At 54.6% G+C, this 41,134-nt stretch carries 38 protein-coding genes and 2 rRNA genes (1 of these 40 running past the window's edge); 32 read left to right on the top strand and 8 right to left on the bottom strand.

Going from position 1 to position 41,134, the window contains the following annotated elements:
• Window positions 1-296: ribosomal RNA gene (locus BMX75_RS13160) — 23S ribosomal RNA — on the top strand; the annotation flags it as partial.
• A gap of 142 nt (window positions 297-438) precedes the next feature.
• Window positions 439-554: ribosomal RNA gene (gene rrf / locus BMX75_RS13155) — 5S ribosomal RNA — on the top strand.
• A gap of 90 nt (window positions 555-644) precedes the next feature.
• Here the strand turns inward: rrf and guaD are convergent.
• Genes guaD through xdhA form a run of 4 tightly spaced genes read right to left on the bottom strand, consistent with a single transcriptional unit; the run spans window position 645 to window position 6,693 of the window.
• Window positions 645-1,961, bottom strand: a complete 1,317-nt coding sequence (guaD, locus tag BMX75_RS13150) for a guanine deaminase (protein WP_092828628.1) — start codon at window positions 1,959-1,961, stop codon at window positions 645-647.
• Window position 1,962: 1 nt separating this feature from the next.
• Window positions 1,963-2,835: a xanthine dehydrogenase accessory protein XdhC gene (gene xdhC, locus BMX75_RS13145; protein ID WP_092828626.1), complete on the bottom strand. Its 873-nt coding sequence runs from the start codon at window positions 2,833-2,835 to the stop codon at window positions 1,963-1,965.
• Window positions 2,832-5,255, bottom strand: coding sequence for a xanthine dehydrogenase molybdopterin binding subunit (gene xdhB, locus BMX75_RS13140; RefSeq protein ID WP_092828624.1), 2,424 nt, complete (start codon window positions 5,253-5,255; stop codon window positions 2,832-2,834). The genes xdhC and xdhB overlap by 4 nt, the downstream gene beginning before the upstream one ends.
• Window positions 5,239-6,693 carry a xanthine dehydrogenase small subunit gene (gene xdhA / locus BMX75_RS13135; protein ID WP_092828622.1) on the bottom strand — a complete coding sequence of 485 codons (1,455 nt, stop codon included), beginning with the start codon at window positions 6,691-6,693 and terminating at the stop codon, window positions 5,239-5,241. Before xdhA ends, xdhB begins: the two co-directional genes overlap by 17 nt.
• Window positions 6,694-6,893: 200 nt before the next feature.
• Here xdhA and BMX75_RS13130 point away from each other — a divergent pair, with 200 nt between their 5' ends.
• Window positions 6,894-7,553: a TetR family transcriptional regulator C-terminal domain-containing protein gene (locus BMX75_RS13130; protein WP_092828620.1), complete on the top strand. Its 660-nt coding sequence runs from the start codon at window positions 6,894-6,896 to the stop codon at window positions 7,551-7,553.
• A 5-nt stretch (window positions 7,554-7,558) separates the two neighbouring features.
• Entirely contained in the window at window positions 7,559-9,997 is a 2,439-nt protein-coding gene (gene hrpB, locus BMX75_RS13125) for an ATP-dependent helicase HrpB (RefSeq protein ID WP_092828618.1), read from the top strand.
• A 48-nt stretch (window positions 9,998-10,045) separates the two neighbouring features.
• Here the strand turns inward: hrpB and BMX75_RS13120 are convergent, their stop codons facing one another.
• Window positions 10,046-10,252, bottom strand: coding sequence for a hypothetical protein (locus BMX75_RS13120; RefSeq protein ID WP_092828616.1), 207 nt, complete (start codon window positions 10,250-10,252; stop codon window positions 10,046-10,048).
• A 214-nt stretch (window positions 10,253-10,466) separates the two neighbouring features.
• On the opposite strand from BMX75_RS13120, the gene BMX75_RS13115 reads away from it, so the two are divergent.
• The 5 genes from BMX75_RS13115 to BMX75_RS13095 all read left to right on the top strand — a co-directional run bounded on the left by BMX75_RS13115 (window position 10,467) and on the right by BMX75_RS13095 (window position 15,058).
• Window positions 10,467-10,640: a DUF2970 domain-containing protein gene (locus BMX75_RS13115; RefSeq protein WP_092828614.1), complete on the top strand. Its 174-nt coding sequence runs from the start codon at window positions 10,467-10,469 to the stop codon at window positions 10,638-10,640.
• Between the two features lie 190 nt (window positions 10,641-10,830).
• On the top strand, window positions 10,831-11,904 hold the full coding sequence (gene coxB, locus BMX75_RS13110) for a cytochrome c oxidase subunit II (protein WP_245748550.1): 1,074 nt from the start codon (window positions 10,831-10,833) through the stop codon (window positions 11,902-11,904).
• A gap of 41 nt (window positions 11,905-11,945) precedes the next feature.
• The gene (gene ctaD, locus BMX75_RS13105; protein WP_092828610.1) at window positions 11,946-13,580 is read left to right on the top strand and encodes a cytochrome c oxidase subunit I; all 1,635 of its coding nucleotides are present in this window, start codon (window positions 11,946-11,948) and stop codon (window positions 13,578-13,580) included.
• 31 nt (window positions 13,581-13,611) lie between these two features.
• A complete protein-coding gene (locus BMX75_RS13100) occupies window positions 13,612-14,196 on the top strand; it encodes a cytochrome c oxidase assembly protein (RefSeq protein ID WP_092828608.1) in 585 nt (194 codons plus the stop codon).
• A 1-nt stretch (window position 14,197) separates the two neighbouring features.
• Window positions 14,198-15,058 (top strand): cytochrome c oxidase subunit 3, encoded by an 861-nt coding sequence (locus BMX75_RS13095; RefSeq protein WP_092828605.1) that lies wholly within the window; start codon window positions 14,198-14,200, stop codon window positions 15,056-15,058.
• Window positions 15,059-15,062: 4 nt separating this feature from the next.
• On the opposite strand, the gene BMX75_RS13090 is transcribed toward BMX75_RS13095, so the two are convergent.
• The gene (locus BMX75_RS13090; protein WP_422822072.1) at window positions 15,063-15,215 is read right to left on the bottom strand and encodes a DUF2909 family protein; all 153 of its coding nucleotides are present in this window, start codon (window positions 15,213-15,215) and stop codon (window positions 15,063-15,065) included.
• A 37-nt stretch (window positions 15,216-15,252) separates the two neighbouring features.
• On the opposite strand from BMX75_RS13090, the gene BMX75_RS13085 reads away from it, so the two are divergent.
• From BMX75_RS13085 to BMX75_RS12990, 20 genes are all read left to right on the top strand, one after another.
• Window positions 15,253-15,969: an SURF1 family protein gene (locus BMX75_RS13085; RefSeq protein ID WP_092828601.1), complete on the top strand. Its 717-nt coding sequence runs from the start codon at window positions 15,253-15,255 to the stop codon at window positions 15,967-15,969.
• Window positions 15,953-16,471: a hypothetical protein gene (locus BMX75_RS13080; RefSeq protein ID WP_340148050.1), complete on the top strand. Its 519-nt coding sequence runs from the start codon at window positions 15,953-15,955 to the stop codon at window positions 16,469-16,471. Before BMX75_RS13085 ends, BMX75_RS13080 begins: the two co-directional genes overlap by 17 nt.
• A gap of 33 nt (window positions 16,472-16,504) precedes the next feature.
• Window positions 16,505-17,623, top strand: a complete 1,119-nt coding sequence (locus tag BMX75_RS13075; protein WP_092828597.1) for a COX15/CtaA family protein — start codon at window positions 16,505-16,507, stop codon at window positions 17,621-17,623.
• 86 nt (window positions 17,624-17,709) lie between these two features.
• Window positions 17,710-18,177 carry a DUF2489 domain-containing protein gene (locus tag BMX75_RS13070; protein ID WP_092828595.1) on the top strand — a complete coding sequence of 156 codons (468 nt, stop codon included), beginning with the start codon at window positions 17,710-17,712 and terminating at the stop codon, window positions 18,175-18,177.
• A 289-nt stretch (window positions 18,178-18,466) separates the two neighbouring features.
• On the top strand, window positions 18,467-19,339 hold the full coding sequence (locus BMX75_RS13065) for an OmpA family protein (RefSeq protein ID WP_092828593.1): 873 nt from the start codon (window positions 18,467-18,469) through the stop codon (window positions 19,337-19,339).
• A 205-nt stretch (window positions 19,340-19,544) separates the two neighbouring features.
• Window positions 19,545-21,467, top strand: coding sequence for a threonine--tRNA ligase (gene thrS, locus BMX75_RS13060; RefSeq protein ID WP_092828591.1), 1,923 nt, complete (start codon window positions 19,545-19,547; stop codon window positions 21,465-21,467).
• A 60-nt stretch (window positions 21,468-21,527) separates the two neighbouring features.
• Entirely contained in the window at window positions 21,528-22,019 is a 492-nt protein-coding gene (gene infC, locus BMX75_RS13055) for a translation initiation factor IF-3 (RefSeq protein WP_139197167.1), read from the top strand.
• An 80-nt stretch (window positions 22,020-22,099) separates the two neighbouring features.
• Window positions 22,100-22,294 (top strand): 50S ribosomal protein L35, encoded by a 195-nt coding sequence (gene rpmI / locus BMX75_RS13050; RefSeq protein ID WP_009724291.1) that lies wholly within the window; start codon window positions 22,100-22,102, stop codon window positions 22,292-22,294.
• Between the two features lie 56 nt (window positions 22,295-22,350).
• The gene (gene rplT, locus BMX75_RS13045; protein WP_066317588.1) at window positions 22,351-22,704 is read left to right on the top strand and encodes a 50S ribosomal protein L20; all 354 of its coding nucleotides are present in this window, start codon (window positions 22,351-22,353) and stop codon (window positions 22,702-22,704) included.
• A 166-nt stretch (window positions 22,705-22,870) separates the two neighbouring features.
• A complete protein-coding gene (pheS, locus tag BMX75_RS13040) occupies window positions 22,871-23,890 on the top strand; it encodes a phenylalanine--tRNA ligase subunit alpha (RefSeq protein WP_092828587.1) in 1,020 nt (339 codons plus the stop codon).
• A gap of 26 nt (window positions 23,891-23,916) precedes the next feature.
• Window positions 23,917-26,298 carry a phenylalanine--tRNA ligase subunit beta gene (pheT, locus tag BMX75_RS13035; protein WP_092828585.1) on the top strand — a complete coding sequence of 794 codons (2,382 nt, stop codon included), beginning with the start codon at window positions 23,917-23,919 and terminating at the stop codon, window positions 26,296-26,298.
• A 60-nt stretch (window positions 26,299-26,358) separates the two neighbouring features.
• A complete protein-coding gene (locus BMX75_RS13030; protein ID WP_066317580.1) occupies window positions 26,359-26,661 on the top strand; it encodes an integration host factor subunit alpha in 303 nt (100 codons plus the stop codon).
• A gap of 208 nt (window positions 26,662-26,869) precedes the next feature.
• Window positions 26,870-27,337, top strand: a complete 468-nt coding sequence (locus tag BMX75_RS13025) for a flavodoxin domain-containing protein (protein ID WP_092828583.1) — start codon at window positions 26,870-26,872, stop codon at window positions 27,335-27,337.
• Window positions 27,337-27,705 carry a hypothetical protein gene (locus BMX75_RS13020; protein WP_245748546.1) on the top strand — a complete coding sequence of 123 codons (369 nt, stop codon included), beginning with the start codon at window positions 27,337-27,339 and terminating at the stop codon, window positions 27,703-27,705. Before BMX75_RS13025 ends, BMX75_RS13020 begins: the two co-directional genes overlap by 1 nt.
• A gap of 203 nt (window positions 27,706-27,908) precedes the next feature.
• Window positions 27,909-29,261 carry a trigger factor gene (tig, locus tag BMX75_RS13015; RefSeq protein ID WP_092828581.1) on the top strand — a complete coding sequence of 451 codons (1,353 nt, stop codon included), beginning with the start codon at window positions 27,909-27,911 and terminating at the stop codon, window positions 29,259-29,261.
• Window positions 29,262-29,326: 65 nt separating this feature from the next.
• Window positions 29,327-29,944 (top strand): ATP-dependent Clp endopeptidase proteolytic subunit ClpP, encoded by a 618-nt coding sequence (gene clpP, locus BMX75_RS13010; protein WP_066317570.1) that lies wholly within the window; start codon window positions 29,327-29,329, stop codon window positions 29,942-29,944.
• 74 nt (window positions 29,945-30,018) lie between these two features.
• Window positions 30,019-31,299, top strand: a complete 1,281-nt coding sequence (clpX, locus tag BMX75_RS13005) for an ATP-dependent Clp protease ATP-binding subunit ClpX (protein ID WP_066317568.1) — start codon at window positions 30,019-30,021, stop codon at window positions 31,297-31,299.
• A gap of 175 nt (window positions 31,300-31,474) precedes the next feature.
• Complete coding sequence (lon, locus tag BMX75_RS13000; RefSeq protein WP_092828579.1) at window positions 31,475-33,886, top strand: endopeptidase La; 2,412 nt, start codon at window positions 31,475-31,477, stop codon at window positions 33,884-33,886.
• Between the two features lie 190 nt (window positions 33,887-34,076).
• Entirely contained in the window at window positions 34,077-34,349 is a 273-nt protein-coding gene (gene hupB, locus BMX75_RS12995) for a nucleoid-associated protein HU-beta (RefSeq protein WP_066317565.1), read from the top strand.
• Window positions 34,350-34,462: 113 nt separating this feature from the next.
• Window positions 34,463-36,283, top strand: coding sequence for a SurA N-terminal domain-containing protein (locus BMX75_RS12990; protein ID WP_092828577.1), 1,821 nt, complete (start codon window positions 34,463-34,465; stop codon window positions 36,281-36,283).
• Between the two features lie 81 nt (window positions 36,284-36,364).
• Here BMX75_RS12990 and BMX75_RS12985 read toward each other — a convergent pair whose 3' ends face one another.
• Together BMX75_RS12985 and BMX75_RS12980 are read right to left on the bottom strand one after the other, a co-directional pair.
• On the bottom strand, window positions 36,365-37,135 hold the full coding sequence (locus tag BMX75_RS12985) for a UDP-2,3-diacylglucosamine diphosphatase (protein ID WP_092828575.1): 771 nt from the start codon (window positions 37,133-37,135) through the stop codon (window positions 36,365-36,367).
• A 14-nt stretch (window positions 37,136-37,149) separates the two neighbouring features.
• Window positions 37,150-37,650, bottom strand: a complete 501-nt coding sequence (locus tag BMX75_RS12980) for a peptidylprolyl isomerase (protein ID WP_092828573.1) — start codon at window positions 37,648-37,650, stop codon at window positions 37,150-37,152.
• A gap of 155 nt (window positions 37,651-37,805) precedes the next feature.
• Between BMX75_RS12980 and BMX75_RS12970 the strand changes: the two genes are divergently transcribed.
• The 3 genes from BMX75_RS12970 to osmF form a co-directional block, all read left to right on the top strand.
• Window positions 37,806-39,485, top strand: a complete 1,680-nt coding sequence (locus tag BMX75_RS12970) for a glutamine--tRNA ligase/YqeY domain fusion protein (protein WP_092828569.1) — start codon at window positions 37,806-37,808, stop codon at window positions 39,483-39,485.
• Between the two features lie 11 nt (window positions 39,486-39,496).
• Window positions 39,497-40,903 (top strand): cysteine--tRNA ligase, encoded by a 1,407-nt coding sequence (gene cysS / locus BMX75_RS12965; protein WP_092828567.1) that lies wholly within the window; start codon window positions 39,497-39,499, stop codon window positions 40,901-40,903.
• A 115-nt stretch (window positions 40,904-41,018) separates the two neighbouring features.
• A protein-coding gene (osmF, locus tag BMX75_RS12960; RefSeq protein ID WP_092828566.1) for a glycine betaine ABC transporter substrate-binding protein OsmF crosses the window boundary here: on the top strand, window positions 41,019-41,134 show its 5' portion. It continues 799 nt past the right edge of the window; 116 of the gene's 915 nt are visible here — the first part of the coding sequence; its start codon is at window positions 41,019-41,021; its stop codon lies off the right edge, out of view.

Here is a 41,134-nt window from a genome sequence, read left to right as displayed (position 1 = left end):
TCCCTATCTGCCGTGGGCGTTGGATGTTTGAGAAGGGCTGCTCCTAGTACGAGAGGACCGGAGTGGACGCACCTCTGGTGTTCCGGTTGTCACGCCAGTGGCATTGCCGGGTAGCTATGTGCGGACGGGATAACCGCTGAAAGCATCTAAGCGGGAAGCCCCCTTCAAGATGAGACATCCCTGAGGCCGAGAGCCTCCTGAAGGGCCCAGCGAGACCAGCTGGTTGATAGGCACGGTGTGGACGCGCTGCAAGGCGTTGAGCTAACGTGTACTAATGGCCCGTGAGGCTTGACCCTATAACACCCAAGGGGTCTGGTCGTGATGATAACGACGAGTGTGAAGACACTCAGAGAACCGGATACGCGTACTGAGCCCATCCAACGGCTTGGTAAGAGACGCTCACAAAACACAGCACAGCATGATATACAGCCCGTTACGCCTGACGACCATAGCAAGCGTGAACCACCTGATCCCTTGCCGAACTCAGCAGTGAAACCGCTTCGCGCCGATGGTAGTGTGGGGTCTCCCCATGCGAGAGTAGGTCATCGTCAGGCACCTACACCGCAGAAAACCCAGCCACCGGCTGGGTTTTTTGTTTGTGTGAGAGAAAAGCCGCCGTTAAGGTAGCTTCGCAAAGCTGATGGTTAATTATCCCTGTGATGCTGGCAAATACCACCCGCCCAGGTTTCATAGATGGCCCGGTCGTCGGCCAGCATCATCAATGCAAACAGCCGCTCGCCAAGCGTGGTGCAGTGGTTGATACGACGCTTAAGCAGCGACGTTGCCTGGGGGTCGATCACTACAAAGTCAGCCTCAAGCGTAGGTGCCAATTGACCGATATGGCTATCTAGCGAGAGAGCCCTTGCATTCCCTTTGGTTAAACCATAAAAACCCTGCCAGGCGGTAAGTGGCTGTCCGCGTAGCTGACCCACTTGATAGGCTGCTTTAAGCGTTCCAAAGCCTGATAGGTCAGTGCCTGCGCCGATATCGCTGGCGTAGGTAAATGCCATGCCGGTTTCATTCGCGGCCTCTCGGTCAAAGAGCCCGCTGCCTAGGAAGAGATTAGAGCTAGGGCAAAAAGCAATATTCGCACCGCGACCCGCCAACCGTTTACGCATGTCATTATCAAGATGAATGCCGTGAGCAAAGGTGCTGCGAGGGCCAACAAGGCCTGCTTCTTCATATACGGCTAAATAGTCACGGCTGCCGGGAAACAGTTCTGCCACCCAGTCAAGCTCCCCGCTGTTTTCCGCTAGATGAGTCTGTAACCATAGGCTGGGGTCATTACGCAGAAGAGCGCCTGCCGCATCCATTTGCGTTTTGGTCGACGTAGGCGCAAAGCGTGGGGTAACGCTATACCCCAGCCGCTGCTTGCCGTGCCAGTCTTCAATAAGCCGCTCATTGTCGGCAATACCCGTCGTGCCGTCCAAAAGCCCCTCGGGCGCGTTGCGGTCCATTAATACCTTGCCGACCAGCATACGCAACTGACGTTTTTGACAGGCGGAGAAAAAGGCATCCACGGAGCCGGGATGGCTAGAGCCGAATACCTGAGCGGTGGTTGTACCCGCGCGCAGCATTTCATCAAGAAAAGCATTGGATAGCGCTTCTGCATGGGCATGATTGGCAAAGCGACACTCTTCGGGGAAGGTGTAGTCGTTTAGCCAGTCAAGCAGTTGGCGACCATAGGAGGCTATGATATCCAACTGGACATAGTGAACATGGGTATCGATAAACCCTGGCATGATCAGCTTATCGCGATAGTCCAATACATCACTGTTTTCCGGTAGTGACGGCAGTAATTCATTGAAATGGCCCACGGCATGAATATGCTGGCCTTTCAGCCAGAGTAAGCCGTCGCCGTAATGCTCAAAGCTGCCCGGCTCGGGCGTATCGCCATCCCCAGGGTCGCGGGCAAAACTAATCAATTCGGCACGAATAAACGTATCGGTAGTAGGATTCATATTAACTCTGGGTCGTCTTCGTATCGTCAACTAAAGCACGTGCAGCGTCAGGCGCAAGGCCGCGTGTTTCTGGTAAGGAGGGCGTGTCGGTTAGCCAGAGCAGCTCGGTGACCACGGTCAAGGCAATGGCATAGGGCGTCTTGTTGTTGAGCTTGGTGGCGTGGATGCGTCCGATGGGACTTCGCACACGCTTAATTTTCTCGGCGTCATGGCCTGCTCGCTTTAGACGTCCCTGAAAGCTTGACCATTTACTGTCGCTGCCAATTAGTCCAATAGAAGCGACATCATCGCGCTCAATGAGGCCTGCAATCAGGGCGTAATCCTGATCGTGGCTATGGGTCAGTACGAGCGCATGCGTTTGCGGTGGTAATTCCGAGACTGCCCGCTGGGGATCGCCAAGCCTATGACAGCCAAGACGCGGTTGCTGTTGTAGCTGTTCACTGAATATATCGCTTCGGCTATCGTACCAGTGCAACTGCCAAGCGAGGGGGGCGCTCAAGTTAACGATTTCGCGACCGACATGGCCCGCGCCAAATATAGCGACATGGGCTTCTGCACCGGGAAAGACTTCCAGCAGGATGTTGACGAAGCCGCCGCAGCACTGACCGCTACGCCCACCCAGGGAAAAAGCTTCCAGGTGTAAGCCGAAGCGCTGCTGCTGTAATAAGTTACGTGCAGCGCTGATCGTCTGCCACTCGAAAGTGCCGCCACCCAGCGTATCGAAGATAGCATCAAGAGTAATCACCATCCGCGCGCCGGGCTCGCGGGGGGTCGAGCCTGCGCTGGTCACCTGAGTGGCCAGTACATGGGGGATGCCATCACGCTGTAAGCGATGTAATGATGCATGCCAGCTTTCTGGAGCGGTTAAGGTCATAACGCTTTCTGCCTGATGGCGTTGGCCGCCAACATGACCCGTTCAGGCGTCGCCGGGGTGTCGAGGTGAGGCGATACCTGATAGCCCGTCAGGCTTGAAAGGGCATCCCTTAGTGCTGACCACACGCAAATCCCCAGCATGAAGGGCGGCTCGCCGACGGCTTTGGAGCGATAAAGGCTCGCCATGGAGTTGGGGTGGCCTTCCAGCAGTTCGACATTGAAAATCGGTGGCAGGTCGCCGAAAGTGGGAATTTTATAAGTCGCTGGCCCGTCGCTGATCAGCATGCCGTTATCATTCCACTTGAGCTCTTCGCTGGTCAGCCAGCCCAATCCCTGAATGAAACCGCCCTCCACCTGGCCCATGTCAATGGCAGGGTTAAGGGAATCGCCCACATCGTGGAGTATATCGACGCGATCCACCTGATATTCCCCCGTTAGTGTATCCACGCTGACTTCGCCAACGGCTGCGCCAAAGGCATAGTAATAGAAAGGTCGCCCCTGGCCGGTGGCGCGGTCGTAGTAAATCAGCGGCGTGGCATAAAAGCCTTTTTCTGAGAGCGAAATACGGTTGAGATAAGCGGTCTGGACGAGTTCCCCCCAGGGGATGCGGCGCTCACTCTCGCCGATACCGGCAATCAGCATACCGTCTTCCAGGCGCATACCTTCACGGTCCAGACCTTCTGAATAGTGCTCAGCGGCAAAGTCGAACAGCCGCCCCCGGAGCTTGCTGGCGGCGTCCCGCGCCGCCATGCCGTTCAGGTCGGCACCGCTGGAGGCGGCAGTGGGCGATGTATTGGGCACCTTGTCGGTACGGGTTGCACTGATGCGAACGCTGTCCAGATCCAACCCCAGTTCTCGAGCGACCACCTGACAGATCTTGGTATGCAGGCCCTGGCCCATTTCCGTCCCGCCATGATTGATCATGATACTGCCATCGGTATACACGTGAAGCAGTGCGCCGGCCTGGTTTAGATGCTGAGCAGTAAACGAGATGCCAAACTTGACCGGTGTGAGGGCAAGCCCCTTTTTGATAATTGGACTTGCTGCATTGAAGGCGGTAATGGCCTCACGACGCGACCAGTAGTCGCTGCTGTGTTCCAGCGTATCCACCAGGGTGTGAAGCAATTGTGTCTGATCAACCCGCTGGCCATAGTGGGTGATGTCGCGCCCCTGGCGGTAGAAATTGCGCTTCCGGATGGTCAGCGGGTCCTCGCCGACCCGACGGGCGATATCATCCATGGCCGCTTCGATAATCATCATTCCCTGAGGCCCACCAAAGCCGCGAAAGGCGGTGTTCGAGGCTGTATGGGTCTTGGCGCGATGCCCCGTCACGCGGGCATTGCCTAGCGAGTAGGCGTTATCGGCATGAAACATGGCGCGATCGACAATGGCGTCAGAGAGGTCGGGCGAGTAGCCACAGTCGCCAATCAAGGTGATCTCGCCACCTTCGATGACGCCTTGATGATCGACCGCCAACTGATAGCGGTTATGGAAAGGATGGCGCTTACCCGTGGCGCGGGTATCCTCGCTGCGTGGCAACCGTAGACGGATTGCCTTGCCCGTTCGGCGGGCGAAAAGCGCAGCCATGCAGGCCCAGGGAGAGGCCTGGGTTTCCTTGCCGCCAAAGCCACCACCCATGCGACGCACTTCAACGGTTACCGCGTGGAAAGGAATGCCGAGCACTTCAGCAACGAGCTTTTGGGTCTCGCTTGGGTGCTGGTTGGAGGTATGGACGATGACGCCTTCATCCTCGCTGGGCAAGACGATGCATGCCTGTCCTTCCAGGTAGAAATGCTCTTGTCCACCAATAAAAAGCTCGCCCTCGATGTGCTGCGATGCCTGTTCCAGGGTTGCCTGCCAGTCACCACGCTCTTGAACGTGGGTCGGGCGAACGAACTCTTCACGCTCGGTAGCCGCGACAGGATCAAGGCTGGCAGGGTGTTCATCGATATCCAGCCTGGCAAGTTTCACGGCCCGGCGCGCGGCCTGTAAGGTGGTCGCAGCCACTGCAAAGAGACACTGGCCTGCATAGCTGATTTCCCGGTCCACGAAAATAGGGTCACCCGGGAACACCGGGCCAATGTCAGTGTGCCCCGGTACGTCATCAAACGTTATAACATCGATCACCCCAGGTGCCTGTCTGACCGCCTCAAGGTCGAGCTTAGTTAACGTGCCATGGGCGACTAGCGATAAGCCAAGCGCAACGTGCAGGGCATCTGCCGGCGTTTTGATATCGTCAATGTAAGCTGCCTTACCCGTGACGTGTTTGTGAGCGCTTTCGTGAAAGCTTGTACTGCCCGCCTGGCGTTGACTCTGGCTATCGACCGTATGGCGAGCAAGTGGCCCGGAGCCTTGAATATGGTCATGCAGTTCGCGGCGGGCTCGGTGGCTGTCGGCATCGAGTCTAGTGAGCGTACGCATGGAGCATCACCTCCTGGTTGGGCGCAAAAAGCGTCAGGTACAGGCGCTCTAGCAGGTTGCGAGCGGCCTGCTGGCGATAAAGCTGGCTACCCCGCACATCGCTCATGGGGGTGAATTCGTCGTCAAGTGCCTGCTGGGCCGCTTGAAAGCTGGTTTTCGACAATGGCTTGCCTTCCAGTGCTTTCTCGGTCGCAAGGGCTCGTTTAGGGGTTGCGGCCATGCCGCCGAACGCAATGCGCACGTCGAGCATGACACCTGCTTCCAGGCGATAGCAGAAAGCGCCCAACACCGCTGATATGTCATCTTCCCGACGCTTGGAGAGTTTCCAGACCCTCAGTGTAGCGGTATCAGCCAGTTTGGGAATAAACACCCGGCTGACCACTTCATCTGCAGCCAATGCGGTCTTTTTATAATCGATAAAAAACGTACTCAACGGGATTTGCCGTGACCCGTCAGCGTTTGCCAGTTCCACCCAGGCATCAAGCGCCTGCAGAACGGGGGGCGTATCACCAATGGGAGACGCGTTGGCGATATTGCCGCCGATGGTGCCTGTATTGCGTATTTGCTGGGAGCCAAGACGGTGTAACAAATGGGCAAAGGCCGGGAAGTGGGGCTCCAATAGTGGTTCAAGCTGGGTGTAGGTGACGCCAGCGCCTACCCACCAGCCTGATTGTCCCTGAAAAGAGGCTTCCTCAATCCGGCGGAGCTCGTCTACCCGGGTAACATCAATCAGTTGATCCAGTTCGACCAGGCGCTGAGTGTTTTCCAGCCATAGATCCGTTGCACCGGCGACGAGGCGCGCATTGGGGTAACGGCGGCGCACTCTGGTCAGTTCATCCAGCGTGCTTGGCTGGGCAAACAGCGATGCGTTTTCATCGATCCGATCAGGGTTGGACACTGAGGTCGCTGGTAATGAGGCGTCAAACCATTGAGGGGGCTGCCAGGGCAATGATTGCATTTCCAAGGCTGCATCGCGGATAGGGCGATAGCCGGTACAGCGGCATAAATTGCCACCTAGCACGGCTTCAAGGCGTTCAGGGGTCAAAGGGGTAGGGCGGCGCTGCTGAGTGGTATGTAGCGTAAACAGCGACATGACGATACCCGGCGTGCAAAAGCCGCACTGACTGCCGTGACATTCAACCATGGCCTGCTGCGCAGGGTGCAACTGATTGCCTTGCGCCAAGCCTTCGACGGTGACCAGATGCCGACTGTTGAGCTGGTGTGCAGGCGTGATGCAGGCATTGACGCTTTGAAAGCACGATCCAGCATCACTCCGGTTGCGAATGGCGACCGTACAGGCGCCACAATCGCCGGAGGCGCACCCCTCTTTAGTGCCCGTCATCCCCAAATGGTCGCGTAATAGCGTTAAAATGCTCGTGTCCGGTGGCACATCGCATTGCCTGGGGGTGCCATTGAGCAAAAACTCAATCGTCGCCATACCAAACTCCGTTTTCATTGTTTTGACCGATCGGTCAATATCGTTTGAGCTTGAGACAAAATGGACGGTTATGCAAGGCTTCGATTGTTGCCCTGATAAGGTGCGAAGAACCGTATTGTGCGGGGCTTTGGAGCATGTAACGTGAAGCGCCGTTAACTTCCACACTCATCTACCCAGCACCTGATAAAGGAACTCAGTGAATGACGGCTGAAACAGCAGACCAGGATAACGTCGGTCGGGACCGCATCGAATACTGCATTTTGCGCGCGGCTGAACAGGTGTTTTCGCAATATGGTTACCGGGGAGCGAGCCTCCAGGCGATTGCCGATAAAGCCGGTCTGCCCAAAGCAAATATTCTGTATTACATGGGCAGCAAACAGGCGCTCTATGTCCGGTTGCTCAATCGCATGATGAGCCGATGGAATGCGGTGCTTGAGGACATCACGCCAGAAAGCGACCCGGGACGTGTGCTCAGCGAATTCATTCGCACCAAGATAGTGCTTGGTCAGCGTTATCCTGAAGGCTCAAAACTGTTTGCCGCTGAAATTTTAGCCGGGGCGCCTTTTCTAAATAAATATCTGTCTGGCGAACTACGCGAGTGGGTCGCTTCTCGAGCGGCCATCATTCGTCAGTGGTCGAATCAGGGCAAGATGGACGACCTGGACCCGCACTTGCTGATTTTTCTCATTTGGTCCGCTACTCAGCATTACGCTGAATATAGTGCCCAGGTCACCGGGATTCTGGGTAAAGAGGCACTGGAGGAAGCAGACCTCGAATCGATTTGCCAATTTCTTGAGCAGGTGATCATCAAAGGCTGTGGCGTTCAGCGCCCCGATGCATCTCTCGCAGCGCCGCGGTGATTGGTATGTCCACGCTACCCATTGAGGCGCATCTAGCCTCCCTGCAAGAAACCCTGGACAGCCATAATCGACTTATTCTGGTGGCCCAGCCTGGCGCGGGGAAGACGACGCGGGTGCCTCTGACGCTTTTGAATAGCCATTGGGCGCAAGGGAAAACGCTCTTGCTGCTTGAACCACGGCGGGTCGTGGCCCGGTTAGCGGCAGGTTTCATGGCCCGGCAACTCAATGAATCGGTAGGCCATACAGTGGGTTATCGGATGCGGGGGGACAGCCAGGTAAGCCGGTATACCCGTCTGGAAGTCGTCACCCAGGGGGTGCTGACCCGTATGCTGCAGGATGATCCGCTGCTTGAGGGAGTTGGCGGTATCATCTTCGATGAATTTCATGAACGCAGCATCGAGGCGGACCTGGGCCTGGCGCTGGCACTGGATGTACAGCAAAGCATTCGCGACGATTTACGCCTCATTGTGATGTCCGCCACTATCGATGTGGCGGCTTTACAAAAGGTGCTTGGGGAACAGACGCCGGTGATTGAAAGTACCGGGCGCCAGTACCCGGTTGAAACGATCTATTGGCCGGTACCGCGTGATACCGCTCTGGAGACACGTGTCTGTGAGGCTGTCGGTGACGCCTTAAATCGATCGGGGTCGCGGGATATTCTGGTGATTCTACCGGGTGTGGCCGAGATAAACCGGCTGGTGAAGAAGCTGGAGGATAGCTCCCTCGATATCGAAGTACGCGCGTTGCATGGTCGCATGCCAGTAGACGCGCAGCAGGCGGCCCTTCAGCAGGATGCTTCGCGTCCGCGGGTCATCGTGTCGACGGCTATCGCGGAGTCCAGCGTGACGGTGGATGGTGTGAATGTGGTGATCGACGCTGGGTTGGAGCGTGTTCCACTGTTCCAGCCTCGTTTGGGGCTCACGCAACTGACCACCCGGTGGGTTAATAGCGCCAGTGCCGATCAACGGCGCGGTCGCGCGGGTCGGCAAGGCCCAGGACTATGTTTCCGTCTATGGTCTCAAGAGCAGCCGCTCGTCCCCTTTGGTGAACCGGAAATACAGCAGGCCGACCTCTCCAGGCTGGTGCTTGAACTGGCGTCATGGGGCGTACAGTCCCCTGACGACCTGACTTGGATGACCTTGCCACCCAGCGGCGCCTGGCAAAGCGGGAAAGCGCTACTGGCCAAGCTTGGCATCATTGATCGATCGGGTATGTTGACCCCGTTGGGTGAACAATGTGCGCGCTGGCCGGTAGCCCCAAGGCTTGCTGCGATGTTGGTGAAGTCAGTCGATATCAACGCGACGGCGTTGGCCTGTGGGCTGGCCGCGCTCCTTGAAAGCCGGGATCGTATCAACGGCTCGCTTCGTGATGCGCTGGCTCAGCGTTTTTCTCAACCTGCACGGTACCCTCAGTGGCAGCGTGATACCAAGCGGCTGGCACGAATTGCCCAAGCCAATTTTCCCGCTAAGGTTGAAGACGCTTCGTTGGGCGCGCTTTTGGCACTGGCGTATCCAGAGCGTATTGGTCAGCGCATCAGCCCAGGTCGTTTCAAACTTGCCAATGGTAAAACGGCCACCTTGCCGGTCAGTCATCCGCTTGCCAACGAGCCTTACCTGGTGGCCGTCAACGTGGAGGGTGCGACCAGCGAAGCGACGATCTACGTGGCGGAGCCGCTTTCGCTAGACACCCTTATTAGCCTGTATCCGGCCACCCAGCAGTGGGTCAATCGTGTCTGTTGGTCAGACGCCCAGGGAAGGCTGATCGGCGAAAGGGTGCAGTGTCACGGTGAGCTGGTATTAGCCACTGCGGCACTTGGCAAGCTGCCCGAGGAAGACGTCATGGCGGCGTTGTTGAACGCCTTGGAGCAGCGCCCTGACATGATCTCGACGCCACCTGTTCAGCAGTTACAGGGACGTATGGCGATACTCCACGCGTCTTTTGAAGGGCGGTGGCCCGATTGGTCGGATAATGCGTTAATAACAACGCTTGAAACCTGGCTTGCCCCCTACATGGCTGGGGTGACCCGTATGAGCCAGATGGAAAAAATGCCTTTCGAGACGTACTTGCAGGCATCACTCACTTGGGATCAGCAATCCCAGTTAGAGCGTTTGGCGCCTACCCTGTTGCGTGTGCCAAGTGGCCGACAAATTGCGCTTGATTATGTACCTTGCTTACAAGGTAGACCACCGGTGCTGGCGCTTAAGCTTCAGGAAGCGTTTGGCTGGCAGGAAACGCCAAGGATTGTCGATGGTCGCGTCGCCGTGATGATTCATCTGCTATCACCGGCGGGGCGCCCCCTTCAGATTACCCAGGATCTACGCAGCTTCTGGTCGAATGTCTACCCTGAAGTACGTAAAGAAATGCGCGGGCGTTACCCAAAGCACCCTTGGCCGGAAAACCCTCTTTCTGCAGCTGCCACTGGCCGAACGAATAGCCGCAGATAGGCGAAATGTGCTTATTCGGCTAATGAGCCCCGAGGTTCCGTCGATCCACTATTCAGGTATTTCCCCAGGTTCGCGGTAGCGTACGCCTTGAGCGCGACGCTCCTCTTCCGTCAGCCTCTCATCCTCTGCTGGTACGCCAAATATGGTCTCCTTTGACCCGTCTTCCCAGGTGTAAGTGGTACAGCCGGACAGCAATGTGACCAGCAGGCACGATGCCACGGTCAAAGTGCTAATTTTTAACAGTTGAATGCTCATCAGTTATCTCCGCAGAACATGTGAAAATCAATATTATCAATCAACTATAGAAAGCGGTAGCAGAATAGTAAATTAGCAAGTGAATAATGTTCCAAAAGCGTTGAATGACTTCCAGAGTAACATGTCGAGGGTGAGCTATCGTTTTAAGTAACGCTGTACAACAGAACGAAAAGCCGTCGAGAGCAGCATCGCGGCAAGCGGTAACGAGGTGAGTATGTGGTCGGTAATCAAATCAGTGCTTGCAGCACTCATCGGCGTTCAAAATGACCGCCAACGGCGTGAAGACTTCAGTTCTAAACACCCAGCTGCTTTTATTATTACATTTATTATCATCACCCTGGCATTCGTTGTAGTCCTCTGGGGGCTCGCTACTTTCGTCGCGGGTTGAGCGAATCATCTTTATTTTTACAAATCGCGTGAACATTGGCGTGTGTTTTCTATACTGCAGTTGATAACGTTATATCGGCATTCGCTTGAAACCTAGATGCACCTAGGTTGAAGGCGTCAGCCACAACAAAAAAAACAAGGGGGCTTCAATGCGCTTATGGTGGCGACCATCAGTATTCACTGCGGGCGTGATGAGTAGCAGTGTCTGCTTTGCTCAATCGTGGAACATGCCGGTGGGGGTGACCAATGTAAGCCGCGACATCTACGGTCTGCACATGACCATTTTCTGGATATGCGTCGTCATTGGTGTGGTGGTTTTTGGCGCTATGTTCTACTCGCTTTTTCGCTATCGCCATTCACGAGGCGCAAAAGCTGCCGACTTTCATGAGAACACCAAGGTCGAGATTCTCTGGACGGTAATTCCTGTGCTTATCCTTGTCGGCATGGCGGTGCCGGCAACGGCCACGTTGAAGAATATGTACGACGCTTCGGATGCTGAGCTGGACGTTATGGTAACGGGGCAACAATGGCGCTGGCGATACGAATACCTAGGCGAGGACGTTGCCTTTAATTCCAGCCTCAGTACGCCTCGTAGCCAAGTCACTGGGGATGAAGGTCGAGGAGAGAACTATCTCCTGGAGGTTGACGAGCCCCTCGTGCTGCCTATCAATCGTAAGATCCGCTTTTTAATGACGTCCGATGACGTTATACATTCCTGGTGGGTGCCGGATCTCGCCGTCAAGCAAGATACGATTCCTGGATTTGTTAACGAAAACTGGGTCAGGATTAATGAGCCAGGCATTTATCGCGGGCAGTGTGCGGAACTGTGTGGCATCGACCACGGCTTCATGCCGGTCGTGGTTCAGGCCATGGAAGAAGAAGCTTTCGACGACTGGCTGGCGGAACGTAAAAAAGCGGCCGAGCAAGAAGCCCAGGGGGTTGGGCGTGAGTGGGCAATGGACGAATTGATGGAAAGAGGAGAATCTGTTTATGCATCCATTTGTGCATCATGTCATCAGCCAGATGGACAGGGGTCGCCACCCGCATTCCCCCCCCTCGCGGGTAACCAGCAGCTAATCGATGATCTCGACTGGCACTTGGACAAAGTCATCAATGGCGTGTCGGGTGCCGCAATGCCTGCATTTCGCAATACGCTTAACCCGGTTGAAATTGCCGCGGTCGTTACCTATACCCAAAATGCCTGGGGTAACGACACTCAAGAACAGGTCCAGCCCTCAAGCGTTGCAGAACAGACTGATCCATAAGTACTGCAGGTTACAGCGAAAATAATAAATTGGAGACAGATATGGCACCCAGGATACCTCTGCAGTCCCCGCTTCAGCACAGCGATACGGTTGCGACGGCGGGTGGTGTTGACCATCACCCGTCGCAACCGACGGGGTGGCGTCGTTGGCTCTTGACGACCAACCATAAAGAGATCGGCACGCTTTATTTGATTTTTTCCTTATCGATGTTTTTTGTCGGGGGCATCTTTGCCCTTGTTGTGCGTGCCGAGTTATTTCAGCCTGGTTTACAGTTGGTCGAACCAGAGTTTTTTAACCAGATGACCACCATGCATGGCCTGATCATGGTGTTTGCAGCTGTCATGCCTGCTTTTACAGGGCTTGCCAACTGGATGATACCGTTACAGATTGGCGCGCCCGATATGGCGCTGCCACGGTTGAACAACTTTAGTTTCTGGTTGCTCCCTGTCGCTTTTACGCTGTTGCTTTCTACGTTGCTGATGCCAGGAGGCGGTCCTAACTTTGGCTGGACGTTCTATGCGCCCCTGTCGACCACCTATGCGCCAGCATCAACGACCTTCTTTATTCTGGCACTGCATATTGCGGGTATTAGCTCCATTTTGGGGGCGATTAATATTATCGCTACCATTTTAAACATGCGCGCTCCGGGCATGCGCTTGATGGACATGCCTCTGTTTGTATGGACGTGGTTAATCACCGCTTTTTTGCTAATTGCCGTTATGCCGGTGCTTGCTGGCGTCATTACCATGATGTTGATGGATATTAACTTCGGCACCAGCTTCTTCGATGCAGGTGGTGGCGGGGACCCGGTGCTTTTTCAGCACCTTTTCTGGTTTTTTGGCCATCCTGAAGTTTACATCATGATCTTGCCAGCCTTCGGCATCGTGTCGGCCATTATCCCGACGTTTGCTCGAAAACCTCTTTTTGGCTACGCCTCGATGGTTTATGCCACGGCGGCGATTGCCCTGTTGTCTTTCCTGGTTTGGGCGCATCATATGTTTGTGGTGGGGCTGCCGTTAGTGGCTGAATTATTTTTCATGTATTCGACGATGCTGATTGCCGTGCCCACTGGGGTTAAAGTCTTCAATTGGGTGACGACGCTGTTTCGCGGTTCGATAAGCTTTGAATCTCCCATGCTGTTTGCGCTTGCGTTCGTGGTGCTGTTTACCATCGGTGGCTTTTCAGGCCTGATGCTTGCGATTGCGCCAGCGGATTTTCAATATCATGACACTTATTTTGTTGTCGCCCATTTTCATTATGTACTGGTACCAGGCGCCATCTTTGCCATCATGGCGGGTGTTTATTACTGGCTGCCCAAGTGGACAGGGCATTATCCAAACGAAACGCTGGCAAAGTGGCATTTCTGGTTTTCGGTCATTGGCGTTAATTTGACCTTCTTCCCGATGCATTTTGCGGGTTTAGCTGGCATGCCAAGAAGGATACCTGATTACGCACTGCAGTTTGCCGATTTCAATCTGGTATCCAGCATAGGTGCTTTCTTTTTTGGCGCGTCGCAATTGCTTTTCGTTCTGGTGATTATTTTATGTGTAAGAGGCGGTAAACCGGCTCCGGCCAAGGCCTGGGAAGGTGCTGTGGATTTAGAGTGGACGGTACCCAGTCCTGCTCCTCTACATACGTTCGAGACACCGCCTGTATTTCGACAAATAGAAAAATAGACCACCCATACTTTATCCTCTGGAGTGAAATATGCGTTCACACCAAGCGGAAGGCGTCAGGAAAACAGTCACCAAGACGATTTTCGCCTTGATGGGTATGTTTGCATTTGCGTTTGCATTAGTGCCTCTTTACGACGTTTTTTGTGAAGTCACAGGTATTAATGGAAAGGTTAGTACCTCCGCGCAACAGGTTTTGAGCAATGAGGTTAATCGTGATCGCTATGTGACCGTCCAGTTCATAACGCGGACCAGTGCGGGACTTCCGTGGCGACTTGGTGTAGAAACCCGTCAAGTCCAGATACATCCCGGTCAAATGACGGAAGTTGACTTTACTTTCTCCAACCGTAGCCAGTCGGCCAGTTGGGGGCGTGCAGTTCCCAGTGTTAGTCCATCTACTGCCTCCGCTCACGTGCGCAAGGTAAGTTGCTTCTGTTTTCAGGAACAGCGGCTTGATGCCAACGAGAACCTTACCATCCCGCTTGTTTTTCAACTGGATAACACGCTGCCAGAAGATATAGCGACCGTTACATTGGTTTATACGCTGTATCCCCTGGAAGAAAGTAATGAGCGCCCAATAGTGGCACGACATATGAATAACAAAAACGGGGAGATTTAAAATGAGTGGCGGAAGTTATTATGTCCCTGCCAAAAGCTATTGGCCGATCCTGGGCTCTTTGGCAACCGGTTTTATGATGGTGGGTTTGGGTGCGCAGCTTGTTTATGGCAGTGCAAACGTCCTTATTTTGATAGGTGTTATAGCCGTTGTGGCCGTTATGGCGTTCTGGTTCCGCGATGTGATCAACGAGTCCCACCAGGGGCTGTATGACAGCCAGATGGATCGCTCTTTCCGATGGGGGATGGGGTGGTTCATCTTTTCCGAAGTGATGTTTTTCGCCGCGTTTTTTGGTGCACTTTTTTACGTTCGCATGTTTGCCATACCCTGGTTGGGCGGTGAAGGTGCAAAAGGTGTTTCGGCACTTTTATGGCCGAATTTCATTGCCGAATGGCCGTTGCTTAGTCCTCCGGATGCCTCGGTCTCAGGGCCTGATAATGTCTTCAGTCCTTGGCAGCTGCCGTTAGTGAATACGCTGCTGCTCGTCACTTCCAGTATCACATTGACAATTGCTCATGAAGCGCTCAAGGCCGAAAAGCGTCGCGTATGCAGAAACTGGCTGGCTGGAACGGTCATACTTGGCTGCTGTTTTATTTTTATTCAAGGCGTCGAGTATTATGAAGCTTACCAACATTATGGTATTACGCTGGAAGCCGGCATTTTTGGGTCGACGTTCTTTATTTTAACGGGGTTTCATGGTGTCCATGTCATCATTGGCACCTTGATTCTTATGGTCATGCTGGCGCGTATTATACGCGGGCATTTTTCGGATACCGGGCACTTTGGTTTTGAGGCATCCTGCTGGTATTGGCACTTTGTTGATGTCGTATGGTTAGGGCTGTTTATCTTCGTTTATGTTGTGTGAGTGTTCAGGTGAGTTGGCCGCTTCCGAACCCATAGACTATGAGCAACAGGAGCACAGCCGCTAAGCCTATCCGCCATTTTAGAGACGTAAGCAGTCGCTTGGACGAAGAGCCATCGCGTAACAGGTAACCAGCGCCTACCGCCAAGCTAATTAACATAGCGAAAAAAACAATGATAATGAGTGATTTAAGTAGCATGAAAAAGTACTCCTCTTGTCGCTGGCGTCTATATGGCTGGTATACATTCTGGTTGTCGTTGGTGCTGCTGGGCAGTTTTCTTGGTGCATGGCAGTGGGACAGGGCCGGTAATAAGCAAGCAGCGGCTTTGGCGCGGGCCAATGCGCCCGCACAGGTTGACCCGCAAACCTTACCCACCGAAGGGGCCGAGCTTACGCTCAATGGTGAGTATATATCCGAACATACCTTTTTTTTAGATAACCGAATTGTCGAGGGGCGGTTGGGAGTTGCCGTCTTAACCCCATTCAAGGATAGGTTTGGATATTACTGGTTGATTCAGCGTGGCTTTGTTGAAACCGGTACCAGCCGTGACTCGCCCAATATATCGACACCCCAGGAACAAGTCTCCATCACTGGAAAATGGCAGCAAGCTAGGGATGATGGCCTATTGTTTGGACCCAACCTGGAAGAAGAGCGCCTTCAGCAAATCAGTCTTGCGCCTTGGCAGGGGGTGACGCCTGATTTTCGTTACCAGGGGTGGGTGCATGCGCAAACCGGTGATGGCGTCTTTTCAGAATGGTGGCAAGCCAATGTGATGCCTGCGAGTCGACATATTGCCTATGCATTTCAGTGGTGGGGGCTTGCGCTGGTAGCACTGATCACGATGTGGATTGGCAGGCGCTATCTTTACTCGAGCCAAGCGCATCATCAGGGGGGATATGATGACAACGATTAAGTCAGTCAATCGTCAGCGGATTAAACTGCTCTTGATATTCATTATTTTTTCCGCGCCTATTATTACCGCCTGGGGAATGGTTGAGTGGCGTATCGGCGTTCCTGAGCAGATCACGGCTCACGGTTCACCTGCTGATCAACTCCCATTGCTTGAGCATTGGCCCCTTGAAACGGTTTCAAAGGCGGATGGTGGGGAAGAACAGTGGACGCTGGCGTTTGACTGTTCGGTCCAGTGTGCCGAGCGCCGGGACATCCTGTGGCGAATGCATCGCGCTCTGGGTCGCGACGCTCATCGGTTAGCGCGATTGAATATCGGCGGAGAAGGCCAGGCACTGCCTGGTGAGCAACTGGCACGTTGGGCGGAGCCTCCCTCCTGGCGACAGGCGAATAGTGTATGGCTGATTGATCCTCAGGGCCGCCTAGCACTTTCATTTCCAGCTTCCGTGCCGGTGGCAGAGATACTTGATGACACGCAACACTTATTCAAGGTCAACGCCAGGTAGCGTTTAGCGAGTGCTTAGCCGCGGAGGGACTCAATGGTTGATCAACAGCGTATTGCCGTCGTCAAGGGACTGTCATTTATCGGTATTTTCTTTACTGCTCTAGTGATGCTGGTGGGTGCCTGGACGCGTTTGTCTGATGCAGGTCTGGGGTGTCCTGATTGGCCAGGGTGCTATGGACAGTGGGTGGTGCCTACAGCTGATGACGCGGCTATCAGGTACCCAGCCTTTCCGTTGGAGGCATCGAAAGCCTGGCTTGAAATGTTCCATCGTTATGTTGCAACCATGCTCGGCGCAACGGTTATTTTGTTGTTGTGGCTGGGCTGGCCACTAAGGCGCGTGAAGCGCTACCCATGGTCTATTAGCATTATATTGTTGATTGCCATTGCCGCCCAAGGGGCATTCGGGGCGTTGACCGTCACCCTTAAATTATGGCCGCAGGTGGTTACGCTGCACTTGCTGGGTGGTATGGGGATTCTGTTGCTGTTTGTATTGCTGCATTGCCGTCTGAAAGCATTGCAGAACAATGCTGATCGGCCGCCACGTCGGGCATCTTCGCTTTGGTGGGGGGTGGCCGTATTATTATTTTTCCAGATAGCGTTGGGGGGATGGGTTTCGAGCAACTATGCCGGTATCTCATGCCAGGGCTTTCCGTCGTGCAATGCTCAATGGTGGCCTGACATGGATATTAGTGAAGGCTTCCACTTGACCCAGACCGTAGGGCCCAATTATTTGCACGGTCAGCTGCACGCTGATGCGCGAACAGCGATTCATATGATGCATCGACTGGGAGGCGGCTTGCTGGGAGTGGCGCTGATGGTCTTATGGTGGCGATATCGGCATGACAGTGCGGCGCGTGGCTTACTGACGGTATTAAGGATCTACGTCCTTCAAGTAGGCCTCGGCATTGCCAGTGTCGTCCTGTGGCTGCCGCTTTGGTTGGCATTACTGCATACTGCCGGGGCGATGGCACTTAGTGTCAGCTATTTAATTGCCTGGCGACAGTGGCGATACAGCGTAGTGGACAAAAATGCTTACAGGCTTGATGCTTCCTCGCCAGCCAACAGCTCGTCACTAGACCTGATGCCCGATGAGGCCAGTTCGCACGCCGAAATAGTACCTCTCGCCGCCAATCGGCAAGCCCGATATGATTAGCGTGATTGATACAGATGCTGTAAGGTCGACGCGATTGGTATGTACAATTCTGGTAAAGCAATTGGCAGGTTTAGGTAAGGAGCATCATGAGTCTGACGTACGCATTGCTACTCTTCTTTGTTGCGGTAGTGGTAATTGTTGCACTGGCTGGTTACGCCTACCGTTTACGCAAGGAAGTCAAGCGACGTGACGCGTTTCGCGTCGCCGAAGACCAGCAGGCGCAGTTGAAGAGCCTGGAAAACCTCGACTGGGTAACTGCGGCCCTGGTTCAAGAACAGGTTGACATTACCGAAGGCGCCTGGCGCTGCAAAGTGCTGCTGGAGATTATCGATCCTAGCCTGACCGAAAAGCCTGAGTTTCAGGCATTTGCCGAGCACTATGAGCTCACAAAACATCTTAAAACTCATTCGGCCAGGCAACAGTTGACGCCCCGTGAGCGTATGGAAGAAGACCGTGAGCGTCTTGCCGCGGAAGAGCAAATGAGAGATGCCGTGTTAGCTGCTGCACAGTCTGTTCTGACATGGCGTAAAAAGGGTGGGCAAGGGCTTCATTAAGCTTTCAACAGCTTAGTTGCCCGTATTTTTTAAGCGTAATGGCCGGTTTATAGTGCTCAACGCGCTTAATTTGCTATGCTGATTGATATCAGCGTCATAAACAAGTTGATATATAGACATGTTGCCCGCGGGCACTGATTCGGTACCATGAGCAACAGCCTAGCATCGAGTAAGTTTGCGTATACGGTGATAGGCGAGCGAAAAACGGATGCTCTCGCTTAAAAAAAGAAGCATTAGATGATCTGGTTACTAATGACCATGTCAGCATTGGATCAAGAAGGAGTTCTGCATGAAAAAATCAACGACAGGCTTGCTAATCGGTTCTGCCCTGGTAGTGGGCCTTTCCGGCTGTGCTAGCTCTGCCTCTCAGTCTTCCGGCCAAATGAGCGCCAGCAGCGATCGTAGCTGGTATCAGCATCCCGCAGTCTGCGGGCTCGCAGGTGGTCTTATTGGTGGTAGCATTGGTTATGCTACCAGCGGTAACTCCGATGAAGAGAATGGGGCTGCGACCGGCGGTGCTGCAGGTGCCGCTATCGGTGCTCTGCTATGTGCTGACAACACCCCTGAGCCCGTAGAGCCTCAGTGCCCCAGCTACGGCGGTGAAATTCCTGCTGGTGCAGCTGTCGATGCTGAGGGCTGCCCGCTGGATTCCGACAACGACGGCGTGCCGGACTATCGCGACCAGTGCCCGGGTACCCCCGCAGGTGTCTCGGTAGATGCCAACGGTTGCCCGCTGGACTCTGACAACGATGGTGTGCCGGACTACCGTGATCAGTGCCCCAATACCCCGGCTGGCGTTGAAGTCAATTCACTGGGCTGCCCTGACAGCGTCGTGCTACAAGACGTCAACTTTGAATTTGACTCTGCTCAATTAACCGCTGAAGCACGTAATGTGCTTAACGATGTTGCCGAGCGTCTGGTCAACAATCCTGATGTTCGTGTTCGTATCGAAGGCCATACCGATTCGGTAGGTTCTGCACAATACAATATGAACCTTTCCCAGGCCCGTGCTGAGTCTGTCACTGAGTATCTTGCGACTCGTGGCGTGGAGTCCAACCGCATGATGGCGGAAGGCTTTGGTGAAGAGCAGCCAATCGCGACGAATGAGACAGATGCAGGTCGCGCGGAAAACCGTCGTGTAGAGCTGGATGAGTGGAACTAAGGTACGTATTTAGCGCGACGACCATACGGTTTTAATACGCGTTAATTGAAAGAGGCGGGGGGCTTTGGCCCTCCGCTTTTTTATTTATACAACGTCTTGCATCTGTTAGTCTTTCCCGTCGTTTATCGTCAACCTACTTTTTACATCATTGATAGCGAAATGTGATCCTTGGTATGGATCACCACTGCGCTCAAGGAAAATCCGCATGCCCATTGTGACACTGCCAGACGGCAGTCAGAGAACATTTGATGAACCGCTTTCCATTATGCAACTGGCAGAGTCCATTGGCCCTGGTTTGGCTAAGGCCTGCGTTGCCGGAAAAATCGACGGCGTTCTGGTTGATGCCGCTGACCTGATCGAGCAAGACGCTCAAGTGGCCATCCTTACTGCCCGCGACCCTGAGGGGCTGGATATTATCCGGCATTCATGCGCGCATTTGATTGGCCACGCCGTCAAGCAGCTATATCCCAATGCCAAGATGGCGATTGGCCCGGTCATTGAAGATGGCTTTTATTATGATATTGAGTTTGGCGGGTCGGTATCGTCTGATGATCTGGAAGCAATAGAAGCGCGTATGAAAGCGCTGATTGATCACGAGTATGACGTCGTGCGGGAGTACGTCGATCGTGATCAAGCCATGTTGACCTTCCTGCACCGTGATGAGCCCTATAAGCAGGAAATTGTTCGGGATATTCCTGAAGGTGCCACCATCCGGCTCTACCACCATGAAGAATATACCGATATGTGTCGGGGCCCGCATGTTCCCAATACCCGCCACCTCAAGGCCTTCAAGCTGACCAAGCTGGCGGGGGCTTATTGGCGCGGTGATGCCTCGAATCCCATGTTGACGCGGATTTATGGAACGGCGTGGGGCGATAAAAAGCAGCTCAAGGCTTATCTGAAGCGGCTGGAAGAAGCCGAAAAGCGGGACCATCGCAAGCTGGCGCGCAAGATGGATCTTTTCCACCTTCAGGAAGAAGCCCCCGGCATGGTGTTCTGGCACCCCAACGGCTGGACGATGTACCAGGCGTTGGAAGATTATATGCGTCAGGTCCAGCGTGAACACGGTTATCAGGAGATCAAGACACCCCAGGTCGTGGATCTTTCACTGTGGAAGAAGTCGGGTCACTGGGGCCACTACAATGAGTTGATGTTCACCACGGAATCGGAAAAGCGTGAGTATGCGGTTAAGCCCATGAACTGCCCGTGCCATGTGCAGGTCTTCAATCAGGGGCTCAAGAGCTACCGTGATTTGCCGTTACGCTTGGCAGAGTTTGGCAGCTGTCATCGCAACGAGCCGTCTGGATCCTTGCATGGCCTGATGCGTGTCCGTGGCTTTACGCAGGATGACGCACACATCTTTTGTACTGAAAGCCAGATTCAAGCGGAAGCGGAAGCCTTCATTGCGCTTACGCTGCAGGTCTACAAGACGCTTGGCTTTGAAGACGTGGAGCTTAAACTGTCAACCCGACCCGAGGACTTTCTGGGCGAGGCCGATATTTGGGATCAGGCCGAGCAGGGATTGGAGGCTGCGCTCAATGCCACCGGGCTTGACTGGGATTTGCAGCCGGGTGAGGGGGCCTTTTATGGCCCGAAGATTGAGTTTGCCTTGCGCGATTGCCTGAATCGCGTGTGGCAATGTGGTACGCTACAACTCGACTTTAACTTGCCAGGTCGGCTTGGAGCGCAATACGTAGCCGAAGACGGGTCTCGCAAAACGCCAGTGATGCTGCACCGTGCTATATTAGGTTCCTTCGAGCGCTTTTTGGGAATTTTGATTGAGCACTACGCAGGCGCAATGCCATTATGGCTAGCACCGCAGCAGGTCAGCGTGATGACGATAACCGATTCGCAGCGTGATTATGCCCTTGCTTTAGAGCAACGTTTGCAAAAAAATGCAATGCGAGCAAAAGCGGACTTGAGGAACGAGAAAATCGGCTTTAAAATCCGCGAGCATACGTTACAGAAAGTTCCCTATCTCCTGGTGGTAGGAGATAAGGAAGTCGACGCTGACTCAGTGGCCGTGCGAACTCGCAGCGGCGAAGATCTCGGCACCATGACGGTCGATGAGTTTATCGAGCGTTTCAGTGCTGAGCGAGCAGCCCTGGCGACATCGTCAATTGGCTAAGGAGACGGAACGATCAAGAGAAGCAACCAGCGCGGGCGTCCAGCAGACAAGCGCCCACCAATGAACGAGCGAATTACCGAGCAAGAAGTGCGTCTTATCGATAGCGACGGTGAGCAGTTGGGTGTAGTGCCCACCACCGAGGCGTTGGAACGTGCTGAATCTGCCGGTTTGGATCTCGTGCAAATTTCGAATGCCGATCCCATCGTCTGCAAGATCATGGATTACGGCAAATTCGTTTTTGAGCAGAAAAAGCAAAAAGCAGCTCAGAAGAAGAAGCAGAAGCAAATCCAGGTCAAGGAAGTTAAGTTCCGGCCTGGCACCGACGAGGGCGACTATCAGGTCAAGCTGAAAAACCTGACGCGCTTTCTTGAAGGTGGTGACAAGGGGAAGGTCACATTGCGCTTCCGTGGTCGTGAAATGGCACACCAGGATATCGGCAGAAAGCTGATGGAAAGGATTGCCGCCGACCTGGAAGATATCGGAGCGGTCGAATCATTTCCGAAGATGGAAGGCCGCCAGATGATCATGATCCTTGCCCCGAAAAAGAAGTGATCCAACGGCGAAGTTAACGGGCTGCCATGATTGGCAGTTGGCCCTGGATTTTCTAAAAAACATCGAGCGGAGTTTTCCTCATGCCGAAAATCAAAAGCAACAGTGGTGCTGCAAAGCGCTTCAAGAAGACAGCCAATGGCTTCAAGCACAAGCAGTCTTTCCGTAGCCACATTCTGACCAAGAAGTCGACCAAGCGTAAGCGTCAGCTGCGCGGTATGAAGCAGATTCATGCGTCTGACAAGGCGCTGATCCAGCGTATGCTGCCGAATCTGTAACGTCGAATTTTCTATCCTGAGAGCATTTGCCTCAGTCATAAAGTCAGGAGTGTGTTATGACTCGTGTTAAGCGTGGCGTAGTTGCCCGTCGTCGCCATAAAAAAGTATTGAAGCAGGCCAAAGGTTATTACGGTGCTCGTTCGCGCGTATTCCGTGTAGCCAAGCAGGCGGTCATCAAAGCCGGTCAGTATGCCTACCGTGACCGTCGTAATCGCAAGCGCCAGTTCCGTGCGCTGTGGATTCAGCGTATCAACGCGGGCGCGCGCATGAACGGTATGTCATACAGCCGATTTGTGGGCGGTCTCAAGAAGGCCGGTATCGAAATTGACCGCAAAGTGCTGGCGGATTTGGCCGTTCATGAAAAAGCGGCGTTTGCTGCCATCGTGGAAAAAGCCAAGGCTGCCCAATAAGCTTCAATTGGCACCGGTAGTGCCAGTGTGAACGCCAAGGTCATTTTAGTGTGACCCATACAGGGGAAGAGCAGCCGCTCTTCCCCTGTTTTTATGTCACGCTCTTCAACCACAACATGACACGCCATCCTCAGGATGGAAATCGCTTAATTCGGAGATGAACAGGATGGACCACCTTCCCGCGCTGGTATCTGAAGCACGCGACGCCATTCAGGCGGCACAGAGCGTCGCTGCATTGGATGAAGTGCGCGTACGTTATTTAGGCAAAAAAGGCGAAATGACGACGTTGCTTAAAGGGCTTGGCAAACTGTCCGCCGAAGAGCGTCCAGCTGCAGGTGAGCGTATCAATCAAGCCAAGCAGACATTGGCGGCAGAAATCGACGCCAAACGCCAGCAGCTTGAAAGCGAGGCCCTTGAAGCACGCCTGGCGGCGGAGCGTATCGATGTTACCTTGCCCGGTCGCACCCAGTCGGCTGGCGGTCTGCACCCGGTGACCCGCACGCTTGAACGGATCGAGGGACTGTTTACCCGCATAGGTTATGACGTCGCAGTCGGGCCTGAAATTGAAGATGACTACCACAATTTCGAGGCGCTCAATATTCCCTCGCATCACCCGGCCCGCGGCATGGCCGACACTTTTTACTTTGATGCAACGCGCTTGTTGAGGACCCATACCTCGCCCGTGCAAGTGCGTACCATGAAAAGCACTGAACCGCCTATTCGGATTGTCTGCCCGGGGCGCGTTTACCGCAGTGATTCGGACCTGACCCACACGCCGATGTTTCATCAGGTCGAGGGTCTGCTGGTGGATGAAGATATCAGCTTTGCGGATTTGAAAGGCACGATTGAAGATTTCCTGCATGCATTTTTCGAGCGGGATGATCTCTCGGTACGCTTTCGTCCTTCCTACTTCCCCTTTACAGAACCGTCGGCGGAAGTCGATATTCAATGCGTCATGTGTGGTGGCGACGGGTGTCGTGTTTGCTCGCACAGTGGCTGGCTGGAGGTGATGGGCTGCGGCATGGTCCATCCAGAAGTCTTTCGTCATTCCGGCATCGATGCTGAGCGTTATACGGGCTTTGCATTCGGTATGGGGGCCGAGCGCCTGGCCATGCTTCGATATGGCGTCAATGACTTGCGTCTTTTCTTTGAGAATGATCTGCGCTTTTTGCGCCAGTTCGCCTAAGTCCTTCGCCAACCACAGGAACGACCATGAAATTTTCAGAACAGTGGCTGCGCGAGTGGGTTTCGCCGCAGTTGGATACACAAGCAGTCGCCGACCAGATCACCATGGCAGGCCTGGAGGTCGATGCTGTCGAGCCGGTGGCCGCGTCATTCAGCGGCGTGGTCGTAGCGGAAGTGCTGACCAGGGAAAGCCATCCCAATGCTGACAAGCTCAGCGTGTGCACGGTGGATGACGGCAGTGGCTCGTCGGTTCAGGTGGTCTGCGGGGCGCCCAATGTCGACGTAGGTCAAAAGGTGCCATTTGCCCGGGTCGGCGGCGTATTGCCCGATGATTTCAAGATCAAGAAAGCCAAGCTGCGTGGTGTCGAGTCGCAGGGCATGATTTGCTCCGCCTCCGAGCTTGGCCTTGAGGAGGATACCTCGGCCGGTATTCTCGAGCTGCCCGTCGAAGCGCCTGTTGGCATGGATTTCCGCGAGTATATGCACCTCAATGACATGACCATTGAGGTCGATCTCACGCCTAACCGGGGCGACTGCCTGAGTATTAAAGGCTTGGCGCGTGAGGTGGGTGTGCTTAACCGCCAGGCTGTATCGGCACCGGAAGTGCTGGTGGTGCCTGCCGCGATCAATGATACCTTCGCGGTCGACCTGGAAGCGCCGGACCAATGTCCGCGTTATCTTGGGCGTGTCATCACCGGTGTCAATACAGGCGCTGAAACACCTCTCTGGATGGTCGAGCGCTTGCGGCGCAGCGGTATCCGCTCGATTGATCCGGTCGTTGATATCACCAACTATGTGATGCTGGAGCTTGGTCAGCCCATGCACGCCTTTGACCGGGACAACCTCAGTGGCGGCATCGTCGTGAGGATGGCCCGCCCAGGGGAGGTCTTGACGCTGCTGGATGGGCAGGAGATAGCCCTGCGGCCTGAAACCCTGGTGATTGCCGATCAGACAGGCCCGCTGGCGATGGCAGGTATCATGGGGGGCGAGTTGTCCGGTGTCAGCGAAACAACACGCACGATATTCCTGGAAGCTGCCTTCTTTAGCCCGGTGGCCATTGCCGGTCAGGCCCGTTCCTACGGTTTGCACACCGATGCCTCGCATCGCTTTGAGCGGGGCGTCGACCCAGAACTGACGCCCCTCGCCATCGAGCGTGCGACACGCCTTCTCCTGGAGATATGTGGTGGCCAGGCAGGGCCCGTTGTCGAGGCGAAGAGTGAGGCTGCAATGCCGACCGCCAAGCACATTAAGCTTCGCGGTGAGCGGCTTGAAAAAGCCCTTTCCAAGCGTTTGGCCGACGATGACGTCAGCGATATTCTCGAGCGCCTGGGGTTCGGCGTCAGAGAAAGCGAAGGCAACTGGCTGGTGCAGGTACCCAGTTGGCGCTTTGATGTTTCCATTGAAGAAGATCTGATTGAAGAAGTGGCGCGAATCCACGGCTACAATAACCTGCCGGTTCGTCGCCCCGCCGCGCGGCTCTCGTTGCGTCCCACGGACGAAGCCAAGCTTTCCCTTGGGCAGCTGCGTCGGCAAATGGTGGCGCGGGGGTTTCAGGAAGCCATTACCTATAGTTTTGTGGCCCCGGAACTACAGTCGGCCATGCTGCCGGACGCCGTCTCGCCAGTTCTTGCCAACCCCATCTCCGCCGATATGTCGGTGATGCGTGCCAGCCTGATGCCGGGACTGGTGCGGGCGATGGAGCACAATCTTAACCGTCAGCAAAGCCGGGTGCGCCTGTTTGAGACGGGGCTGGTCTTCAACGGTGAACTGGATGCTTTATCGCAAGTGCCGATGATGGGGGCGCTGGTGTGCGGCAGCCGGGATCCGGAAGGCTGGAGCGGCGCCAAGGCCAGCGTGGACTTTTATGACCTCAAAGGTGACCTGGAAAGCTTGCTGACATTGGGCGGTAATCGCGATGCGTGGCGGTTCGAGCCCGCCGAGCATCCAGCCCTGCACCCCGGTCAGAGTGCCCAGGTGATGTTTGAAGGCAAACCGGCGGGATGGATCGGCACCCTGCATCCTCAGGTAAGGGCAACGCTGGGGCTTAAAGTCGATGCGGTCGTATTTGAAGTGCGTTTGGATCACTTGAGCCAGGGGGATGTGCCCGCTTTCGAACCGCTGTCACGCTTTCCGGAAGTGCGCCGTGATTTAGCCTTTACACTGCCCGCTGATCGCCCCGTACAGACGTTGCTGGATAGTGCGAAGGTGAAAGCAGGCGAATACCTGAAAGACATAACGCTATTTGATGTCTATGCTGGTAAGGGCGTCGCCGAAGGCTACAAAAGTATCGCGCTAGGCTTGACCTGGCAGCACCCATCGCGCACGCTTAATGATGAAGAAATCAATCAGTTGGTAGAGTCGATAGTGGCGCAGGTGCAAGCTGAGTTGGGCGCTGAGCTACGCGGCTAAACATGCCAAGGTGCGTTCGTTTCGTATGCTTGGCGGCTTTGTGCTACACGGAGGATGACCATGGGTGCGTTAACCAAAGCAGAGCTGGCGGAGCATTTACATACCGAGCTATCGTTTTCCAAGCGGGAAGCAAAAGCCATGGTTGAGGCTTTCTTCGAGGAAATTCGAGCCTGTTTGAGAGAAAACGAGCAGGTGAAGCTGTCAGGTTTTGGTAATTTTGATCTTCGCGACAAGCGTGAGCGGCCAGGGCGCAACCCCAAGACCGGTGAAGAAATCCCCATTTCAGCTCGCCGGGTTGTGACTTTCCGCCCCGGGCAAAAGCTCAAGCAGCAAGTCGAGCATTATCGGGGGTCGGCATCATAACGTAACGCAAATGCTCTGTTTCCCCTGCAAGCCACTGATGAGCCCTCGTTGATGCGCCTTTGTCAACGGGGGCTTTATATTATCCACGAGGCTAGCGACCCTCTTAGAGGGTGCGCCGCATCACTGAGGCATGTTAATATTTGAGTAAATTCATCGGGTATTGGTCGGCTTCTGGTCGGCGGTACACCCCCTTGTTTGAGGAGTCGTAATGCCTCGGCTAAGTATAGCAGTAGGTACCATGTACGGCGGTGCATTGGATGTGGCTGAGCAGGTCAAGCCGCTATTCGAGGAAGCGGGCTACGAGGTTGATATTCTGGAACAGCCCGTACTGGCGGACATTACCGATTCGACGCCGGATCTCGTTCTGTTCTGCGTATCAACCACCGGTAGCGGTGACTTTCCAGGCAACTTTGTGCCTTTCGTCCGAGACCTTCAGACTCAGAGTCCGTCGCTTTCCTCGTTGTCCTATGGCCTGATAGCGCTCGGCGATAGCTCCTACGGTGATACCTTTTGCGGTGCCGGTCGTCGTCTGGATGAGCTGCTGTCGGACCTCGGGGCAAGACGCCTGGGCGAGCGACTGGAAATCGACGCCATGGAAACCTTTATGGCCGATGACGCCGCATTGCCCTGGGTCGAAGCATGGCTGGCGTCTGAGCAACTGCCGGTGAACAGCTGATGCAACCGGGCAAGGCGGCGTCAGCCAATAAAGTGAGTAGTGCGCTAGGGCTGTGTGTGGTGATGCTCGCCGCCTTGCCTCGCTACATGGCGGGTGGCCACGAAACCCGTTTGACGCTTATACTGCTGGCGCTGGTGGCTGTGTTGGTGGCTACCGTCTTGCAATGGCGTCTCCTGCCTCGAGAGGGGCGGCAGCAGCTTCCGGGCAGGCTCAAGCGTCTTTCCATCATGATGTTACTCGGGGTGTTGGTGATGGGGGCGTGGCATGCGCTATTCACCGACTGGATGAGCTGGCAGGTATTCATTTCCCATGCAAGCACCTTTGGTCTTGTCGCCCACGTTGTCAGTCTGTGGTGGTCGGCCGAATAAGGGACAGATCATGAAAATCGTCCGTCTTGGCACTAAATCGATGCCAAAAGGGCTCTGAAGGGCGCACCTTCCCCCTTGTTTTTCAGGATGCAGCCCCCATCTTGCGAGCATGGCGCTTGCCACGATGCGCCAGGGTTCTTAAAATCGCCCCTTGGACTTATTTACAGTAATCAACACAACGCCCAGCCGTTAGAGGACAATTCATGCAAGTTTCCGTCGAGACGCCCTCCCAGATTGAACGCCGCATCACGATTCAAGTGCCTGCCGGCGAAATCGATGAGGCTGTCAATACTCGCTTAAAAGAAACGGCGAAGAACGTTCGCTTGAATGGTTTTCGCCAAGGGCGAGTGCCGATGGCCGTGGTTCGTCAGCGTTACGGCCAGAGCGTGCGTGACGAAGTGATTGGCGAAGTAATGCGTGAACGCTACGTGCGCGCAATCACCGATGAAGGGTTTAATCCGGCGGGCTACCCGCAAATTGAACCAATCATCAACGAAGCGGGTAAGGACTTTGAATTCGTCGCCACCATGGAAGTCTATCCGGAAGTCGAGCTTGCTTCGATTGAGGGAACCGAAGTGGAGCGTCCGGTGGTAGAGGTCACCGATGCTGATGTTGACGAAATGATCGACACACTGCGCAAGCAGAATGCGACCTATAAAGAGGTCGACTCTGCTGCTGAAGACGGCGATCAAGTGACCATCGACTTCCAGGGCTATCTTGGCGACGAGCCCTTCGAAGGTGGTAGTGCTGAAGGCCATGAACTGGTAATTGGTTCCAATAGCTTCATCCCCGGGTTTGAAGAGCAGCTCATCGGCGCGAAAGCCGGTGACGAGAAAACCATCACCGTGACGTTCCCCGAGGACTATCAGGCCGAGCACCTCGCGGGTAAGGATGCCACCTTCAAGGTCAAGGTGCATAAGGTCAGCCGTCAGACGCTGCCGGACGTTGACGCCGAGTTCATCGAGCGTTTCGGCGTTGAAGGCGGTGACGAAGCCAAGTTCCGCACTGAAATCAAGAAGAACATGACCCGTGAATCAGCACAGGCGGTCGATAACCGTGTCAAGCAGCAGGTACTGGATGCGCTGAAAAAAGCCAACGACATCCCGGTTCCGAGTGCGCTGGTTCAGCAAGAGACAGATGGCATGAAGCGTCAGGCTGCTCAGCAGTTCGGCCTCGGTGAAGATTTCGACGTCAGTCAACTGCCCAATGAACTCTTCGAAGAGCAAGCGAAGGGCCGTGTTCAGGTCGGCTTGTTACTCGCCGAGGTCATCAAGGCAAACGAGCTTGACGCATCAGACGATGAGATCAAGGCGAAGGTTGAGGAACTGGCAGAGCAGTACCAAGACCCTTCTGAGGTCGTTGACTATTATATGGGCAACGAACAGATGAAAACCCAGGTCAAATCTGCCATTCTCGAAGAAAAAGCGGTTGATAAGCTGCTTGAGCAAGCAACCGTCGCTGATGTTGAAATGTCCTACCAGCAAGTGCTGGCAGCGGCTCAGCAACAGGCTGAGGCAGGTGAGGGCGCTGAAGAAGGTGAAACCACCAGCGCGTAAGCTCCCTGACGCTGGCGCACCGTCCGGGTGCGCCATTCCCTTATCGGACGCAAGGAATCACCTAAATGAGTGAATTTGATATTCAAAACGCCGGCGGTTTAGTGCCCATGGTGGTGGAGCAAAGCGCCAAAGGGGAAAGATCCTACGATATTTACTCGCGTCTGCTTAAAGAGCGCGTTATCTTTTTGGTAGGGCCCGTCGAAGATTACACAGCCAATCTGGTTGTCGCTCAGTTGCTGTTTCTTGAGTCAGAGAACCCTGATAAAGACATCCATCTGTATATCAACTCGCCTGGCGGGTCGGTGACGGCGGGGATGTCGATCTATGACACCATGCAGTTCATCAAGCCTGATGTGTCGACAGTATGTATCGGCCAGGCAGCCAGCATGGGCGCCTTGTTGTTGACCGCCGGTGCAGCAGGCAAGCGTTACTGCCTGCCGAATTCCCGCGTGATGATCCATCAACCGCTGGGCGGTTATCAGGGTCAGGCATCGGATATCGAAATCCATACCCGTGAGATTTTGGGCATCCGTGAGAAGCTGAACCACATTCTGGCGCATCACTCAGGCCAGGATATCGAGGATGTTGCGCGTGACACTGATCGTGACAACTTCATGAGTTCCAGCCAGGCTCAAGAGTATGGCTTGATTGATGCAGTGCTGGATAAGCGGCCTACATCCTGATAGCGTGACGGGATACTGCATTTCCAACGAGCTTACAAGGCGGTTTTTACCGCCGCAGTGAAAGAGGTACGCGAATGGCCGACGGCAAAGGCAAAGACGAAGGTGGCAAGCTGCTTTATTGCTCGTTTTGTGGCAAGAACCAAAACGAGGTAAGGAAGCTGATTGCCGGTCCATCCGTCTATATCTGCGATGAGTGTGTCGACTTGTGTAACGACATCATTCGCGAAGAAGTTCTCGAAGCCGATGCCGAGAGCGATGAAGAGCGTTTACCTACGCCTCGCGAGATACGTTATACGCTTGACGACTACGTTATCGGACAGGACCGTGCAAAAATGGTCCTGTCGGTCGCTGTGTACAACCATTACAAGCGGCTGAAATCCGAAGTGCGTGAAAGCGACGTCGAACTCGGAAAATCCAACATCCTGCTGATTGGTCCGACGGGTAGCGGTAAGACGCTACTGGCCGAGACCATGGCAAGGCTGCTGAACGTACCGTTTACGATTGCCGATGCCACCACGCTGACGGAAGCAGGCTATGTGGGTGAAGATGTTGAAAACATCATCCAGAAGCTGCTGCAGAAGTGTGACTATGACGTCGAGAAAGCGGAGCGGGGCATCGTCTACATTGACGAAATCGACAAGATTTCGCGCAAGTCCGACAATCCGTCAATCACGCGTGACGTTTCCGGTGAAGGCGTACAGCAAGCGTTGCTCAAGTTGATTGAGGGCACGACAGCATCTGTTCCGCCGCAGGGAGGGCGCAAGCATCCCCAGCAGGAATTTGTGCAGGTCAATACCGCTAACATGTTGTTTATTGTCGGTGGCGCATTTGCCGGGCTTGATAAGGTCATCCGCGACCGCGTTGAAAAGGGAGGTATCGGTTTCAATGCGACGGTGAAGAGCAAGGAGTCGTCTCGCGGCGTCGGTGAAATGCTGGCCGATGTCGAGCCGGATGACCTGGTCAAGTTTGGCCTTATTCCAGAGTTCGTCGGTCGTTTGCCGGTAATCGCCACGTTAACCGAGCTTACCGAAGAAGCGTTGATTGAAATACTCACCGAGCCCAAGAACTCCTTGATCAAGCAGTATGCCAAGCTGTTTGAAATGGAAAACGTGACGCTCGAGTTTCGTGATGATGCGCTTCGTGCCGTCGCTGAAAAAGCGATGGAACGTAAAACCGGTGCGCGTGGCTTAAGGTCGATCCTTGAATCCGTATTGCTTGATACCATGTACGAAATCCCTTCTTTGGAAGGTGTCAGCAAAGTGGTGATCGAAGCTTCGGTAATTGCCGGTGAAAGTGAACCGCTGTTGATTTACTCCCAGCAAGAAGAGGCACGGGTCGACGGCACCGATGGTTAAATCCATCACCGAAGACCCATAGCTTTCTATCGCTTTCGCGGTTAGCGCCAGTCAAGGGGTCGCCTAGGCGACCCCTTGTCATTAGTAGCGCAGTGCTACATGGTGCCTAGGCCGTGCTTTAAACGTAGTCAGTTCTCTTCCCAGAACTCATCTGATTTATCGAGGAACGTCTGCGATGCAGCAGAGCGCCGAACAGACACAATGTCTACCCCTGTTACCATTGCGCGATGTGGTGGTTTATCCGCAAATGGTAATTCCCCTTTTCGTGGGACGTGAAAAGTCGATCCAAGCCCTAGAGGCGGCAATGGAGGCCGACAAGCGCGTTCTACTCGTGGCTCAACGCGAGGCATCTCAAGATGAGCCTGACAACGCCGACCTTTATGCCATGGGGACGGTGGCCGACATCATGCAGCTTTTGAAGCTGCCTGATGGAACGGTAAAGGTGCTGATCGAAGGCAACTACCGTGCGGATGTGAGTCGCATCGAAGAGCATGCTGATGGTTACACTCAGGCCTACCTGATGCCCCGTGAAAGCCAGCCGCTGACGACCCGCGAGCAAGAGGCATTGGTTCGCGTACTGCTCAATCAGTTCGAGCAGTACGTCAAGCTATCCAAAAAAGTGCCCAACGAAGTACTTAACTCGTTGTCCGGCATTGAGGACCCGAGTCGTCTGGTGGATACCATCTGCGCGCATTTATCGCTGAAAATCGGCGATAAGCAAGAGCTCCTGGAAATGGATCGTGTGCGCGACCGCATTGAGCACTTGATGGCGCTCATCGAGTCTGAAATTGACCTCTTGCAGGTGGAAAAGCGGATTCGCACGCGTGTCAAAGAGCAGATGGAAAAGACGCAGCGTGAGTATTATCTGAACGAGCAGATGAAAGCCATCCAAAAAGAGATGGGCGAGCTCGATGATGTACCCAACGAAGTGGAAAAGTATGAGCAGGCGATTGCCTCGTCTGGCATGCCAAAAGAGGCGTCGGATAAAGCCACCCAAGAGCTGAACAAGCTCAAGATGATGGCGGCCAACTCCGCTGAAGCCAGCGTAGTGCGGTCCTACCTGGACTGGCTGATCGCAGTGCCGTGGAAAAAACGCACTCGCGTCAAGCACGACCTGCAGAAAGCCCAGCAGGTGCTCGATGAAGACCACTATGGTCTGGAAGAGGTAAAGTCACGCATCCTGGAATATCTTGCGGTACAAAAGCGTGTCCGCAAGATGAAAGGCCCCGTGTTGTGCCTGGTCGGTCCGCCCGGGGTGGGTAAAACGTCGCTAGGCCAATCGATTGCACGGGCGACTAACCGCAAATACGTACGCCTTGCCTTGGGCGGGGTACGTGATGAATCCGAGATCAGGGGCCATCGGCGCACCTATATTGGTTCCTTGCCGGGTAAGCTGATGCAGCGCATGAGTCGGGCAGGCGTTAAAAACCCCCTGTTTCTGTTCGACGAGGTCGACAAGTTAGGCATGGACCATCGGGGGGACCCGGCCTCTGCGCTGTTAGAGGTTCTGGACCCTGAACAGAACAACAGCTTCAGCGACCATTACCTTGAGCTGGATTATGATCTGTCCGAAACGCTGTTCATCTGCACGGCCAATTCGATGAATATTCCGGGTCCATTGCTGGATCGTATGGAAATCATTCGCCTGCCTGGCTATACCGAAGATGAAAAGCTGGCGATTGCCAAGCGTTACCTGCTACCCAAGCAGTTGAAAGCCAACGGTCTGAAAAAAGACGAGCTGGCGGTAGAAGATGACGCCTTGCTTGAGCTTATTCGCTACTACACCCGTGAAGCGGGTGTCCGCGAGTTGGAACGCCAGATCGCCAAGGTCTGCCGGAAAGTGTTGCGCGAGCGCATAGAACCTTCGGCCGTCAAAGATGGCGAACTGCCACCGGATCTGCTTGCGGCCAGGCACATCGAGCACTATGCGGGCGTTCGGCGTTACAGCTATGGTCTTGCCGAAGAAGATGATCAGGTGGGCCGCGTGACCGGGTTGGCATGGACCTCCGTAGGTGGCGAATTGCTGAATATTGAATCGGTGGTGACGCCTGGCAAGGGGCGAATCAATAAAACTGGTTCGCTCGGCGATGTCATGAAGGAGTCCGTCAGTGCGGCACAGACCGTCGTGCGAGCCAGAGCCCAGGCATACGGTATCGACGCCGAGCGGTTCGAGAAAGAGGACCTGCATATCCACGTCCCGGAGGGCGCCACGCCCAAGGATGGCCCGAGTGCCGGGGTGGCCATGGTGACGGCGATTGTCTCTGCCTATACCCAGCGCCCGGTGAAGAGCCATGTGGCGATGACCGGTGAAGTCAACCTGCGTGGTGAAGTCATGCCGATTGGCGGGCTAAAGGAGAAATTGCTGGCAGCCCGTCGTGGTGGTATAAAGATAGTCCTGATTCCAGAAGAAAATCGTCGCGATCTCAAGGAAGTACCCGACAATATCAAGGATGCACTGGATATCCGTCCGGTACGCTGGATTGACGATGTACTTGCTGTGGCGTTGGCGGACGAACCTTTGGAAGGTGCGCCGCTGCCTAAAGCGGATAAAGCGTTGGGTAACACTGCCGTCGCCAATACACATTAGCAACGTCGGCCAACCGTTAGCATTTTGTTTGTAGCATTGCCCAAAAGCCTTTATGGCGGGCACATCCAGGCAAGGTCGCTTGACAGGCGTTTCAGGGCATTGCTATAAAACGCTGCTATGCCTTGATCGTCGATACCGTCGGTGACCATGTCTTTAGAACCATTTTTTTGAAACAGTCAAGGGGTGAAGTGTGAATAAGTCTGAGCTGATTGAAGCCATTGCCGCGTCTGCAGATATTCCAAAAGCAGCGGCAACCCGCGCATTGGATGCCATGGTGGAGTCTGTCACCGATAGCCTGAAAAATGGCGACAGTGTTTCACTGGTGGGCTTTGGCACCTTCGCGATCAAAGAACGTGCTGCACGAACCGGCCGTAACCCGCAAACAGGCCAGCCGATCCAGATCAGTGCGGCAAAAGTGCCTAGCTTTAAAGCTGGTAAAGCATTGAAAGACGCCGTTAATTAAGTTGTAAGCGTTTGTAGTCATCTATGGGCGCATCGCAACCGCGATGCGCCCATGTTATTTTCTAGCTCACTTTTTAGGGGCGACCCGTTTAGCTGTGACTACCTGAGGGCAACATGCTGCAAAGTATTCGGAATGGATCCAGAAGCTGGGGAGCCAAGATCATCATCGGGGTCATGGTGGCTGCCATGGCGCTTTTCGGTGTGGAATCTTTGTTTGGTCTGTTCGGTGACGACCCCAACCAAGAAATCAGCGTGAATGGCGAGCCCATCATGCGCCAACAGATTGAACTGGAAGTTCAGCGTGCCATGCGTTCAGGCCAGGTGCCGCCTGAGCAAGAGCGTCAACTGCGTAATGACATAAGGGAGGAACTGGTAACGCAAACACTGCTTACTCAATACGCCGAAGAAGGTGGCTTGTACGTATCCGAAGACCAGGTTGACCAGCTCATTGTGGGTATCCCTGAATTTCAGGATGAAGACGGACGGTTCTCGCCCGACATATTTCGCAGCCGTTTATCAGGGGCTGGCTATACGCCTCTTTCATTCCGCGAGGAGCTGGAAGTGGACGTCAAGCGTCAACAGCTTCAGCAGGGCCTTGCGTTTAGCGATTTCACCCTGGATAACGAGCGTCAGCGCCTGGCAGAACTCCAGCGTCAACAGCGTAGTTTTCGCTATGTGATGCTGGACGAAGATGATCTCGAAGGCGATGTGCAGATCAGCGAAGACGAGCTGGAAAGCTACTATGAGGCCAATGCCGACCGTTTTGAGCGCCCCGAGCAGGTACGCCTCGAGTATGTCTTGATTGACCGCCGGGAAATGGCCGATAGCGTCGATGTGGATGAAGAGGCGCTACGCGAGGCCTGGCTAGAGCGCAACGCTAACGCAGACCGCCGCGTTTCACACATCATGATTACATTCGGTGATGAGCGTGATCGCGAAGACGCCCGGCAACGGGCGGAGGAGGCGCTACAAGCTCTTGAAGCCGGCGAATCTTTCGCCGATACGGCGCTTCGCTATTCTGATGATACGGCCAGCGCGGAAGAAGGCGGCGACCTGGGCACAATCAGCCGTGGCTTTTTCGGCGATACCTTTGATGAAGCGGCGTTCTCTCTTGATGAGGGAGAAACCTCATCGATTGTCGAAATGGGCAACGCCCTGCATATCATTCAAGTCACTGGTATCGACCGTCCGGCGTTCGAGGACCAGCGGGATTCACTGCGCGAAGATGTCGCAATGAACGAAGTGAACGATGCGTTTAACGATAAGGTCCAGCAGCTTATTGACGAGAGCTTTGCGGCCGATGACCTGCAAGGTGTCGCCGAAGACCTGTCACTCCCCCTTCAAGAAAGCGACTGGCTGTCCCGGAATGATCAGGGTAGTAGTGTCCTGTTCGAGCCAGGCGTTCTGGAACAGGCGTTCAGCAACGACGTTCTCGAGGAAGGCTATAACAGTGAAGTGATCGAACTCGACGAAGACCGTCGTTTGGTCGTGCGCGTTGCGGATCATCGTGAACAGACTCAGTTACCGTTAGACGACGTACGCGATGAGGTGGAGGCAGCGGTAGTCGCCCAGCGGCAACAAGAGCGACTTCAAGCGCAAGCCAGAGACATGGTGGCACGCCTGCAAGAAGGTGAGTCGATTGATAGACAGTGGCTGGAGGCCAACAATGTTCGCCGCCAGGATGAAGCCACGGCTTCTCAACTGATTGTGCAAGCCGCTTTCCGGATGCCGCATCCAGAGGATGGCGGAAGCACCTATCAAACGGCAGTACTGCCTACTGGCGTTGCGCTCATTGCGCTTGACAAAGTAGTGCCGGGAGATGCGGATGAAGAGCGCGAGCAGTTTGTCGCTCAGATGGCCCAGCAGTTGCGTGCACAGGCCATTATTCAGGGGCTTGTTCAAGACCTGCGCAGCGATGCCGAGATTGAGCGATAAGCCTTAGGCGTGACGTCCGTTCCGTTGAAAAAGCCGATCTAGGAGATCGGCTTTTTTTATAGTTCTTTTGTAGTGCCGTCTTCAGGGAGACGGTGGATTGGTAAGGGGAAACTGGCGCAGTCGTGGGGCGGTATGATCTGATTTCTCGACCACGATATCCCAGCCGTGGCTGGCATCCCAGTCACCAAGCACGAAGCGTTTGGCAGGGACATCTTCCACGGTTAAATCGTGCACTTTAGGACGGTGGGTATGACCATGAATCATGGTCGTGACGCCATGCTTTTCTATCAGCGCCACCACCTCCTCATGGGTCACATCCATGATGGCATCCGCCTTCTTGGCATTAGCGTCTCCCGACTGCATTCGCAGGCTGCTTGCCAGTTCCAGGCGCTGTTCCAGCGGCATGGCAAGTATCTGGGCTTGCCATTCAGGGTCCCGAGATTGTTGGCGAAATGCCATATACGCCTCATCTTGAGTGCATAGGCTATCGCCATGCAAGATGACGGCAGGCACCCCCTGAAGCTCGATTTGTTCTACCTCGGAAAGCAGTGTCGCCTGACAGGCGTCAATGAAGCGTTGGCCCAGCAGGAAATCACGGTTGCCGTGAATAAAATATATTGCCGTTCCATCGCTGCTGAGGCGGTGTAATTGCTGAATGACCTCTCGAGCGACAGCGCCCAGCGGGTGAGGCGTATCGAGAAGGTCATCGCCGATCCAGGCATCAAAGAGGTCACCCAGAATATACAGGGCATCCGCTCCTTGGGCGGTATGGGCTAAATAATCATGGAACCCCTGATTAATCTCAGGGGTGTCATGACTCAAGTGCATATCAGCAACTAGCAGGGTACGCATACAGCTCCCGGAGATTATTCGGCTTCCTTGAGATAGGCGCGTTCAATGATAACGTCCTCGGCGGGTACGTCGGCATGCATACCGCGACGTGTGGTGCTGACGTTTTTGATCGCGTTGACCACGTCCATGCCGTCGACGACTTCACCGAAAACAGCATAACCCCAACCCTGCAAATTCTTGCCGCTATGATTTAAAAAGCTGTTGTCGCCGACATTGATGAAAAACTGTGCGGTGGCGGAATGAGGGTCCTGAGTACGAGCCATTGCCAGGGTGCCCAGGGTGTTTTTCAGCCCGTTATCCGCTTCGTTTTCGATCGGATCACGGGTGGGCTTTTGATTGAAATCCTGATCAAAGCCACCGCCCTGGACCATAAAGCCATCAATGACACGGTGAAAAAGGGTGCCGTCGTAAAAACCATCGCGAACATACTGCTCGAAGTTGGCGGCGGTAACGGGGGCTTTTTCATGATTAAGCGCAATCGTGATGTCACCGTGGTTCGTCTGTAATACGATCATAGATAAATTCCTGTTCAATAAAGGCGTTCGCCTTGGCGCTGTGCATCGGCGTCACGTTATAATAACGGTTTTGCTTGGCACCGCGAAGCGCTATACCGTTAGAGTAGGCAGACGCAGCCAAGCACGCCATCCACCACGAGGTTATCAACACCACCATGACCAACGAGACCACCCCAGCGCCGAACTTCATTCGCAACCAAGTACGCGACGAAATCGAGGGCGGCCAGGTCACCAAGATTGTGACGCGCTTTCCCCCGGAGCCCAATGGCTTCCTGCACATCGGCCATGCAAAGTCGATCTGCCTGAATTTTGGGTTGGCGGAGCAGATGGGTGGTGAGTGTCATTTACGCTTTGACGACACCAACCCTGCCAAAGAAGAGCAGGCCTATATTGACGCCATTAAAGAAGACGTCAGTTGGCTGGGCTTCCAGTGGGCAGGGCCGGTGCGTTTCGCTTCTGACTACTTCGACCAGCTGTATGCCTGGGCGCAACACCTGATTCGTGAAGATAAAGCCTATGTTGATGACCTGACGCCTGACGAGATTCGCGAATACCGCGGCACGCTGACCGAGCCGGGTCAGCCGAGTCCTTACCGTGAGCGTAGCGCGGAGGAGAACCTTGACCTTCTCGAGCGCATGCGCCTGGGAGAGTTTGCTGAGGGTGAAAAGGTGCTGCGTGCCAAAATTGACATGGCATCGCCCAATATCAACCTGCGTGACCCGATCCTGTATCGCATTCGTCATGCCAGCCACCATCAGACCGGCGATAAGTGGAAAATCTACCCGTCTTACGATTTTACCCATGGTCAGTCTGATGCCATCGAGGGCGTGACGCATTCTATCTGCACGTTGGAGTTCGAAGACCATCGGCCGCTTTACGAGTGGTTCCTGAATCATCTTCCTGTACCCCACAAGCCCCGTCAGATCGAGTTTGCCCGGTTAAATCTCAACTACACGCTGACCTCGAAGCGTAAGCTAAAGATGCTGGTGGACGAGCAGATCGTCGACGGCTGGGATGATCCGCGCATGCCAACCATTTCGGGCATGCGCCGTCGCGGCTATACGCCGGCCGCCATTCGCAAGTTCTGCGAGATGATTGGTGTCACCCGTGCCGATGGCGGGCTGGTGGATATCGCCATGCTGACTCACGCGATTCGTTCGGACCTGGAAGATAATGCGCCCCGCGCAATGTGTGTCTTGAAGCCGCTGAAAGTGGTGCTGACCAATGTGCCTGACGATCACGAGGAAGTGTATGAAGTGGCCGGTCATCCGGCGCGTGACGACATGCCAATGCGCAAAGTGCCGTTAACCCGCGAGATATACATCGACCAAGATGATTTCATGGAGGATGCACCCAAAAAGTTCTTCCGCCTGGCACCGGGCAAGGAAGTCCGTCTGCGCAATAGCTATGTCATCTGCTGCGATGAGGTCATCAAGGATGACGCCGGGGAGGTGACTGAACTGCGCTGCTCGGTTGATTTTGACACCCTGGGAAAAAATCCCGAGGGCCGCAAAGTGAAAGGGGTCATTCACTGGGTCAGCGTCGATCACGGTATCCCGTTGGAAGTGCGTCTCTATGATAATTTGTTCATGGTAGAACAGCCTGATCGGGATAAGGATGTCGACTTTCTGGATCATCTGAACCCTGAGTCACTGACGGTGTGCAATGCCATTGGCGAGCCCAGCCTGGCGGAGGCGGGCCCTGAAGCACGCTACCAGTTCGAGCGCGTGGGGTATTTCTGTGCTGATCGGCATGTATCGACGCCAGACCATCTGGTGTTCAATCGTACCGTAGGGCTCAAGGACAGCTGGGCGAAAATCAAGCAGAAAGGTTAAGGAATCGGCACATGCAAATCTATAATACGCTGACACGTCGCAAAGAGCCTTTTACTCCGCTGGTGGCGGGCAAGGTGAGCATGTACGTCTGCGGCATGACGGTGTATGACTACTGCCACCTTGGCCATGCCCGCGTCATGGTGGCGTTCGATGTCATTACGCGCTACCTGCGGGAGCGTGGTTATGACGTCAATTATGTGCGCAATATCACCGATATTGACGACAAGATCCTCAAGCGTGCCGATGAAAACCAAGAAAGTATCTCGGCGCTGACTGAGCGCATGATTGCGGCGATGCATGAAGACGAAGCGCGCCTCAATGTTTTGCCGCCCAGCCATGAGCCCAGAGCGACCGGGCATGTCGACGATATCATCGCCATGATCGAGACGCTGATTGATAAAGGCTTTGCCTATCCGGCCGAAAACGGCGATGTGTATTACCGCGTTCGCCGATTCGCGGATTACGGCAAGCTGAATAATCGCCAGCTGGACGACATGCGCGCAGGCGCCCGCGTTGACGTAGACGTCCATAAGGAAGATCCACTGGATTTCGTGCTCTGGAAAGCGGCCAAACCCGGCGAGGCGAGCTGGCACTCCCCTTGGGGAGACGGACGCCCTGGCTGGCATATTGAGTGCTCGGCAATGTCGACCTGCTGCCTTGGCGAGACTTTCGATATTCATGGGGGTGGGCCGGACCTGACCTTCCCTCACCACGAAAATGAAATCGCGCAGTCTGAAGCGGCCACCGGCAAAACCTACGTAAACACCTGGATGCACGCAGGGGCCGTGCGTGTCGACCAGGAAAAGATGTCGAAGTCGCTGGGTAACTTCTTCACGATTCGGGAAGTGCTGGCTGAGCACGACCCGGAAGTGGTGCGTTATCTGCTGGTCGCCAGCCACTATCGCAGTGCGATTAACTACTCACTGGATTCGCTTTCCGAGGCCAGAAAGTCACTGACACGCTTTTACACGGCGCTGGATGGCGTGAATCTTGATGTCAGCACCGAGAGCGATGATCCAGCGGGCACCCATTATCGCGACCGCTTTACTGAAGCGATGGATGATGACTTCAATACCCCCGAAGCGTTGGCGGTTTTGTTTGACCTGGCGCGGGATGTCAATCGCGCCAAATCCGATGCGCCTGAGAAGGCGCGAGCCCTTGCAGCTGAATTGAAACAGCTGGGCGGTGTGCTGGGACTTCTTCAGCAATCGCCAGAGGCGTTTCTGAAAGGTTCCCAGCAGCAAAACCTTCCGCTGAGCGAGTCGGCCATCAACGCAAAGATCGCCCAGCGTCAGGCGGCCAAGGCCAACAAGGATTTTGCGCAAGCCGATGCCATCCGCGACGAGCTGGCGAGTCTGGGGATCATTCTTAAAGATTCCCGAGAAGGCACCACCTGGGTCCTTGAGTCTGCTTCATGAGCAGGGCCAAACGATGGTGAGTACGCGTTAGATAGCGCTTAGGATTCGACGTGAATCTGACTTCAACGCACGACGGGCATATACTCCTACAAAACTCAGCAAAAGGATGATGACAATGCGTTTTGCGACTAAATCGGCCATCGCCATCGGATGTTTTACCCTGCTACCGCTATCATCGGTCAATGCCAATGACCCGGTGGTGGTTTCGTCAAAAATCGACACGGAAGGGTC

Origin of the sequence: Vreelandella subterranea (assembly GCF_900111305.1) — a bacterium.
Lineage (GTDB): Bacteria > Pseudomonadota > Gammaproteobacteria > Pseudomonadales > Halomonadaceae > Vreelandella > Vreelandella subterranea.
Note: the sequence above shows the minus strand (reverse complement) of the source record. Positions and strands in the feature narration are given on the sequence as shown.

What these genes read in the sequence shown, in the direction of transcription:
- BMX75_RS13130 (WP_092828620.1), top strand. Translation starts at nt 6,894, where the DNA reads ATGACGGCTGAAACAGCAGACCAGGATAACGTCGGTCGGGACCGCATC.
- BMX75_RS13080 (WP_340148050.1), top strand. Translation starts at nt 15,953, where the DNA reads ATGATGACAACGATTAAGTCAGTCAATCGTCAGCGGATTAAACTGCTC.
- ctaD (WP_092828610.1), top strand. Translation starts at nt 11,946, where the DNA reads ATGGCACCCAGGATACCTCTGCAGTCCCCGCTTCAGCACAGCGATACG.
- BMX75_RS12985 (WP_092828575.1), bottom strand. Translation starts at nt 37,135, where the DNA reads ATGCGTACCCTGCTAGTTGCTGATATGCACTTGAGTCATGACACCCCT.
- xdhC (WP_092828626.1), bottom strand. Translation starts at nt 2,835, where the DNA reads ATGACCTTAACCGCTCCAGAAAGCTGGCATGCATCATTACATCGCTTA.
- BMX75_RS13100 (WP_092828608.1), top strand. Translation starts at nt 13,612, where the DNA reads ATGCGTTCACACCAAGCGGAAGGCGTCAGGAAAACAGTCACCAAGACG.
- clpX (WP_066317568.1), top strand. Translation starts at nt 30,019, where the DNA reads ATGGCCGACGGCAAAGGCAAAGACGAAGGTGGCAAGCTGCTTTATTGC.
- rplT (WP_066317588.1), top strand. Translation starts at nt 22,351, where the DNA reads ATGACTCGTGTTAAGCGTGGCGTAGTTGCCCGTCGTCGCCATAAAAAA.
- coxB (WP_245748550.1), top strand. Translation starts at nt 10,831, where the DNA reads ATGAGTAGCAGTGTCTGCTTTGCTCAATCGTGGAACATGCCGGTGGGG.
- BMX75_RS13070 (WP_092828595.1), top strand. Translation starts at nt 17,710, where the DNA reads ATGAGTCTGACGTACGCATTGCTACTCTTCTTTGTTGCGGTAGTGGTA.
- infC (WP_139197167.1), top strand. Translation starts at nt 21,528, where the DNA reads ATGAACGAGCGAATTACCGAGCAAGAAGTGCGTCTTATCGATAGCGAC.
- guaD (WP_092828628.1), bottom strand. Translation starts at nt 1,961, where the DNA reads ATGAATCCTACTACCGATACGTTTATTCGTGCCGAATTGATTAGTTTT.
- cysS (WP_092828567.1), top strand. Translation starts at nt 39,497, where the DNA reads ATGCAAATCTATAATACGCTGACACGTCGCAAAGAGCCTTTTACTCCG.
- BMX75_RS13025 (WP_092828583.1), top strand. Translation starts at nt 26,870, where the DNA reads ATGCCTCGGCTAAGTATAGCAGTAGGTACCATGTACGGCGGTGCATTG.
- xdhA (WP_092828622.1), bottom strand. Translation starts at nt 6,693, where the DNA reads ATGGCGACGATTGAGTTTTTGCTCAATGGCACCCCCAGGCAATGCGAT.
- BMX75_RS12990 (WP_092828577.1), top strand. Translation starts at nt 34,463, where the DNA reads ATGCTGCAAAGTATTCGGAATGGATCCAGAAGCTGGGGAGCCAAGATC.
- hrpB (WP_092828618.1), top strand. Translation starts at nt 7,559, where the DNA reads ATGTCCACGCTACCCATTGAGGCGCATCTAGCCTCCCTGCAAGAAACC.
- tig (WP_092828581.1), top strand. Translation starts at nt 27,909, where the DNA reads ATGCAAGTTTCCGTCGAGACGCCCTCCCAGATTGAACGCCGCATCACG.
- BMX75_RS13090 (WP_422822072.1), bottom strand. Translation starts at nt 15,215, where the DNA reads ATGTTAATTAGCTTGGCGGTAGGCGCTGGTTACCTGTTACGCGATGGC.
- BMX75_RS13065 (WP_092828593.1), top strand. Translation starts at nt 18,467, where the DNA reads ATGAAAAAATCAACGACAGGCTTGCTAATCGGTTCTGCCCTGGTAGTG.
- BMX75_RS13085 (WP_092828601.1), top strand. Translation starts at nt 15,253, where the DNA reads ATGAAAAAGTACTCCTCTTGTCGCTGGCGTCTATATGGCTGGTATACA.
- xdhB (WP_092828624.1), bottom strand. Translation starts at nt 5,255, where the DNA reads ATGCGTACGCTCACTAGACTCGATGCCGACAGCCACCGAGCCCGCCGC.
- rpmI (WP_009724291.1), top strand. Translation starts at nt 22,100, where the DNA reads ATGCCGAAAATCAAAAGCAACAGTGGTGCTGCAAAGCGCTTCAAGAAG.
- BMX75_RS12980 (WP_092828573.1), bottom strand. Translation starts at nt 37,650, where the DNA reads ATGATCGTATTACAGACGAACCACGGTGACATCACGATTGCGCTTAAT.
- thrS (WP_092828591.1), top strand. Translation starts at nt 19,545, where the DNA reads ATGCCCATTGTGACACTGCCAGACGGCAGTCAGAGAACATTTGATGAA.
- BMX75_RS13095 (WP_092828605.1), top strand. Translation starts at nt 14,198, where the DNA reads ATGAGTGGCGGAAGTTATTATGTCCCTGCCAAAAGCTATTGGCCGATC.
- pheT (WP_092828585.1), top strand. Translation starts at nt 23,917, where the DNA reads ATGAAATTTTCAGAACAGTGGCTGCGCGAGTGGGTTTCGCCGCAGTTG.
- BMX75_RS12970 (WP_092828569.1), top strand. Translation starts at nt 37,806, where the DNA reads ATGACCAACGAGACCACCCCAGCGCCGAACTTCATTCGCAACCAAGTA.
- BMX75_RS13115 (WP_092828614.1), top strand. Translation starts at nt 10,467, where the DNA reads ATGTGGTCGGTAATCAAATCAGTGCTTGCAGCACTCATCGGCGTTCAA.
- BMX75_RS13075 (WP_092828597.1), top strand. Translation starts at nt 16,505, where the DNA reads ATGGTTGATCAACAGCGTATTGCCGTCGTCAAGGGACTGTCATTTATC.
- clpP (WP_066317570.1), top strand. Translation starts at nt 29,327, where the DNA reads ATGAGTGAATTTGATATTCAAAACGCCGGCGGTTTAGTGCCCATGGTG.
- BMX75_RS13120 (WP_092828616.1), bottom strand. Translation starts at nt 10,252, where the DNA reads ATGAGCATTCAACTGTTAAAAATTAGCACTTTGACCGTGGCATCGTGC.
- BMX75_RS13030 (WP_066317580.1), top strand. Translation starts at nt 26,359, where the DNA reads ATGGGTGCGTTAACCAAAGCAGAGCTGGCGGAGCATTTACATACCGAG.
- lon (WP_092828579.1), top strand. Translation starts at nt 31,475, where the DNA reads ATGCAGCAGAGCGCCGAACAGACACAATGTCTACCCCTGTTACCATTG.
- BMX75_RS13020 (WP_245748546.1), top strand. Translation starts at nt 27,337, where the DNA reads ATGCAACCGGGCAAGGCGGCGTCAGCCAATAAAGTGAGTAGTGCGCTA.
- pheS (WP_092828587.1), top strand. Translation starts at nt 22,871, where the DNA reads ATGGACCACCTTCCCGCGCTGGTATCTGAAGCACGCGACGCCATTCAG.